At 43.3% G+C, this 57,671-nt stretch carries 50 protein-coding genes (1 of these 50 running past the window's edge); 24 read left to right on the top strand and 26 right to left on the bottom strand.

The genetic code is table 11. The annotated features are described in order from the left end of the window. The 4 genes from serS to O3Q51_07205 form a co-directional block, all read right to left on the bottom strand. Window positions 1-155, bottom strand: the start of a protein-coding gene (serS, locus tag O3Q51_07220; GenBank protein MCZ4408592.1) for a serine--tRNA ligase. 1,129 nt of this gene lie to the left of the window's left edge; the window shows 155 of its 1,284 coding nt (coding positions 1-155); its start codon is at window positions 153-155; its stop codon lies beyond the left edge, outside the window. Window positions 156-266: 111 nt separating this feature from the next. Then, window positions 267-533, bottom strand: a complete 267-nt coding sequence (gene rpmA / locus O3Q51_07215) for a 50S ribosomal protein L27 (GenBank protein MCZ4408591.1) — start codon at window positions 531-533, stop codon at window positions 267-269. Between the two features lie 6 nt (window positions 534-539). Next, window positions 540-1,031 (bottom strand): 50S ribosomal protein L21, encoded by a 492-nt coding sequence (rplU, locus tag O3Q51_07210; protein ID MCZ4408590.1) that lies wholly within the window; start codon window positions 1,029-1,031, stop codon window positions 540-542. A 76-nt stretch (window positions 1,032-1,107) separates the two neighbouring features. Continuing rightward, entirely contained in the window at window positions 1,108-2,037 is a 930-nt protein-coding gene (locus O3Q51_07205) for a DMT family transporter (protein MCZ4408589.1), read from the bottom strand. A 55-nt stretch (window positions 2,038-2,092) separates the two neighbouring features. Between O3Q51_07205 and O3Q51_07200 the strand changes: the two genes are divergently transcribed. Together O3Q51_07200 and O3Q51_07195 are read left to right on the top strand one after the other, a co-directional pair. After that, on the top strand, window positions 2,093-2,602 hold the full coding sequence (locus tag O3Q51_07200; GenBank protein ID MCZ4408588.1) for a heavy-metal-associated domain-containing protein: 510 nt from the start codon (window positions 2,093-2,095) through the stop codon (window positions 2,600-2,602). Between the two features lie 67 nt (window positions 2,603-2,669). Further along, on the top strand, window positions 2,670-3,707 hold the full coding sequence (locus tag O3Q51_07195; GenBank protein ID MCZ4408587.1) for a COX15/CtaA family protein: 1,038 nt from the start codon (window positions 2,670-2,672) through the stop codon (window positions 3,705-3,707). On the opposite strand, the gene O3Q51_07190 is transcribed toward O3Q51_07195, so the two are convergent. The 4 genes from O3Q51_07190 to mutY are packed head-to-tail and all read right to left on the bottom strand — an operon-like array spanning window position 3,704 to window position 7,185. Then, window positions 3,704-4,276, bottom strand: coding sequence for a gliding motility lipoprotein GldD (locus O3Q51_07190; protein MCZ4408586.1), 573 nt, complete (start codon window positions 4,274-4,276; stop codon window positions 3,704-3,706). The two genes, O3Q51_07195 and O3Q51_07190, sit on opposite strands and share 4 nt — an antisense overlap. Next, window positions 4,273-5,619, bottom strand: coding sequence for a gliding motility-associated protein GldE (gene gldE / locus O3Q51_07185; protein ID MCZ4408585.1), 1,347 nt, complete (start codon window positions 5,617-5,619; stop codon window positions 4,273-4,275). The genes O3Q51_07190 and gldE overlap by 4 nt, the downstream gene beginning before the upstream one ends. A gap of 27 nt (window positions 5,620-5,646) precedes the next feature. Then, window positions 5,647-6,090, bottom strand: coding sequence for a single-stranded DNA-binding protein (locus tag O3Q51_07180; protein MCZ4408584.1), 444 nt, complete (start codon window positions 6,088-6,090; stop codon window positions 5,647-5,649). Window positions 6,091-6,132: 42 nt separating this feature from the next. Continuing rightward, the gene (gene mutY, locus O3Q51_07175) at window positions 6,133-7,185 is read right to left on the bottom strand and encodes an A/G-specific adenine glycosylase (protein MCZ4408583.1); all 1,053 of its coding nucleotides are present in this window, start codon (window positions 7,183-7,185) and stop codon (window positions 6,133-6,135) included. A gap of 128 nt (window positions 7,186-7,313) precedes the next feature. On the opposite strand from mutY, the gene O3Q51_07170 reads away from it, so the two are divergent. The 3 genes from O3Q51_07170 to O3Q51_07160 all read left to right on the top strand — a co-directional run bounded on the left by O3Q51_07170 (window position 7,314) and on the right by O3Q51_07160 (window position 9,815). Next, entirely contained in the window at window positions 7,314-7,604 is a 291-nt protein-coding gene (locus O3Q51_07170) for an HU family DNA-binding protein (GenBank protein ID MCZ4408582.1), read from the top strand. A gap of 8 nt (window positions 7,605-7,612) precedes the next feature. Then, window positions 7,613-8,104 (top strand): hypothetical protein, encoded by a 492-nt coding sequence (locus tag O3Q51_07165; GenBank protein MCZ4408581.1) that lies wholly within the window; start codon window positions 7,613-7,615, stop codon window positions 8,102-8,104. Between the two features lie 163 nt (window positions 8,105-8,267). After that, entirely contained in the window at window positions 8,268-9,815 is a 1,548-nt protein-coding gene (locus O3Q51_07160) for an Rne/Rng family ribonuclease (GenBank protein ID MCZ4408580.1), read from the top strand. Here the strand turns inward: O3Q51_07160 and O3Q51_07155 are convergent. The 6 genes from O3Q51_07155 to O3Q51_07130 are packed head-to-tail and all read right to left on the bottom strand — an operon-like array spanning window position 9,812 to window position 16,558. Next, a complete protein-coding gene (locus tag O3Q51_07155) occupies window positions 9,812-10,495 on the bottom strand; it encodes a hypothetical protein (GenBank protein MCZ4408579.1) in 684 nt (227 codons plus the stop codon). The genes O3Q51_07160 and O3Q51_07155 overlap by 4 nt on opposite strands. 20 nt (window positions 10,496-10,515) lie before the next feature. After that, window positions 10,516-11,850: a DUF58 domain-containing protein gene (locus O3Q51_07150; protein MCZ4408578.1), complete on the bottom strand. Its 1,335-nt coding sequence runs from the start codon at window positions 11,848-11,850 to the stop codon at window positions 10,516-10,518. Further along, window positions 11,847-12,902, bottom strand: coding sequence for a MoxR family ATPase (locus tag O3Q51_07145; protein MCZ4408577.1), 1,056 nt, complete (start codon window positions 12,900-12,902; stop codon window positions 11,847-11,849). Before O3Q51_07145 ends, O3Q51_07150 begins: the two co-directional genes overlap by 4 nt. Continuing rightward, window positions 12,893-14,101: a hypothetical protein gene (locus O3Q51_07140; protein MCZ4408576.1), complete on the bottom strand. Its 1,209-nt coding sequence runs from the start codon at window positions 14,099-14,101 to the stop codon at window positions 12,893-12,895. The genes O3Q51_07145 and O3Q51_07140 overlap by 10 nt, the downstream gene beginning before the upstream one ends. Then, window positions 14,094-14,723: a hypothetical protein gene (locus tag O3Q51_07135; GenBank protein ID MCZ4408575.1), complete on the bottom strand. Its 630-nt coding sequence runs from the start codon at window positions 14,721-14,723 to the stop codon at window positions 14,094-14,096. The genes O3Q51_07140 and O3Q51_07135 overlap by 8 nt, the downstream gene beginning before the upstream one ends. After that, the gene (locus tag O3Q51_07130; GenBank protein MCZ4408574.1) at window positions 14,720-16,558 is read right to left on the bottom strand and encodes a stage II sporulation protein M; all 1,839 of its coding nucleotides are present in this window, start codon (window positions 16,556-16,558) and stop codon (window positions 14,720-14,722) included. The genes O3Q51_07135 and O3Q51_07130 overlap by 4 nt, the downstream gene beginning before the upstream one ends. A 110-nt stretch (window positions 16,559-16,668) precedes the next feature. Between O3Q51_07130 and O3Q51_07125 the strand changes: the two genes are divergently transcribed. From O3Q51_07125 to fumC, 5 genes are all read left to right on the top strand, one after another. Beyond that, window positions 16,669-17,382 (top strand): RDD family protein, encoded by a 714-nt coding sequence (locus O3Q51_07125; protein ID MCZ4408573.1) that lies wholly within the window; start codon window positions 16,669-16,671, stop codon window positions 17,380-17,382. Further along, window positions 17,382-17,852, top strand: coding sequence for a regulatory protein RecX (locus tag O3Q51_07120; protein MCZ4408572.1), 471 nt, complete (start codon window positions 17,382-17,384; stop codon window positions 17,850-17,852). The genes O3Q51_07125 and O3Q51_07120 overlap by 1 nt, the downstream gene beginning before the upstream one ends. 36 nt (window positions 17,853-17,888) lie before the next feature. Further along, a protein-coding gene (gene prfB, locus O3Q51_07115; GenBank protein MCZ4408571.1) for a peptide chain release factor 2 occupies window positions 17,889-18,978 on the top strand; the annotation gives its coding sequence in 2 pieces (ribosomal slippage) (window positions 17,889-17,951 and window positions 17,953-18,978; 1,089 coding nt in all). A 2-nt stretch (window positions 18,979-18,980) separates the two neighbouring features. Next, on the top strand, window positions 18,981-19,334 hold the full coding sequence (gene arsC / locus O3Q51_07110; GenBank protein ID MCZ4408570.1) for an arsenate reductase (glutaredoxin): 354 nt from the start codon (window positions 18,981-18,983) through the stop codon (window positions 19,332-19,334). Between the two features lie 3 nt (window positions 19,335-19,337). Next, on the top strand, window positions 19,338-20,732 hold the full coding sequence (fumC, locus tag O3Q51_07105; protein ID MCZ4408569.1) for a class II fumarate hydratase: 1,395 nt from the start codon (window positions 19,338-19,340) through the stop codon (window positions 20,730-20,732). Here fumC and O3Q51_07100 read toward each other — a convergent pair. From O3Q51_07100 to O3Q51_07090, 3 genes are all read right to left on the bottom strand, one after another. Beyond that, the gene (locus O3Q51_07100) at window positions 20,729-21,820 is read right to left on the bottom strand and encodes a mannose-1-phosphate guanylyltransferase (GenBank protein MCZ4408568.1); all 1,092 of its coding nucleotides are present in this window, start codon (window positions 21,818-21,820) and stop codon (window positions 20,729-20,731) included. The two genes, fumC and O3Q51_07100, sit on opposite strands and share 4 nt — an antisense overlap. Window positions 21,821-21,942: 122 nt before the next feature. Then, a complete protein-coding gene (locus O3Q51_07095) occupies window positions 21,943-22,572 on the bottom strand; it encodes a hypothetical protein (GenBank protein MCZ4408567.1) in 630 nt (209 codons plus the stop codon). A 3-nt stretch (window positions 22,573-22,575) separates the two neighbouring features. After that, complete coding sequence (locus tag O3Q51_07090) at window positions 22,576-22,722, bottom strand: hypothetical protein (GenBank protein ID MCZ4408566.1); 147 nt, start codon at window positions 22,720-22,722, stop codon at window positions 22,576-22,578. A 136-nt stretch (window positions 22,723-22,858) separates the two neighbouring features. On the opposite strand from O3Q51_07090, the gene O3Q51_07085 reads away from it, so the two are divergent. From O3Q51_07085 to O3Q51_07075, 3 genes are all read left to right on the top strand, one after another. Next, window positions 22,859-23,599, top strand: coding sequence for an ABC transporter permease (locus O3Q51_07085; GenBank protein ID MCZ4408565.1), 741 nt, complete (start codon window positions 22,859-22,861; stop codon window positions 23,597-23,599). Beyond that, on the top strand, window positions 23,596-24,354 hold the full coding sequence (locus O3Q51_07080; protein ID MCZ4408564.1) for an ATP-binding cassette domain-containing protein: 759 nt from the start codon (window positions 23,596-23,598) through the stop codon (window positions 24,352-24,354). The genes O3Q51_07085 and O3Q51_07080 overlap by 4 nt, the downstream gene beginning before the upstream one ends. Window positions 24,355-24,487: 133 nt before the next feature. Further along, window positions 24,488-27,916, top strand: a complete 3,429-nt coding sequence (locus tag O3Q51_07075; protein MCZ4408563.1) for a T9SS type A sorting domain-containing protein — start codon at window positions 24,488-24,490, stop codon at window positions 27,914-27,916. 85 nt (window positions 27,917-28,001) lie between these two features. Here O3Q51_07075 and O3Q51_07070 read toward each other — a convergent pair whose 3' ends face one another. The 4 genes from O3Q51_07070 to gcvP form a co-directional block, all read right to left on the bottom strand. After that, entirely contained in the window at window positions 28,002-30,044 is a 2,043-nt protein-coding gene (locus O3Q51_07070; protein MCZ4408562.1) for a T9SS type A sorting domain-containing protein, read from the bottom strand. A 296-nt stretch (window positions 30,045-30,340) separates the two neighbouring features. Next, window positions 30,341-32,389: a T9SS type A sorting domain-containing protein gene (locus O3Q51_07065; GenBank protein MCZ4408561.1), complete on the bottom strand. Its 2,049-nt coding sequence runs from the start codon at window positions 32,387-32,389 to the stop codon at window positions 30,341-30,343. Window positions 32,390-32,597: 208 nt separating this feature from the next. Continuing rightward, complete coding sequence (locus O3Q51_07060; protein ID MCZ4408560.1) at window positions 32,598-34,553, bottom strand: hypothetical protein; 1,956 nt, start codon at window positions 34,551-34,553, stop codon at window positions 32,598-32,600. Window positions 34,554-34,661: 108 nt separating this feature from the next. Next, complete coding sequence (gene gcvP / locus O3Q51_07055; protein MCZ4408559.1) at window positions 34,662-37,553, bottom strand: aminomethyl-transferring glycine dehydrogenase; 2,892 nt, start codon at window positions 37,551-37,553, stop codon at window positions 34,662-34,664. Window positions 37,554-37,659: 106 nt separating this feature from the next. On the opposite strand from gcvP, the gene O3Q51_07050 reads away from it, so the two are divergent. Then, on the top strand, window positions 37,660-38,406 hold the full coding sequence (locus tag O3Q51_07050; protein MCZ4408558.1) for a hypothetical protein: 747 nt from the start codon (window positions 37,660-37,662) through the stop codon (window positions 38,404-38,406). Between the two features lies 1 nt (window position 38,407). Next, a complete protein-coding gene (locus O3Q51_07045; GenBank protein ID MCZ4408557.1) occupies window positions 38,408-39,238 on the top strand; it encodes a hypothetical protein in 831 nt (276 codons plus the stop codon). Here the strand turns inward: O3Q51_07045 and hemL are convergent. After that, entirely contained in the window at window positions 39,218-40,564 is a 1,347-nt protein-coding gene (gene hemL / locus O3Q51_07040; protein MCZ4408556.1) for a glutamate-1-semialdehyde 2,1-aminomutase, read from the bottom strand. The two genes, O3Q51_07045 and hemL, sit on opposite strands and share 21 nt — an antisense overlap. A 19-nt stretch (window positions 40,565-40,583) precedes the next feature. Between hemL and kynU the strand changes: the two genes are divergently transcribed. From kynU to O3Q51_07025, 3 genes are all read left to right on the top strand, one after another. Further along, window positions 40,584-41,864: a kynureninase gene (gene kynU / locus O3Q51_07035; GenBank protein MCZ4408555.1), complete on the top strand. Its 1,281-nt coding sequence runs from the start codon at window positions 40,584-40,586 to the stop codon at window positions 41,862-41,864. Next, window positions 41,861-43,201, top strand: a complete 1,341-nt coding sequence (locus tag O3Q51_07030; GenBank protein MCZ4408554.1) for an NAD(P)/FAD-dependent oxidoreductase — start codon at window positions 41,861-41,863, stop codon at window positions 43,199-43,201. Before kynU ends, O3Q51_07030 begins: the two co-directional genes overlap by 4 nt. Before the next feature lie 62 nt (window positions 43,202-43,263). After that, on the top strand, window positions 43,264-44,097 hold the full coding sequence (locus O3Q51_07025) for a hypothetical protein (protein MCZ4408553.1): 834 nt from the start codon (window positions 43,264-43,266) through the stop codon (window positions 44,095-44,097). Between the two features lie 12 nt (window positions 44,098-44,109). Here the strand turns inward: O3Q51_07025 and O3Q51_07020 are convergent, their stop codons facing one another. After that, window positions 44,110-44,748: an MBL fold metallo-hydrolase gene (locus O3Q51_07020; protein ID MCZ4408552.1), complete on the bottom strand. Its 639-nt coding sequence runs from the start codon at window positions 44,746-44,748 to the stop codon at window positions 44,110-44,112. 121 nt (window positions 44,749-44,869) lie between these two features. Here O3Q51_07020 and O3Q51_07015 point away from each other — a divergent pair, with 121 nt between their 5' ends. Together O3Q51_07015 and O3Q51_07010 are read left to right on the top strand one after the other, a co-directional pair. Beyond that, the gene (locus O3Q51_07015) at window positions 44,870-48,136 is read left to right on the top strand and encodes a hypothetical protein (GenBank protein MCZ4408551.1); all 3,267 of its coding nucleotides are present in this window, start codon (window positions 44,870-44,872) and stop codon (window positions 48,134-48,136) included. Window positions 48,137-48,153: 17 nt separating this feature from the next. Continuing rightward, window positions 48,154-49,368, top strand: a complete 1,215-nt coding sequence (locus O3Q51_07010) for a M20 family metallopeptidase (protein MCZ4408550.1) — start codon at window positions 48,154-48,156, stop codon at window positions 49,366-49,368. A 54-nt stretch (window positions 49,369-49,422) separates the two neighbouring features. Here O3Q51_07010 and recQ read toward each other — a convergent pair whose 3' ends face one another. Then, window positions 49,423-51,603, bottom strand: a complete 2,181-nt coding sequence (gene recQ / locus O3Q51_07005) for a DNA helicase RecQ (protein ID MCZ4408549.1) — start codon at window positions 51,601-51,603, stop codon at window positions 49,423-49,425. A gap of 268 nt (window positions 51,604-51,871) precedes the next feature. On the opposite strand from recQ, the gene tatC reads away from it, so the two are divergent. From tatC to lptB, 3 genes are read left to right on the top strand one after another with little or no spacing between them, the layout of a single operon-like run. After that, window positions 51,872-52,666: a twin-arginine translocase subunit TatC gene (tatC, locus tag O3Q51_07000; protein MCZ4408548.1), complete on the top strand. Its 795-nt coding sequence runs from the start codon at window positions 51,872-51,874 to the stop codon at window positions 52,664-52,666. Window positions 52,667-52,686: 20 nt separating this feature from the next. After that, window positions 52,687-55,188, top strand: a complete 2,502-nt coding sequence (locus tag O3Q51_06995; protein ID MCZ4408547.1) for a DUF5686 family protein — start codon at window positions 52,687-52,689, stop codon at window positions 55,186-55,188. 6 nt (window positions 55,189-55,194) lie between these two features. Further along, entirely contained in the window at window positions 55,195-55,929 is a 735-nt protein-coding gene (gene lptB, locus O3Q51_06990; GenBank protein ID MCZ4408546.1) for an LPS export ABC transporter ATP-binding protein, read from the top strand. Here lptB and purS read toward each other — a convergent pair. Next, window positions 55,926-56,186 (bottom strand): phosphoribosylformylglycinamidine synthase subunit PurS, encoded by a 261-nt coding sequence (purS, locus tag O3Q51_06985; GenBank protein MCZ4408545.1) that lies wholly within the window; start codon window positions 56,184-56,186, stop codon window positions 55,926-55,928. The two genes, lptB and purS, sit on opposite strands and share 4 nt — an antisense overlap. Window positions 56,187-56,190: 4 nt before the next feature. After that, on the bottom strand, window positions 56,191-56,907 hold the full coding sequence (gene pssA / locus O3Q51_06980) for a CDP-diacylglycerol--serine O-phosphatidyltransferase (protein MCZ4408544.1): 717 nt from the start codon (window positions 56,905-56,907) through the stop codon (window positions 56,191-56,193). Between the two features lie 64 nt (window positions 56,908-56,971). On the opposite strand from pssA, the gene O3Q51_06975 reads away from it, so the two are divergent. Further along, the coding region (locus O3Q51_06975; protein MCZ4408543.1) for a hypothetical protein at window positions 56,972-57,671 on the top strand (700 nt) is incomplete at its 3' end.

Below are 57,671 nucleotides of genomic sequence, written 5' to 3'. Positions count from 1 at the left end.
GCCAAAAGAGCATCAGACTCAGCTTGTCTTTCACGTTTTTTCTTGTCCAGATCGAGTGCTTCAGTAACCAAGTTTTTCAGGTTGCTATCGCCTCGTTTTTCGAGCCTGCGAAGGATGTCTTCGGTATTCTCTCTGAGAATGTTTGTCTGCAACATTTGATTGAAAATTGAAAGACGAAATTAGCAATTAATGAGCTGATTTCGTTTTTGATATGGACATAAAAAAAGGGGTGACTAACACCCCTTTTCAGTATGATTGATATAGGACTAGTTTTGCTCGTTCGCCGGAACGATCGAAACAAAAGACTTATCTCCGGTTCTCTTGCGGAATTCAACGGTACCATCGGTAAGTGCAAAAAGGGTATGATCTTTACCCATTCCCACATTCACTCCAGGATGATGCTTCGTACCACGCTGACGCACGATAATATTTCCTGCGATAGCTGGCTGTCCACCAAATATTTTTACTCCGAGTCGTTTACTTTCCGACTCACGTCCGTTTTTCGAACTTCCGACTCCTTTCTTATGTGCCATGGTGTCTTAGTTTTTCTCGTCAGTTTGAGTTGATTTATCTTCTTTTGCTTTAGGAGCTGCCTTTTTTGCTTCTGCCTTTGGGGCTGACTCTTTCTTTGGAGCGGCGGCTTTTTTAGGAGCAGCTTCCTTTTTAGGCGCTGCTTCTGCTTTTGGCTCTTCTTTCTTTGCTGCAGCTTTCTTAGCTCCACCTACAGAAATTCCGTCGATAGCGATTTTAGTCAACAGTTGACGGTGACCGTTTCGGGTTTGGTAACCTTTACGTCTTTTCTTCTTGAAGATAATAACTTTATCTCCTTTCAAGTGCTCAACTACCTTTGCAGATACTGATGCACCTTTTACAGCCGGGGCGCCAACACTAACTTTGCCGTTGTTTTCAACTAGCAAAACCTCGTCAAATGTCACTTTGTCTCCTTCTTTATTAGGAAGACGGTTGACATAGACCTGCTGATCTTTTGCAACTTTCAGTTGCTGCCCCGCGATGTTTACAATTGCGTACATAACGTCTTTTAAATGGGGTTATAAATATTCTAAAAGGGCGGCAAATATACGGAGAAATCCTTGGTATGCAAAGATACTAACCTCTATTGATCAAAAAGATCCCGCCTAGCATCGTAAAGGCACATGCTACTTGACTTGTTACTAGGTTTTCACCGTCTATCAATCCCCAAATTATGGCAATGAGTGGAATAAGGTAGGTAACCGAAGAGGCGAAAATAGTCGAGGTTTCTTTAACCATCTTGTTGAACACCATCAGGGCAATTGCCGTGCCTAATATTGCTAAGATCGAAATGGATCCAACTCCTGTCCATGCACCGTCTATCGAATCAACCCTCGAAATAAAATCAGTAGAAAGAAGAATGACCAATCCGACAGGACTCACCAACACCAAGGCTAGTCCCGTGATCGATACTGCCGACTCTTCTTGCAGGTACTGCTTAATCACGTTTAGACTGATAGCGTAGCAAATGGTTGCTGCTACTATGAGTAGCGCATATGAAATATTGATGGTGCTTCCGTCTATTTGGCCCGTACTGAGAATGAGACCAACTGCACTGCCAAGACCGATCAATACGCCGATGGCCTGAAGCAACTTAATTCGAACTCCAAATACAGCCAAGCCGATCAACATACTGAATACGGGTACCAAAGCATTCAGCATCCCCGCCAGCGCACTCGGTATTTCTGTTTGGGCTATTGCGAAAAGAAAGGCTGGTATCCCGTTTCCAAATACGCCTACGGCAAGAAGGTATTTGAACTTACCATTTTTTAACGTTTGAAATCTGTTGTAGATAAAGGGCAGCATGAACATAGCCGCGAAGAGTATTCGCATGGCTCCAACTTGAAGTGGGGTGAACAGCTCTTGCCCGTCAGCAGTGAAAAGCCCGCGTTTTATAAGGATAAAAGAACTGCCCCAGATGACTGCCGTAAGGAACAGCATTCCCCAGTGTCGCAGTTCAGCAGATGAATTTTGTACGGGTGGTCGCTGTTTTGCCTTGGCCCTCAATGGTAAATTGTATATTTTTGTGTGCGCAAAAGTCGTTTAATTAATTCAACACAAAATGAAATTAAGGCTTAACAATATTACTCGTCCTCTGTTCATGGTTTCGCTTGTCATTCTTGGTGCCTGCTCGGGTACTGATCAAGCTCAAGACGTTAAAACCAACTCAGATGTTAATATTTCTTTCACAGAAGAATCGGGGCCTACCGAAAAGTATTTGGCCAATATTGCCATTGATGGTATGGCTTGTGAAATGATGTGCGGCAGTAAAATAGCCGGTGAGTTGAATGGTCTCGAAGGTGTAAAGAATACTGACATAGATTTTAAAGGCGAAGGCGAAGAGAACTACGCAATCGTTGAGTTTGATGCAAATACAGTAAGCGAACAAGAAATGATTGAAGCGGTTCAAGCTATCGCTAATGGTCACTATAAGGTGAATTCAGTAGAAGTGAAGCATGTTGTAGCCGGGAATCAAACTGAAGAAGAGGAAGAGGAAAAAGTAAGTGTGTACAAACCCGAATTGGAGTATCAATTACCCAATATCTTTTCGGTCTTTACACGTCTTTTTTAATATTCGGCACAAGAAATTTTGAACAACCCCTCCATTCGAGGGGTTTTTTATTTGTTTTGAAATCAGAATGCAGAAAATTCTCTATCGACTTTCAGTTGTTTCACTAGTCTGCACCATCTTGGTGATGTTGGCAGGTAGTATCGTACGGATGACAGGTTCAGGAATGGGCTGTCCCGATTGGCCAAAATGTTTTGGATATGTCATACCTCCCACAGACGTTGAGATGCTTACCTGGTCTCCTTTGCGGAGTTTCGATAAAGGAAATATCATTATTGTGGATGAGACCTTGTTGGTTGCTATTGACGGATTTACAGCCACGGAGAGTTTTGATAAATCTAAATGGGAACCCTACACGAAACATGATTATGCCATTTTCAACCCCTTTCATACGTGGGTAGAGTTTATTAATCGGTTGATCGGAGCTTTTACCGGTTTGCCCGTTTTGGTATTGGCTTTGCTTTCACTCAAGATGTTCAAAAAGGATGCTTTGATACCCGTGTTGGCTTGGCTAGGTCTTTTTCTTTTGGGTTATGAAGCTTGGCTTGGGAAAAAGGTGGTAGATGGAAATCTTATTCCTCACCAAATAACCTATCATATGTTCGGGGCATTGGGCTTAGTTGCCGTTTTTACTTTTCTGATAGTAAGACTCAAGTCTGTTAACCTGGATTTTCATACGCGTAGAAACCGCACGACCATTTTAATTGGCGCTGTCGGTATCGCCTTGCTGTTGATTCAAATATTCTTGGGGACTACGGTACGCGAAGAAGTCGATACTATTGGCAAGAACAACTTGATCACAGCACCTGATTGGATTGAAAACCTCTCTGTAATCTTTAAGTTCCATCGCACCTATTCTCTGATTGTAATCGGTGTATTGGGTTGGTTTGCGGTTAGACTTATTGAAGCTCACACCATTTCTTCAGGACCGCGATTACTCATTGGTTTTTTGATAGGTGAAGTGTTGGTGGGGATGGGGCTGGCCTATTTAGAAATGCCAGCAGCTTTGCAGCCTATCCATTTGATTTTCGCTGTGTTTAATTTTGCTTTAGCACTTTTCTTATTGCTTTATTATCACAAGAAAACCAGCAATGCGACAGTGGTTTAATTCTTCCACTCCAGCTCCTGCACCATTTGGTCAATGTCTCCTTCAATAAAGTTCAGCACTGGGCCAATAGAATCAGGGTTGGGACGGGCGTTAAAATAGAGCGAGCCTCTTAAAAAATGACTCGTGCTATCAGTGAGGTAAAGTTGAACGGGAGATGCCACTGCTCCACCTAGTTCATACACCAAGCCAAATACAGAACGAGAAGTATCAGAAACCGCCTTCTCATTTATTCTATTTGCTTTTATTTGGTGTTCGTAAGTAAGGGCGCGTGATTCTTCGATCAATTCCCTGAGGTTTCCATCCACTTCCTTGTAGGTGAAATATACTTTAGCGTCAAACTCAGGATAACTCAAATTGAACCAACAAACAGGATCGGAAGGGGGGGTAGTGTACTCCACTCTTCCATACTTCGATATGGGGAATTTAAAAGGACAGTATTCAGGTTCTTTGGTATCGTAACTAACTTCAGGAAGGTCAATTCGAAAATAGCCTACCGGTTTTGGAGTGGGCGTATCTTCGCGACAAGACATCAAGATGAGAACAAAAAAAAGGAGGGTAAATTTCTTCAAGACTTCTCTGTATTTTCTTCGGTCGTCTCTGTTACCGTAAGTTTTACACGCTTAATCTTTCTCTTGTCTGCCGCTTCTACAGTCAAGATGTAATTTTCAAATTTGACTTTTTCATTCTTCAGTGGGATTTTTCCCGCTTGTTCCAAAATGAATCCTGCTAAAGTGTCAGACTCTCCCTTTGCATCTTCCCAGTTCTCGCCATCGAGGTCTAAGATTTTGTAAAGATCGACTAGAGGAGTCTTGCCTTCGAAAACGTAATTCTGATCGTCTAGTTTGGAATAGAAAATCTTCTCGTCGTCGAATTCATCCGTAATGTCACCGACAATCTCTTCGAGAATATCTTCAAGGGTCACAATTCCTGAAGTGCCGCCATACTCGTCTACAACGATCGCCATATGAACTTTCTTCTCTTGAAACTCCTTCATAAGGTCATCGAGCTTCTTGTTCTCTGGAACAAAATAGGGAGGGCGAACGAGCGGAAGCCATTGCAGGTTTTCAGCATCAGCATGAGGCAGTAGATCCTTCAAGTAGAGAATTCCTTTTACTTGATCCAGTGATTCTTCATAGATTGGAACTCTGGAAAAACCTTGCTGAAGCAACTCTGCGAGCAATTCAGGGAACAGGGTTCTTTGTTCGAAAGAAACTACTTCCGTTCTGGGTGTCATAATTTGCTTTACATCCGTTCCACCAAAACGTACAATGCCTCTCAGTATTTTTTCTTCATCAGGAGTGGTCTCTTCGTCTTTGGTCAATTCCAAGGCAGCCTCAAGTTCATCTACAGAGTAGTCAGTTCCTCTTTTCTTCACTCTTTTGTTAATCACATTGGTACTTGTGATGAGTAATGTGCTCAGCGGATAGAAGATTTTTCCGAGAATCTCCAATGGCAAAGACATGAATTTGCAAAGGGGTAGTGCATTCGCCGTAGCGTAAACTTTGGGGATAACTTCACCGAATAGTAGTAATAGAAAAGTGATGCCACCTACTTGAATGAGGATGGCAACCCATGCTTCATAATCCTCAAAGTTGAAGGACTCGGAAACGATAAATGTTGAGACGATTACAATTCCGATGTTGACGAAATTGTTGGTGATCAAGATGGTGGCCAGAAGTCTCTGGGGTCTGTCGAGTAATGCCAGAATTCGATCAGAAACGTTGGATTTAGAAGTCTCCAACTCATTCTTTTCATTTGGTCCAAGGGAGAAGTAGGCAACTTCAGATCCTGAAATCAAGGCAGAGCAAGCGATAAGAAAGAGTGTTACGGCTATCGCTATCCAAACTTCAAATGAGATAGGATTAAAAAGTGCCAGAATAATACTGAGGGGCTCTATATCGGGAGGTTCCAATAAACTGATTTTTCAGCTACAAGATAATTAAAATGGCAAATCATCGGGTGCATCATCTGAATTCTGATGGGTAGGCTGGCTTTGCTGTGCCGGTGTCGATGCCTCTGAAGTATTGGGGGGGCGTGATTCATTCGAATCGGGTCTGCCCCCGATAAGCTGTAGGCGCTCTCCTACTATTTCAGTCGCGTAGCGGTCATTTCCTTCGGGGTCTTTCCAAGATCGAGTTTGAAGCTTTCCTTCGATATAGACTTGTCGACCTTTTGCGAGATACTTCTCGGCGATGTCGGCCAACTGACGCCAAACTGTAACGCTATGCCACTCGGTATTTTCAACCTTTTGCCCTTCACGGTTAGTGTAAGACTCTGAAGTTGCTATTCTGAGACGAGCCAATTTAGCGCCACTTTCGAGGGTGCGCACTTCGGGATCCATCCCCAAATTTCCTAAGATGATAACTTTATTAACGCCAGCCATAATTCAAAATTGAGGGTACAAATATAACGGAATTGAATCGGCTCATACCATCCCTGTATCCTCTAAAAACCGATGAATTAACCGAGGTACCGCATATTTATCAATGTCGTCTTTTTGAATAACCCGATAAACCCCTTCGTCTTCAAGCGTTCCCGATACTTCTACCCGCCAAAATCGTGCTTCTATGCGGCGGTGACTAAGCAAGTGGGTGTATGATTTCTCAGGCACCGAACCAATCGATGCTACTCGGGCCTTTGGAAAAGTCTCCCGCACATAATTGCTCATAGCAGCTTCCTCTATATTCTCTGAGTCTTCCAGCGAAGCAAAATCGTAAAGCCCTTGCCAAATATCTTTCTCTTCCCGCTTTCTCAAAACTATCTCATTTCCTTTTTCAACTACGGCATAATCTATCCTCCTAAGGGTTTGTTTGGTCTTTTTTAGCTTGATCGGCCTTTCGTCAATGGTGCTGTTTTGAAATGCCAGACACTTTCCTTGTATTGGACAGTGAAGGCAGAGCGGTTTTTTAGGAGTGCAAACTAGAGCTCCCAATTCCATTATAGCTTGATTGAACAGATCAGGACGTTCTTGACTAAGTAGGCCATCGGCCAATTCTTGAAATATTTTTTTTCCCTCAGTTGAATTAATCGGTGTATTGATGTCGAAAAGTCTAGATAGCACGCGATAGACATTCCCATCTACTACTGCCTTTGGTTCTTTGAAAGCAAAGCTTGCAATAGCTGCAGCGGTATATGGGCCAACTCCCTTTAGCTTTATGATGCTGGCATACTTTTCTGGAAAAACCCCTTCGAGCTCAAAGTGAATATGTTTTGCAGTGGCATGTAGGTTTCTCGCTCTTGAATAGTAGCCTAATCCTTGCCAATTTTTCAAAATTTCTTCCGTATCTGCTTCTGCTAAGAGTCCAACGGTAGGATAAGTGGAAACAAATTTGTGATAGTAATCAAGTCCTTGATCTACACGAGTTTGCTGTAATATTATTTCTGATAGCCAAATCTTGTAAGGATCAGTGGTGTTTCTCCACGGCAGGTCCCTTTTTTCTTTTAAATACCACAAAATCAACTGCTCATCTACATCCATCGGGTCAATAGTTAGGACTCATAGGGTTAAAAAACGAATTTAGCGAAAACACCTTTTGTACAACGCTTTAATCAGGTATCTTTGCGCGGAAATCAGAAATAATTATTCAAACGTTAAGTAAATAACACATGACTAAAGCAGACGTTGTTGCAGAAATTGCAGAACAAACAGGTCTTGAGAAGGTGGCCGTACAAACAACCGTAGAAGCATTTATGAACTCAGTGAAGAAGTCACTGACAGATGGAGAAAATGTATACTTGCGAGGCTTCGGTAGTTTTATTGTAAAAGAAAGAGCTGAAAAAATCGGAAGAAATATCTCAGCAGAGGAGCCAATCGTGATCCCTGCACATAATATTCCAGCCTTTAAGCCTTCTAAATCATTCGTTGAGAAAGTAAAGAAGAACGTTAAGGTAAAATAAGTAAAGCTATGTCGAGACACCGTGTAGTTCAAATAGCATTGATTTGCGGTGCTCTTCTTCTTTTCATAGGGTTGGTCTTTGCGCCACGCTTGCCGAAAGATAAGCGAGATGCCGAGACCAACCCTATTGATTTAGAGATAAACGAAGCAGTAGAGATGGTTCAGAATGGGGAAAACCCCATGCAAGGGATCATGAAACTGCGGGCAATACTGGAAGAAGATTCGACTCAAGTAGATGTTCATTGGCATCTTGCACAATTTTCTGTAACTTCGCGCCAAATTTCGAACGCAGAGTTGCGGTTTGAAAAAGTGATTCAGTACGATACCGAAGTAAAATATCCAACGGCCTATTTTTGGTTAGCACAAACAAAAATGCAGTTGGATAAGAATTCCGAGGCTATACCATTACTGGAAACTTACCTGAACTACGAACAAGATACGGTCGTAATCAGAGGGGTAGAAAGGATGCTGGATCAGTTAAACGAAGAAAATAACTTTTAAATATATTTTTATGCCAAGCGGTAAAAAACGCAAGCGTCACAAGATGGCCACGCACAAGCGCAAGAAGCGTCTCCGAAAGAATCGCCACAAGAAGAAATAGATATTTCTAATTGAATTAGCGCGGGCTTTTAGCCCGTTTTTCGGCACATAATTTTTGGAACTCGTGAATCTTGAGCTAGTAGTAAATGCCAAGGGAAACGAAGTTGATATTGCCTTTCTAAAAGACAATGTTCTTACAGAACTGCACAAAGAGAAAGGAAATCAAGATTTTGCGGTAGGCGATATATACCTGGGTAAGGTACATCGTGTTATCCCGAGCCTCAATGCGGCGTTTGTCGATGTTGGTTACGAGAAGGATGCTTTTTTGCATTATTTGGATCTTGGTCCTCAGTTTAAGTCACTTCACAAATTAGTGAAGCGTACTTTGTCTCAGAAGTCTGTTCCCGCATCTCTTCAAGATTTTCCCATGGAGGAAGATATTGATAAGAACGGTAAGATCAACGACGTCGTTTCCGGCAGTCAAAACATCTTAGTACAGGTAGCAAAGGAGCCTATTTCATCTAAAGGCCCCAGGCTTACCTCTGAAATCACCTTGGCGGGACGATTCGTCGTACTTGTACCTTTTGGTGATAAAATCTCTCTTTCTCAGCGGATAAGGAATAAAGAGGAGCGCACCAGATTGCGGCGTCTGCTCATGAGCATTAAACCAAAGAATTTTGGTGTAATCGTAAGAACAGTTGCTGAGAATAAAAAAGTAGCAGAACTGGATGCTGACTTAAAAGATCTCTACGCTCGATGGGAAAAGATTCATGAGAATCTGAAAAATGCCAAACCTCCGAAACGAGTGCTAGGCGAATTAAACAGAACATCTACAGTACTCAGGGACTTACTTAGCGCGAATTTCTCCAAAATCCACATCAATGATCCTGAATTGGGTGAGGAGGTAAAAGAATACTTAAGAAAGATCGCGCCAAAACAAGAAAAGATCGTAAAGATTCACGATGGTCAAAATGTATTTGAAAAGTTCGGAGTGAATCGACAGATAAAGACCACCTTTGGTCGTCAGGTTAATCTTAAAAGTGGTGCTTATCTTATTGTAGAGCATACGGAAGCTATGCACGTCATTGACGTGAACAGTGGTAGCCGTAAAGCAGGAGATAAGGGACAGGCACAGAACGCACTGGAAACCAATCTGGAATGTGCTGAAGAAATCGCTAGAGTACTGCGCCTCAGAGATATGGGCGGTATCATCGCTATCGACTTTATCGATATGCCGGATAGAGCACATCAAAAGCAGCTGTTTGAAAAGCTAAAAGAGTGTCTTAAAGATGATAAAGCTAAGCATAACGTCTTGCCGCCGAGTAGATTTGGTGTCGTAGAAGTTACGCGTCAGCGCGTCCGAGAAGTAACTGATATTTCCACAGAAGAGAATTGTCCATGCTGTGATGGTTCTGGTAAAATTCAGGCTTCGGTTCTGATTACAGATACTATTGAACACAATCTCAGGTATTTGGCAGAAGAGTTGAAAGTGAAGAAGGTGGTTATCAAAGCACATCCTTTCCTTTCGGCGTTTTTGACAAAAGGCCTCATCTCCATGAGAAGAAGGTGGGGTATGAAGTTCAAAATGAGCATTAAGGTTGTAGCTGATACGGACTACTCTTTCCTTCAATACAAATTCTTTAATAATCAGGGAGAACCGCTCGACGATTAATTGCTGTCGTCCACTAAATGATCTTCTAAATTCATTTGATCACTTCCTGAGGAAGATCCTGTAATGTCTTTATAGGCAGCGTATAGTATGCAGTAAGTGACTGGGAATGTGACCAAAAGTCCCACTACGAGAAACAGCGCCCCGATAAAATTAAAAATTCCCAAAAGCAATAGAAGGGCAAAGAAGTGAAACCACTTCTTATTGACCAACTTGACACTTGTCGTAATTGATTCCCAAAAATCAAAGCGAGCGAAGAGAATAAGTGGGATGGTTAAGGTAATTCCAACGGCAAGCCAGATTCCCGGCAAGATCAGAAATACCATTCCGATCACAACAAGCAATCCCGAAATAAAAGTTACTAGAAATAGCTGAACAATGTGATCGAATCCTTTGAAGAAATCGTTGAATTCCAACGTTCCATCTTGATCAATTTTCCGCGCACCAATGAAAAGTCCTGCCGTAAGTGCCGGGCTCAGTAAATAGGACGCTATTTCTCCAAGATACTCAGGCAAAAAATTCAGTGCACCTAAGATGAGACCTGCAAGAAGACCGTACAAAATAAATGGGCCAGGTTCCTTTCTAAAGATATTCCAACCTTCAGAAAAGTATTTCTCTAGTTCAAAAGAGTATCCGTTTTGAATCTTTTGATTGATTCTCGTTTTGTCATCTTCAATATGCATGTCCTTCTTTTGTCCGTAAATTAAATGATTCCTCGCGATTTCAGCTCCATATACTTATTTATCACTTCAACGGAAAGCTGCTCGGGCACGCAAGAGATCGTTTGAATGCCCTGCTTTCTCAGTTTATTTACGATCTCTTCTCTTTCACTCGCTTGCTTAGCGGCCAGAGTTACACGATACACATCTTCGACAGATTCTTTGGGTTGATCAGCCTTATCCACCAATTCAGAATCTTTGAAAAGAACCATCACCAAAAGGTGCTTGCGACTTATCTTTTTGAGAAGTGGTAATGCCCTATCAGCGGTATGTTTTGTTTCAAAATTGGCGAAGAGAAGAATTAAGCTCCTGTTTCTGGCTAATCGATTTACTGATTTGAACAATAACTCAAAGTCAGGTTCTAGCGTTCGTTCCTTCTCGTGATAAAGAGAATCGAGTATTTTCCTTATTTGACCCGACCGATTCTCCGCTCTTAGCGCTGTTCCGATTTTGTCTGAGAAAGTAATCAGGCCAACATTATCGTATTTTTTTAAGGCTACATTAGAGATAGCCAGAGTTGCGTTAATAGCGTAATCCAAATACGTAACGTGCCGAAAAGCCATCTTCATAGCTCGGCCCTTGCTAATCACGCAGTAGAGATTTTGGCTGCGCTCGTCTTGGTAGTGATTTACCATGAGTTCTCTCGTTTTACCCGTCGCTTTCCAGTTTATACTGCGGTAATCATCACCTTCAGTAAATGGTGAGATTTGCTCAAACTCATAACTCTGTCCTATTCGCTTGTACCTTTTATGCCCTATTGGTGATGCCATTCGACTAAAAGCCAAGAGCTCCGTTTCATGCATTTGCTTTATGCTGGGATATACAGCTATTTCGCTCGTTAGAGGCAGCGCTAAACGACGTTTGATAAAGTGCAGTGGTCCTTCGAGCAGGACGTTCAACAAGCCGAATTTATATATACCTCGATCTATTGGCCTCATCTTATAAACTGCGGTATTTCTGCCTGGCTCTAATGTTTTCTCAATTTTAAAGTTTCGTTCCTGAAGTTGGTTTGGGAGCTCATCAATAATCGTCGCTTGAAGAGGCATGGAACAGGTGAGGTCTAGAACTATTTTGACTTCGGTATCATCTGCCAAGCCTAGAATGTTCGGTAATTCTCGCCTACCCTTTAACGCTACTTTCTTATTGAAAAGCAGTACGGCGTCTGCGGCACTTAAAATGACAAGAATAGCCGCCACAACTTGGCCTAGTCTAAAAAGTATTGGAAAAGTGAAACCGAAAGCACATAAAAATATGGCAGTAGCTCCCGTCGTAAAAAACAGGGGAGTTAACCAAAGTTTTTGTGTCCATCCTTTTCTCATTTAGGCACGTCTACTTTTCGAATGAGGCTCTCTATTACTTCCTTTAGTTCTACTCCTTCTATTTCACGCTCATAGCTCAATATCAAGCGGTGATTTAAAACGGGAAAGACAGATTTCTTGATGTCATCAGGGGTAACGAATCCTCGACCATTCATCAAGGCCAAAGCTTTAGAAGCTTTTAGAATCCCGAGTGAAGCTCTTGGTGATGCACCCAAGTATAAGTCGCTATTGTTTCTGGTACGGTCTACTATTTGAGCAATGTAGGAGATGAGCTCGTCCTTTATAAATACCTGTTCTACAACTTTTCGAAATTTAAGGAGGTCTTCTCCGCTGAGAACCGCATCTATTTGCTCTTCCCGGTTTCCATAAAAATCAGATTTGAATCTTCTCAGCATAACTTCCTCTTCTTCGAGACTAGGGTATGTAGCTACCAATTTGAAGATAAATCGATCCAGCTGAGCTTCAGGCAACTTGTAAGTGCCTTCTTGCTCTACCGGATTTTGAGTAGCGACTACAAAAAATGGCGGAGCCAGCGCATATGTTTGTCCATCCACACTTACCTGCTTCTCTTCCATTACCTCCATTAGTGCGGCCTGAGTCTTGGCAGGTGCACGGTTGATTTCATCGATCAGGATGACGTTGCTGAATATCGGTCCTCTCTTATAATGAAATTCCGAGCGCTTCATGTCAAAGACAGTCGTTCCTATGATATCGGTCGGCATGAGATCGGGTGTAAACTGAATACGAGTAAAGTCTACCGAAATGCACTTGGCCAGAAGTTTAGAGACAAGGGTCTTAGCGACACCGGGAACGCCTTCCAACAGGACGTGCCCATCGGTTAGAAGAGCAGCGATCATAAGGTCGATGATCTCGACTTGACCTACCACCACTTTTTCAATTTCTTTTCGAATCTTATCGATAGCGAGACCTACCTCATATGCTTCGGCACTGAGTTGACTTTCAGGGCTCGATTCTTCTTGAGGCGGAGTTTCGGGAACTGCGCTTTGTTCTTTTGACTGTTCGCTTTCTTGGCTTTCGTTTTCTAAGGACATCGTAAATAGAATTCAGTTATTTCACGGTCAATTGTAAGTAGTTCGCTATCGTTCAGGGTACTGTTGTAGCGTGAGCGCTCCAGTTGCTTGAAAAATTGCTCAATATAATTCTTATCCAGTTTTAATTTGGCCGAAGCCATTTCGTAAAAGTCATCATTCAGCTTATGAGCATTGAGATTGTAACGGTTTCTCAAAAACGATTGTAGCAGTTTGACTTGACTCTGTACGATATCGCGATGGCTTCCTTCTTTGCGAAACAATTGGTAAACCATATCCAGATAGGCCGTTGTTTGGTTTTCGGGCAAGGCCGCAACTGGTATTGCTCTTTGCTTTCGCCGCATGCTATTGAGGATATAAAGCAAACCTAAAAGAATAGTAACGTACCACGCCCACTTGAGGGATTGATGTGCCAGAATAAATTTTATCGGGCTTTCGCCAATATTCGGGCCGCCTGACGGTGACTGGGAGAATCCAGGCTCCAGGTAGTAGTAGGTTTCGCCATTTGCTTTGGCAATCAGTCCATTCACATAGTTAAATGCGCTGTCGTTTCTAAAGTGATAATTCGTGAAAACAAGCGGGGTTGAGTGCAAATAGAGCATTCCTTTTCCCATTTGTTTCATAACTAGATTGGGATGTTTCTCACTGTCTATTTCAATAAATCCTGCTGTTTCCACGCAAGTCAAGTCCTTGAAGTGGATCCATGTATGAAGGCTTGGTTGATTGTATTGATCAAAGGAGAGAACAAAACTCTGTCCATCGTCCTCCACTTTTATCGATTCGGACTCCTTGCTTTCTGACAAGGTTTCTTCTTCTTCAACATCGCAATCTATCAGGTATCGCAAGGTTTTTCCTGCTACTCTGGAGCTGATCAGCAGGTTGTTTCCTTGCTCGACAAATTGCTTTAGCAGGGCAGCTTCAGTAGAATCGATCCAGGCGTAGCCTGCCACGTAAACCATTGAATTGCCAGTACCTTCCAAGTAGTTCGTATCCACAAAAAGCCCTTCTAGCACTTCAAATTCGTTAGCGGACTTTTCCAGTACACCTTTGAATAAGCTCAGGTCATAGGGTTGAATTCCGTCATCATTGTAGGTCTCACTCCAGAGATAGCGTTTATTGCCTTGAGCTAGAAAGTACAATACGCCTAGGAGAACCACTGCGGCAATCGCAATCGCTATGGCAGTCTTGCGATTCTTATCCATTTTTTATGGATTCAATGAATTCTAAAAATCGCGGCTCGGCTCGATCAAAATCGCCTTGTTTTACCTCATTTGCGCCATACCACGAAAACTCATGAAGCAATGTGAGTTGGAAGAAATCGGGCGCTTTTTCTTTCCAAGTCATTTCTCGCGTGTACTCTCGGTTGGTCTTGTCAGCAGCGGCTTTCAGTTTACCCTGAGAGTCAAGGTGCTTAATAATAATCTGATAGAGTATTCTCACCGCCTCTCGGAAGTCCTTCTCATTCTTTGCCTTATTGTATGCCGACCAAAGCTCTTCCAGTGGTGATAAAGCCGTGGGGCCTTCTTCAGTAGAATCGACTTCAGCCACGTTTTCTTCTTTATGTGCCGATTTCGCTCTTTTGCGCGATATCAAGCGCACAATTACAAAAACGAGCAAAGCCGCCAAAACTACAATGGCGAAGTACCTGAATAAAACCACCCAATCTGCTGTAGGGGCCATGGGTACTCCAGTATCAAATTCGGGTAGTTCAGGTGGAGGTTCGTTGAAGTCCATGCCTTCTTTATCATCTAGCCAAGTGTCACGGTCAAGCGGCGCTTGTATAAAGCACAAGTGCCCGGCCAGATATGTCAGTCGTTCGATCATTCCTGTTCCATTCCGTAAGCTCTGCGCTTGATTCCTATGGCTTGTACCCGCTCGGATAAACCAATTGCGTTCTTGGCCTCTTGAGCAGAATAATATTCCAACAACTGAGAATAAAGTGTGAGAGGTAGAACCAAGGCCAGGCCAAAATGATCAATGAATATCAAGCTTAATACCGCTACGTTTTCTTTGATTTGGTAATCTGCATCGATGTTCCATTGAAGAACTTCTACATAGAACCAAGTGAATGGTGAAGCCAAAAGAACTAGGATCAGCATGGACAACAAAGCAATGGCAAGAAAGCTTATAAATACATGTCTTTTTGTACCATTCAACAGGGCCAGCATGGAACTAAACGCGTTTGGGAGTGAGAGTTTCTCTGTTACGGAAACCACCAACCAGAAAGTGAGAAATGGAATGGCTATGATACCCAGCGCTTCCACAAGTATTTGATCAGTTAAGATGCTCAATTCAAATAGAGAGACTAGTACAAGTATTTTTAAAAGGAGTGAGCCGTTGATTTTAATAGGAGTAAAAGGGTAAGCTTTCTTGAATAATGCGAGGCTGACAATTGCTGTGGCTGCGATGAATGCGCAGTTGAGGAAAAAGCTACTCGGGAAGATGGAATAGTCGTGAAATTGATACACGCTGAAAGGATCAAATTCGCTGATAGCAACCATATCCAAGCCTTCAGAACCTTCTAATAAGTAGAAGACGAAGGCATAGATTAAGGAAAAGCCCGCTGCAACTCCAAGAATCGAAAAGAAGGTTTTTCGATAGACCATAAAGGTCGTAGTGAAGATTTCCCTCGTTTTTCGAAGCCCATACAATTCGGGTAATTCTTGACTCTCCGGCACAAGTTCTTCTTCGTCTAGACTGTGTCCGGGTGTTCCGCGAAAGCGCAGTGAAGGATACCACCAAAAATAGGCTGCGACAAAAGCGAAACACATAAAAATGAAGCTTCCTCTCAGGATATCTGGCATTTCGGTGAGGCGAGTAAAGAAGCCTTCAATAAACCCCGCCGTGATGAAAAAGGGGACTAGCCCTACCATGATTTTTATTCCTCTTCTCGCACCAATAATGAAAGACTGCCGCCGAGGTAGAGTTCCCGGAAAGAGCAAGCCTCTTCCCATTGTAAGCCCTGCCGCTCCTGCAATGACGATCGAGGAAATCTCTAATGCGCCGTGCATCCAGATGGTTAGGAAGCTTTCTTGAAGTAATTCTCGCTCAACGAAAAAATACTGGAAGGTTCCCACCATAATCCCGTTGTAGAGCATAATGATTAAGGTACCGACTCCAAAAAAAGCCCCTAAGACAAAGGTTCGAAAAGCGACCATGATATTATTGATCGTAATCTGAAAAAACATCCCGAACTCTTCGCTGGACTTGTAAACGCCCATCGGGTCACCATTGGCTATGTTCTCTTCGGTCATCTCAACGTATTCAGAGCCTAAGATGACCTGAGCAAAATCAGGGTCATGAACCGCAGAAAGCACTCCGATGGTCATGGAGGCCAGAAAAAATAGCAGAGAAACATTTAATTCTCTTTTGGCCTGGTAGAGCGCCAGAGGCAGATCGTTGATCCAAAACCAGGTGAATTTTTTTGACTTATCGCCGCGCTGTCGGTGAAGCTTGAGGTAGATGCTTTGAGCCAATCCATTGAGGTATACTCGGATGCTTCGCTTGGGATAGTGGGTGCGCGAATACGACAGATCCTCGGTAATCTGAGAAAACAGATCACTGAATTCTTCGGGATTGACTTGGGATTTCGTCTCAGACGCCTTCTCAAATCGTGCCCAATTCTTCTGATTCTGCTCTACAAATCTTTTCTCACGCATTTATTCGGCTCAAGCTTTCGAAGGTATTTAATTTCCCCCTTTTTGAAAAAAGAAAATGTCTATTGGACTTGATTCTTCTCATTCAAATCAAATTCTCTAATTTCGACACGATGAGGAAGATCAGTATCACCACAGCCCAAAACATCGTTATCGACTTCAAGCTGGCCACGATCGGCCAGCGTTTTTTGGCTTTTGCAATAGATATGATCATTCTGGCTACAGCATCTACATTTCTATCCATTTTTCTTTCCTTCATCCATCCGGACCTATTGATGGTGAGCGGCTTGCTTTTTCTGCTCTATACATTGATTATGGAGCTGATTTTTTCAGGGCAAACTCTTGGCAAGATGGCCTTAAAAATTCGGGTGGTCTCTATTGAGGGCAAAGAGCCACACCCTTTGGATTTCGTCATTCGCTGGTCATTTCGAATTATTGACATTTGGTTCAGCGTTGGCGCGCTGGCGGTAGTCATGATCAGCACTTCTACCAGAGCGCAAAGACTGGGAGGAGTGCTCAGCAATACTATGGTAGTCAACCTCAGCTCCGAATCAGGTCTCTCGCTTCGCGATATTTTGAGAATTGAAGACCGTTCAAAATACGAGCCGCAGTATTTTGATGTCATCCGCTTTAGCGAGGACGAAATGCTCACCGTCAAAGCAGTTCTCGATCGATATGCTAAATACCGAAACAAAGCTCATTTGAACCTTCTGGAGACCACAGCAAGCCGTTGTGGCAATGTGTTGGAATTAACCGAAATTCCTGAAAATAAAATCGAGTTTTTGCGAACTCTTATTAAAGATTACATCGTTATCACCCGCAGCTGATGGCCATCAGAAAATATCCGCCTCAAGAAACTCTTGATCGCATTAAAGTGTGGTGCGACCTTCAGGAGAGAGCTCACTCAGAAGCGCGAAAAAAGTTAAATAGCTGGGGGGTATATGGCGAAGAAGCCGAGAATATTCTGGCGATTTTGATTAGCGATAATTACCTAAATGAAGAGCGTTTTGCGCGAGCTTTCGCACGTGGTAAATCTCGAATCAAGGCTTGGGGCTGGAAGAAAATCGAAATGACCTTGAAGGCAAAAGGTGTTTCGAGCTTTAGCCTGAAGGCGGCTTACGAAGAGATAGATCAGGATGAGTACTTAGCCGGATTGGTTAATCTTGCTACCAAAAAAGAGCGCTTAATGTCAGAGGCGCATCCCTTTCGGCGGAAGCAGAAACTGCTAAAGTTTTTAGTTGGAAAGGGCTACTCATACGACGAGGCAAAGAAAGCCGTGGAAGAAGTGCTCAACTAGGCCACTCACCTTAGCATTTGTGTTATTTTTGTCGCTATGATTACAGCAGACAATATTGCAGAGCTTGCTGGGCGCCTGGAAGCGCTAAGGGGGTATCTTTGACATACCCGGCAAGCAAATAGAAATAGAAGAAGAGGAGAAGCACACCTTGGACCCCAATTTTTGGGATGACTCCAAAAAAGCTGAGCAAATCCTCAAGAAAATTCGCAACAAGAAGGTTTGGACTGACGCATACACCGATGTAGAAACCAAGATAGAGGACCTTCGGGTGCTCTATGATTTCTTTAAGGAAGGCGAAGCTGAAGAATCCGATGTGACCGATCAGTACAAGGCTGCGGTTGAAGCATTGGATGACCTTGAGTTCAAAAATATGCTCTCTGCCGAGGAGGACGGAATGGACGCCGTGATGCAAATCACTGCCGGTGCCGGTGGTACCGAAAGCTGTGATTGGGCCTCGATGCTCATGCGTATGTACATTATGTGGGGCGAGAAAGGCGGAATGAAAGTCAAGGAACTAGACATTCAAGAAGGAGATGTGGCAGGCATAAAGTCGGTCACTCTCGAGTTTGAAGGAGAGTTTGCTTTTGGCTACCTCAAGGGTGAAAACGGCGTGCATCGATTGGTGCGCATTAGTCCGTTTGATTCCAACGCTAAGCGCCACACTTCCTTTGTGTCCGTATATGTTTATCCCTTGGTGGACGATACCATCGAGATACACGTTAATCCGGCCGACATAACATGGGACACTTTCCGCTCAGGTGGTGCGGGGGGGCAAAATGTGAACAAGGTCGAGACAGGAGTAAGGCTTCGACACAAACCCACGGGTATCGTGATTGACAATACGGAAACCCGCTCGCAGCTCGGAAACAAGGAAAAAGCCATGCAACTTTTGAAGTCACAGCTCTATGAGATGGAGATCGCGAAGAAGATGGAGGCTAGAAATGAAATTGAGGCAGGGAAGAAGAAGATTGAATGGGGGTCACAGATTAGAAATTATGTGATGCAGCCTTATCAACTTGTGAAAGATGTGCGAACGGGACACGAAACCTCAAATGTGGATGACGTTCTCAATGGCGACATTGATGAGTTTTTGAAGGCTTACCTTATGGAACACGGAAAAGCATAATTATGGCCGAGAAATACACCATTTACCACAACCCAAGATGCCGAAAGAGCCGAGAGGCTTTAAACTTTCTGATCGAAGAAGGAGTGGATCACGAGGTGGTCAAATACCTTGATGAACCGCTGAAACCTGAAGAATTGAGATTGCTCTTAGCAAAGCTCGACCTAAACGTAAGCGAAGTCATCCGTAAAGAGGAATCACTTTATAAAGAAAAGTACAAAGGGCTCAACTTTACCGATGATGAATGGCTGCTGGTTTTGGAAGAAAACCCGAAACTATTGCAGCGACCGATAGTCGTGAAGGGCAGCAAGGCCGTGATTGGCCGACCACTGGAAAACGTAAAAAACCTATTGACATAAATCATGGATTACCGAATAGAAAAAGACACGATGGGCGAGGTGAAAGTCCCTGCCGACAAATACTGGGGCGCGCAAACAGAGCGTTCACGAAACAATTTTAAGATTGGTCCCGAGGCGAGTATGCCACTGGAAGTGATTCATGGATTTGCCTATTTAAAAAAGGCAGCTGCCATCACCAATTTCAAAGCAGGAGTTTTAGCTGAAGAAAAAATGGAGCTTATTTCTGCTGTATGTGATGAGATTTTGGAAGGAAAGCATGATGACCAGTTTCCTTTGGTGATTTGGCAAACCGGATCAGGAACTCAAAGCAATATGAATTGCAATGAAGTAATCGCCAATCGAGCTCACGTGTTGAACGGCGGGCACCTAGGTGAGAGCGACCGAAAAATCCATCCAAATGACGATGTCAACAAGTCTCAATCGAGCAACGATACCTATCCGACAGGTATGCACATTGCCTCTTACAAGGTGATTGTCGAAAAGACGATTCCGGGAGTGGAGAAACTGAGAGATATTTTGGTTTCTAAGTCTGCCGAATTTATGAACGTAGTGAAAATAGGGCGTACACACCTAATGGACGCTACACCATTGACTTTGGGTCAGGAGTTTAGCGGTTACGTGTCTCAGCTCAATCATGGTCTTCGTGCTTTGAAAAACACGCTGACACACTTAAGCGAATTGGCTTTGGGAGGGACGGCCGTCGGAACGGGAATTAATACACCTGAAGGCTATTCTGAGAATGTGGCAGAAGAGATTGCCAATCTAACGGGATTGCCTTTCAAATCAGCTGAGAACAAGTTTGAGGCACTTGCTGCTCACGATGCCATGGTCGAAACCCACGGTGCCTTGAAGCAGTTGGCTATTTCATTGAACAAGATTGCTAATGACATTCGAATGTTGGCTTCAGGACCTCGAAGTGGTATCGGAGAGATCATCATCCCGGCTAATGAGCCTGGTTCTTCGATTATGCCGGGAAAGGTGAACCCTACGCAGTGCGAGGCTTTGACGATGGTTTGCGCGCAAGTCTTTGGAAATGATAGTGCAATTGGATTCGGAGGAGCTCAAGGCCACTATGAACTCAACGTCTTCAAGCCCGTCATGGCTGCGAATCTGATTCAATCGGCCAATCTAATCGGTGATGCTTGCGTTTCCTTCACCGATAACTGTGCCGTGGGAATTGAACCCAATTACGAAGTGATTAAGCGGCACTTGAACAACTCGCTCATGCTGGTTACGGCTCTGAATACTCATATCGGATACGACAAAGCCGCCAAGATTGCCAAAGAAGCCCACAAAAACGGTACGACTTTAAAAGAAGAAGCCGTGAGATTGGAATACCTCACGGCCGAAGAATTTGACAAGTGGGTAGACCCACTTAAAATGACGGGATTGTCTTAAGCGAATTTCGCGTTCTTCCCCGTTTTTAAATCCGTTACAATTTGTTTGATGCGCTGTTCCTCTTCCTTCGGGCAGAGGAGCAGTACGTCTTCGGTATCTACCAAAATGTAGTCGTCAAGTCCTTGAATGACTACCAGCTTGTTTTCAGGAACGTTGATCATATTGTCGCTGCTGTTGTAGACAACTACGTTCTTTCCTACAATAGCATTGTGGTCTTTGTCTTTTTTCACGTGTGTGAAAAGAGAGCCCCATGTTCCGAGATCGCTCCAGCCAAAATCGCTCAACACGACATTCACATTTTTGGCTTTTTCCATAATTCCGTAGTCAAGGGAAACGCTTTCGCAGACAGAATATATTTCAGCAATTTTTTCCTGCTCCTGATCAGAGTTCAAAGCCGCCGCGCCTTCTTCAAAAAGCTCAGTGACCTCAGGCAGATGTTCTTTGAAAGCTTCGGTAATACTGTCCAAAGTCCAAATAAAGATTCCCGAGTTCCAGTAAAAGTCTCCGCTTTTAATGAACTCAAGTGCCAAGTCAAGATTTGGTTTTTCAGTAAAGGTTTTCACCTTTCTCACCTTATCATTTACTGCATCGGTTGCATCGGTAAATTGAATATAGCCATAGCCCGTGTCGGGTCTTGAAGGCTTAATGCCCAGTGTTACCAAATTCCCGGTCGTTTGCGCTTGATCCAGCGCCGTTTCAATGGTAGCGTAAAATGCCTGCTCCTTCAGCACAAGGTGGTCAGAAGGTGCCACGATCATTCTCGCACTCGGGTTCTTTGCACGGATTTTCTCATTGGCGTAAGCTACGCAGGGTGCCGTATTTCTTCGTGAAGGCTCGCAAAGAATTTGATCATAAGAGATGCCATCGAGCTGTTCTTTCACCAATTCTCGATACTGATCATTAGTTACGATATAGATGTTTTCCTTCGGACAAATGTGAAGGAAACGCTCAAAGGTTTGTTGGATTAGCGTGCTTCCGGTGCCCAGAATATCGTGAAACTGCTTTGGATAAGAGGTTCGGCTCATTGGCCAAAATCGGCTACCTATTCCTCCTGCCATTATTACGCAGTAATTGTCTGTGTTTACCATATAGTGTTCGTTCGTTCTAAGTCGATAAAGCCGGATTTTACTTGCGGATAGAGATGATACTTACCCTAAAATCAGTTGTCGCGAAAGTAAGCCATAATTTGAAAAGATACCGGGATGATACGTTACGAAATGGTAACGAGTGGATTCACCTTTGCTCTGGAAGAGATAAGGTATTGCTTTCCATCAGCCATTCTGCGGCATAGAACTCGCGTTCTACGAAGTAGAGTGTATTGGTAGCGTTCACCTCTGAATTCGAATTGATCGTTCGGAGCCAATGTCCCCAAAAATTCGCCCTCCTCTGCATCATATTCGGCAAGTGCTCGACTTAATATCGGACAGGAGCAGCTCGATGCTTTTGGTCTTGAGATGTGCAGTTGAAGCGACTTGGTGAGATCAGAGGGAAAGACTCCTTGATCCACAAATAGCTTCAGCATGTTTGTGTAAATACCTTTCCACTCCTTGCCGTGCGGGGCGGCTTCTCTACCGTGTTTTAAGTAGCAGCCCAAGTGGGCAAATTCATGAATAGTTGTAATTAGAAAAGAGTAGGGGTGAAGATCACCGTTTACTGAAATGCGGGGCGCCTTGCCATTATGCCCGGGCCTGAAGTCGCCTAGCTTGGTTTGGCGTGGTTTAGATATTACGAAGATCACATTGAGTTCAACGATCCAATTCGCAATAACCCCTGCGGTTCCTTTCGGAACTTTAGGAGTGAGTTTTTTTTCGAAATGAAGAATGGCCTCGTCAGTTGCCATAATTTAGGCATGTTGAATTATTTCATGAGAAACGATTCCGCTTGTCCATTTCGGGCAAGTATCACATTTCTTCTTTTTATTGACGGTACAAGCTGATGCTAGTGCACCTATTGCGATGGCAATTGAAGCAATAAGTAGTCTCTTTTTCATTTGATTCCAAAATTAGAAAAATTTGAAGGGATAATTTTTACGGTTGTTCTTTCTGCTTATCAACGGTAGAGTAGGAAAATTAATTTTATCCTTTGTCGTTCGATTTGATCAAGCGACTTACCTTTAACGATACGATTTGAACTTGTTTTTTCACATAGGGCGATACTTTGAATTGATCTGGCGTAGCTTCTCTCGACCTGAGAAGGTTTCGATCTATCGCACACAATTTGTGAAAGAAATAGACGGTATTGGTCTCAGCTCCATAGGTATTGTAGCGCTGATGTCAGTTTTCATGGGGGCTGTTATTGCTTTGCAGACTGCCTCCAATATGGATAGCCCTCTGTTACCTGCCTACACCGTAGGATTCACTGCCAGACAATCCATTCTTTTGGAGTTCTCTCCAACCATTATTGCGCTCATTCTTGCAGGTAAAGTAGGGAGTAATATTGCTTCTGAAATAGGAACGATGCGTGTTACAGAGCAGATTGATGCATTGGATATAATGGGAGTGAATTCTGCCGCATACCTCATCTTACCCAAAGTTCTGGCCGGACTTTTCATCTTTCCTTTCTTGATTATTATCTCGATGTTTTTGGGGATTTTCGGAGGGTGGTTCATTTGTATTTCAACGGGCATCGTTTCCTCAAATGATTACATCTACGGGATTCAGTATGATTTCCATCCGTTTCACGTATTCTACGCGCTGATAAAGACGGTCATTTTCGCATTTATTATTACCACCGTTGCTTCCTATCATGGATACTTTGCCAAGGGGAGTGCACTTGAGGTAGGACGGAGTAGCACAAAAGCTGTGGTTTATAGCAGTATATTAATATTGATTTTCAATTACATAGTCACCCAACTTCTTCTGATTTGATCGAAGTTAAGAACCTATATAAGTCTTTTGGTGATAACGAAGTGCTCACGGATATCAGCTTCACTTTTCTCAAAGGAAAGGTGAATATGATCATCGGTCAAAGCGGTAGTGGGAAGTCGGTTTTGTCGAAATGTATAGTAGGATTGCACCAACCTGACCAAGGCGAGGTCCTATACGACAATCAGGATTTTTTGAAATTGGATCTCGTAGATAAAAAGGAAATCAGGAAGAATATTGGAATGCTATTCCAAGCCAGTGCACTATTTGATAGTATGACGGTGGAGGAAAACGTTGGATTTCCCTTGAAAATGTTTACCAATAAGACGGCCAAAGAGATTAAGAAACGCGTGGATGAGTGCTTGGACAGAGTGAATCTCGTTGGTAAGAATATTCTCTATCCAGCCGAAACGAGCGGGGGGATGCAGAAGCGTATTGCCATAGCCAGAGCCATTGCTATGAAGCCTGCTTATCTTTTTTGTGACGAACCAAATTCGGGGCTCGATCCTAAAACCTCTATCGTAATTGACAACCTCATTCAGGAGATCACATATGAGATGGACATTACGACTATCGTTATCACCCATGATATGAACTCGGTAATCGAAATCGGCGATCATATCATGTTCTTGTATGAAGGGAAAAAATGGTGGTCAGGCGATAAGCAGGATATTCTTCGTTCGAAGAACAATGAGCTCAATGACTTCGTCTACGCTTCGAAGTTCATGAAGACTCTTCGCGAAAAGCTTAACGCATAGCAGGGGGGTTCCATTTGTATTGTCAACCTTTCTGTCGAGTAATAAATCCTTTCCTTAATAGATGCTTGGCATACTAGTGGATTAGTTAAATTCGCTTGGATTCATTAACCCATATTCATTTTAACCCATTGTCATGTTAAAGATCGCGTCAAAGTGCTTGGTTGCTTTTTTGGTTTTTCAAATCTTTTCTAAAGTAGCTACAGCTCAAGAAACAGGTGATACTATAGTAGTCCAAACGCTGAATTATGCCAGTACTACTCGAGATACTATGGTGGTCTTCCCGGATTTTTCCGGGCTTACTTTCGAGAAGGTATTGATGCGCTATAATATGCGCTGCAAGGATGCAGCCGTAAACACGACAGGAGGAAATAACGTAGCGTGTGGAGAATGGGATTATAGTTGCAACACGTATTTAACCGACTCTACCCGAACGGACTCACTAGGGACTACTCACCCTGATTTTATTGTTACAGGCTTCAGTGGCACAACTTACAATTATACTACATCACCTACCTATTCCTATTCTCAATCCACTCAGCAGGAGGTCACTTATACCGAAGTGCTCTCAGAATTGGTTTCAGAGATTGGTAACGGAGTGATTCCAAATGTAACTCCGCTGAACAACAGCTTGGGAGATGCAAAGACTCAATATCTCTACACGGCCGATGAGTTGACAAGTGGTGGACTGGCTGCAGATGCTATTACCGGCTTAACCATAGATATCGGAACATTAGGTGATGAAATTGCAAATCTGAGAATTGCGATGAAAGAGACCGATGCTACTGAGCTTGACCCTGCTTCTCCTGAAATAGACGGCTTTACTAACGTCTATTACCTCAATACCACTTTTGATGCTGTTGGAGAGTACCAGTTTAATCTAAGTACAGAATTTGAGTGGGATGGTACCAGCAACTTAATTGTTCAATTCACTTATGAGGATGCAGATGGATCGGGGTCAGAAGTATTGTCTGAAACCATCGAAAACCATGGTTTGACATCTGCATCAGACGATTTCTATCTCGATTTCAATGGTGAATCATATGTCGAGCTGGAAAATAGTTTTCCCGAAGTTACAGATCAGATCACGATTTCTTGCTGGGTATATGGAAATGAAGACGTAATGCCTTCCAATACTACTCTATTTGAGGGTAGGGATCTTGACAATAATCGTCAGGTTAATGCTCACCTTCCATGGGGGAATAGCCGAGTTTATTGGGATTGTGGTAATGACGGTGCCGGGTACGACCGAATTGATAAGGAGGCTGCCGTGGAAGATTTTGCAGGTCAATGGAACCACTGGGCCTTTACTAAAAACGCCACCACAGGAAGTATGAAGATCTACCTAAACGGCTCCTTATGGCATTCAGGGAATGGAAAAACAAAGCTCATTGACCTCCAAGAATTGAGAATTGGACGATCGATTACTTGGACCAATACTTACTTCGGAAAAGTTGATGAATTCCGCGTTTGGAATACAGAGCTTTCGGAAAGTGAAATAGCAGCTTACATGTATTCTTCGGTATCCGAGTCTCACCCTAGCTATGCCAACCTGATGGCCTATTATACTTTTGATCAAGGTGAGGGAGTGATAGCAGAGGATATGACTGGAGCTCATGAAGGAGAGTTGATCGCGGCGCCTCTCTGGCGACAGAATGAGGGGCAAGACATTATGAAAAACTTTGACGCGGTTAGTGAGCGGCCTAATATCAAGGTTATTCAGGGAGAGTATGTTACTTCTGTCGAGGAGACAGTGGTTTTGGACTCTACCGTAAATGCGGTGAATACCGTTACAGAATATGGTGTCAATGGAACCGACTTGGAAGAGATTAGTGTGAACACCTACTACGAGGCAGGAGACATGCCGATAATTGATGAATCAGGCGATCAGGTGGGAGTGGTAAACGTGCCAGCTGAAAACTCCATAGAAATTGGTGAATTGTTCTATTTCCGAAAGTTTCCGATGAAATATGAGATTATGTCCTTTGTTACACCATACGGTATAGGTTTGGATATGACGCCCGTGGGAAAAACATGGACTTTTGATCTGACCGATTTTGTGCCAATTCTAAACGGATCGAAACGTATGACTCTGGAGAGGGGAGGACAATGGCAGGAAGAGATGGATATTCAGTTTCTGTTTGTAGTTGGGACGCCTCCGAGAGACGTCATTGATATTCAGCAGATTTGGAAAGTCGATCAACGGAATTACTCCGTGATTTCTGATGATACTTTTTTTCCACCAAGAGATGTGATGGCGAATCCTGAAGGATTTCAATTCAAAATACGATCCGCTATAACAGGACACGGTCAGCAGGGAGAATTTATTCCTCGTACTCATTACGTCGACATTGACGGAGGTAGCAATGAGTTTTCATGGCAAGTTTGGAAAGAGTGTGCTGCCAATCCACTTTATCCGCAAGGAGGCACCTGGATATACGACCGTGCAGGGTGGTGTCCGGGAATGGCTACCGACGTTCAGGAATTTGATATTACATCAATGGTAACTCCCGGCGAGACGGTAAATATCGATTACGGAATGAATAGCGCAACAGGAGATTCCAGATATATTGTGAACCATCAATTGGTCACATATGGCGACAATAATTTTGGTTTGGATGCCTCTCTTGTGGAGGTAAGGAAGCCTTCAGACCGTTTTGAGTTTGATCGCTTTGGTACGATCTGTCACTCTCCCGAAGTAGTTATTCGCAATACGGGGAGTGAAACCTTAACGTCTGTCACGATTACCTATTGGGTAAATAATGCGCCTACACCTGAAACATATGTATGGACCGGTTCACTTGAATTTCTTGAGTCTGAAGCAGTCGTTTTACCTACTCCTCAATCGCTGTGGGAGTCAGTAACTCCTGAAAATAACGTGTTTCACGCATCCATTTCATTGCCCAATGGCGAGGCTGATGAATACGAGTACAACAATTCGTATGAGTCCTCTTTTGGGATTCCCGAAGTTGTTCCAAATCATTTCCTGATCATATTCAGCACGAATAGTCAAGCAAGTGAGAATGATTATCAATTGAGGGATGATAATGGTAGTGTGATATTTGAACGCGACAATATGTCATCAAATACCCTTTACCGCGATACGCTGCAGCTTCCCGTTGGGTGCTATACTTTTCATGTAAATGACTCGGATGACGACGGTGTGAGCTTCTGGGCCAACAATGATGGAAACGGAAGTGTGAGACTTAAAGAAGTAGGAGGACCTACATTCAAATACTTCGAAGGCGATTTTGGCGATGCCATAAATTATGAATTTACCATTGACTATCCACTCACCTTTGATGAGGTAACGGGGAAACACCAATTCGAAGTATTTCCAAATCCCACCCAAGATCAGCTGAGTTTATCTCTGGAAGGCTTTGATACCAATGTTTTGGTTAGTATTTACAACTCATTGGGCCAATTGGTGCTTTCGCAAAGAGTCATTACAGGTTTAAATGCGACAGTGAGTACTTTGTCAATGGGAAGTCTGGAATCGGGAGTCTATGTTGTTCAAGCTTCTGATGGCGAAAGAATAGCTACCCAAAGAGTGGTAAAAGAGTAAAACTACAATAGTTCTTGCTACATACTTGAACAAAAAACCCCGCTGCATCGTAGCGGAGTTTTGTATTGAAACAAGTTTCAGTTGATTATTGGATAATCATTTTTCTTGTGAGTCTTTCGGTTTCAGTAATTACGCCGTAAGTGTAGGTTCCTGCAGCTAAATCGGCACGGTTGAAGTCAACCACTTGATTAGTCAATGCGGGTACGTCACCAAAGTCTTTACTGTAAACAAGCTTACCCGTGATGTCAAATACTTCAAAAGTAACCGCACTGGCTTCATCCAGTTGGAATTGAATTCTTGTATGGTCTACAACCGGATTAGGATAATTTTGGGTCAGCTTTATTCCGCTTTCGTAGCTGATTTCAGGCACGTTTAAAGGTTGATCTGTACCAAAAGCCAAGTTATAAACTTGCCCTCCTAAAAAGAACCAACCTTGAGGACCTGTACTCACATTATCGAAATCGTAAAGGACAGACGAAGAAACTTTTCGTGTTGATGTAAGACCAACGAAAACCAATTCTTCTCCGAAAAGCGGAAGACGCAGCTCCGCTTGGTATATCAGCCCGGGCTCAATAAGTATTGGTGTTGGAAGCACAACTTCAATCCAAACGGGCGTAGAGGTAGCAGATAAATCTTCTTCTTCAACTTCATAGATCACGACATCCGGGTCATCCTCGTTGTAGCTGAAGAAAAGATTCATTTCGTTTTCGGCATTTTCTTCATCCAATACGCCTCCCGTTCTCACATTTAGGAAAAGTTGTTCACCAATACCATCTTCAGATTCATCGTTTAAGGCAAATCTAATAGAGGTAATTACTTTATTCGTCTCATCTGTACTAAAGGTATACCGGGTTCCGGCAATGATGTCTTGACCATCATTGGCTAGAAATGTTAATGAATTTTCGTGTTGAATAAAAGAACCGCTTTCTGATTCTTCATCCGAAATTCTTGTAAATAATGAAACGCCCACATTGTTTCCGGGTAGTTCGTCATCTTGATCTTGAATCACTTCATAGTCGATTGTATAAAGACCATTAGGAAGATCACCATTTCCATTTATCGACCAATTCGAAGGAATTTGACCGTAAAAGCGAATAGTATCCGTAACGCCCGGAGCAAGTGTAATCGGGTCGCTCGTATCTGTCCACGTTTCATCATTTGGGTCGGTAAAAGTGATCACAAGGCTAACTCCTGTTTGTTCAACAGTACCGCCGTTGGTCACACCACAAGCAAAGTTGAAAGGTCTGGTGGAGAAATCGGGCTGTGTGTGGTATTCGAAGGAAGACACTTGAAGCAAATCTGTATACTCCTCGCTGACAAAATATTCGTCACCGACTTGAAAAAAGGTTTCGAAGTGATCATCATAGAAGGTTTCTCCTATTATTAATTCATTTTCAGGAAGGGAAGACACGATCAAGTCATCAATCATCCATCCATAGCCTGAGCCGAAGCTATTGACCTGTGCAGGGGTCAGGTCAGGATTCTCGCTAAGCGCATCTGAAAACCAACGAAATCGGATTCTCACATCTTCTTCTCCCGCGGCAACACTGGTAATATCAATAGTGATTTCGCCTTGTACCGCAGGAGCGTTAAATGCCAATTCAGTGTTCAATTCGAATGGTATCCATGAAGTGCCTGAATTTGTAGAAATTTCGAGAAACTGTTTGTCATAATTAAAAGCTCTGGCTCTTTGGTTGAAGGTTACCGCAACATCGCTTAGTGAGCTGCAGTCAATAGAACCGTTGTATTCAAGAATGGAGTTCTGGGGTGCAACATCCGCGTCTAATAGGAAAGAGATACCGTCAAATTCACCAAAGCCGTTTTCTGCTGATGCAGATTGCATAGCACCCATATAATCTGCTACGTTCGGACTGGTTTCCGTCACTATTGCCCAAGTGCCTTGTTCTCCTTCATTTGTCAGAATCCACTCTTCTGAGACATCAAATTCATTTGAGAACACAGTATTTTTCGCACCTGACGTAGCGTAATCAATCTTTACATCTTGTTTGATTTCGGGAGCTTGAATGTAGCCTTGAAGGTTCAATTTTGCTTCTTGACTATTCTGAGCTATAGATTGCAGGCTGAATACAGAGACCAATGCTCCTAGAAGGTAGGTTGTTAATTTCATGAGGATTTGTTTTAATAGCGTGATTATTTGGGTAAGCTACTCAAAATAAGGGATTGTCACTTCCATTTGACTAAGTTCAAATATTAATAGCTCACAAAAACAGGAAGTTACAATTTCAGTTTCCGAATATTTAACATGATGCATGGGCTAGCCCTACTGAAGACATTGTAGGTTACTGTCTACCTCAAACAGTGCTATCTAGGTCCTATCAAGTGAAGCAATTCTGTTGGATTTAAAACACAAAAAAGCCCCGCTGCAGAGCAGCGGGGCTTTTTATTGAAACAAGTTTCAGTTGATTATTGGATAATCATTTTTCTTGTTAATCTTTCATTTTCAGTAGCAACACCGTAAGTGTAAGTTCCTGCAGCCAAACCGGCACGGTTGAAGTCAACCACTTGGTTGGTCAAAGCAGGCACGTTACCTAAGTCTTCGCTGTATACAAGTTTACCTGTAATGTCGAATACTTCAAAAGTAACTGCGCTAGCTACATCAAGTTGGAATTGGATCATTGTATTGTTCACTACCGGGTTCGGGTAGTTTTGAGTCAACTTAATTCCACTTTCGTAGCTAATGTCAGAAACGTTTGTTACAAGGTCAGTACCGAAAGCTAAGTTGTAAACTGAACCTCCGAAGAAGAACCATCCCTGAGGACCTGTAGATACATCATCGAAATCGTAAATTACAGATGAGCTTGCTTTACGTGTAGAAGTAAGACCTGTAAAGACTAGTTCCTCTCCGAAAAGTGGAAGACGCATCTCTGCTTGGTAAATGAGTCCAGGCTCAATAAATACAGGAGTTGGAAGCGTAACTTCAATCCAATTAGGAGTAGAAGTGGTTGACAAATCATCCTCATCTACTTCGTATGTTACAACGTCTTCATCATCTTCATTGTAGCTGAAGAATAGGTTCATTGGGTTATCGTCATTCTCTTCTTCAAGAACAGAACCTGTTCTTACATTCAAGAATACTTGCTCACCCACACCATCAGCAGATTCATCATTAATCGCAAATCGAATTGTAGTGATAGCTCTGTCTTCATCGCCGGGGCTGAAAGAGTAGCGTGTACCTGAAATGATGTCCTGACCGTCAGCACCAAGTTGAGTCAACGAGTTTTCATGTTGAATGATCGCTCCATCAGCGCTTGAGTCATCTGTGATTCTGGTAAAACGAGAAACACCTACGTTATTACCGGGAAGCTCATCGTCTTGGTCTTGTACCACTTCAAAGTCGATTTCATAAAGACCATTTGGAAGTGCTCCTCCTTGGCCATCTACTTCCCAATTCGTAGGGATTTGACCGTAGAAGCGGATAGTGTCCGTAACTCCGGGAGCAAGGGTGATAGGATCACTTGTTAGCTCTGTTGATGTTCCGTCAGGGTCAGTAAAAGTAACTACAAGGCTAACACCTGTCTGCTCGGCAGTACCGCCATTTGTAACACCGCATGCAAAGTTGAACTCTCTAGTAGAGTAGTCAGGCTGTGTGTGGTATTCGAAAGAAGTTACTTGATCCAAGTCAGTAGTTTCTGCGCTTGCGTAGAAGTAGCTTCCGTCAAGCTCGAAGAAAGTTTCGAAGAAGTCATCGTAGTAAGTTTCACCGATGATCAACTCGTTTTCAGGAAGTGTTGAAACACATAAGTCATCAACCATCCATCCGTAACCTGAACCGAAGCTGTTAATCTCATCAGGAGTAAGGTCAGGATTCACAGAAAGAGGGTCAGAAACCCATCGGAAACGAAGTCTCACATCAGATTCTCCAGCAGCAACGCTTGTGATATCGAGAGTGATTTCTCCTTGTATCGCAGGTGCGTTCGTTACCAAACCATCGTTTACTAGGAAAGGAACCCAAGAAGTCCCACCATTAGTAGATACTTCCAGGTAGTTTTCGTCGTAGTTAAATGCTCTGGCGCGCTGGTTGAAGGTAACCGCAACATCAGATAGAGCGCTACAGTCAACAGGCTCGTTCAATTCAAGTATTGAATTTTGAAGCGCGACATCTCCATCAAGTAGGAAAGAGATTCCGTTGAATTGACCAAAACCGTTATCGGCAGTGGCAGAAGCCATGGCACCCATAAAGTCAAGTACATCAGCATCTTCTTCAAGTACAACACCCCACGTTCCTTGCTCGCCTTCATTGATAAGAGTCCAGGCATCCGGATCATCGAATTCACTGCAGAATATAGTTTCTTTAGCTCCCGCTTTAGAATAATCGACTTTCGTGTTCTGTTGGAACTCGGGAGCCTGGATGTAGGAATGAACGGTCTTTTTAGCTTCTTGGCTGCTTTGAGCCATTGACTGAAGACCAAATACAGAGGCTAGAGCCCCTAAAAAGTAGATTTTTAATTTCATAAGAATTTGGTGTTAGTTAAACTTTAAAAAGTTAGAATGTAAAAATAGTTAAAATATCCTATGCTTCACCGCATATTGATGTATCATTTGGCCGACAAATTTGCAAATGGAATTCCAAGATTCTTCCATTTTTCTTTAAAGTATCAAATAAAAAAGGGTCGCCTGAAATGGCAACCCTTTCTATCTTATTCATAGAACGGTAGTAACCTTACTTGGTAATAACCATTTTACGAACCATTCTTTCGTTTCCAACTTTAAGTCCGTACTGGTATACTCCAGCAGCAAGTTTCAAATCGTCTAAAACGATATCTTCCTGAACACCTGCGGGACGATCTCCCAAGTCTTTTTGGTAGATAGTTTTACCCGTGTTATCGCTAATAGTGAAAGTGATATTTTCTGCTGGAACTTGCAATTCCCATGCTATTCTGGTGCTTCCGTTACTTACAGGATTAGGAAAGTTCTGGCCCATAGAAAAGCTCAAGCTTGGTGTTTCTTGAGTATTGTTGGGGCCAAATTTACCGATGCGAAGAGCGGGAGCTTCCGTTCCTAGAGTAAACCATCCTTGAGGACCCGAAGAAAGATCATCCGGGGTGAATACAGTACCTGCCAGTTCCTCTTGTTGAGAAACTTGGGCAATCAAGCAGTAATCTTCACCAACTATTGGAAGAGTAACCTCAGCTTGATAGATCACGTCAGGATCCAAGGTTATTGGCTCAGGCAATGGAACGATGATCCAATTCAATGTTCCTCCTGTTGTAATATCAGCTTCTTCTATAACGTACTCGATCTCATCATCTCCAAAAAGTAACTCCATAACATTATCAGGACCTTCTTCCTCTAAGACTGATCCTTGACGAATATTTAAGTTGAGCAACTCACCCGGAGTAGTATTGATAATTGTAACCACACCTTCTGCTGATTCAAACGTTGCTGTTTCGATTAATCCGAAAGCTAGGTAATCCACAGTTGTGGCCTCTTTATATACAAATTGACTCCCCCAAGTGCAGTCATCGGCAATACTGGTAGATGGTCCAACCAATAGGTCGCGGTCATTTGCCATGTAAACATCGTTAACTACAAAGCTTTTCGGTGGAACTGAATTGTTTGAAAGATCGCCTTCATCCTCCGCTACAGAAACAGAAAAGTTTACAGTGTAATCTCCCAATTCTCCTCCATCTTCGAATGCATCAAGCATAGCATTTGGAATTTCAATAACACCAAATTCAAACGGTTGAACCGTAATTGCGTCTGAAGTGAAAGTTTGATCTCCCATTGGAGTATTTACAATAACTTCAAGAGTAACTCCTGTCAACTCACTGGTTCCAAGGTTTTCAACTTCGGCAATGAAGGTCAATGGACGTACATTGTCTTGAAGATACTCACTGTACTCAAGGTTGTCATAGTAATCTACGATATCATCGTCTTCACCTCCGAGTAGGATGTACTCATCGTACCAAGCAGAAGTCATTCTAATATCAAATTCAGGTGTAGCCGCGATTTTGAAATCATCGATCATCCATGCATAGTCACATGCACCTACATATCTGAATCTGAAGAAAGCATCATCTACTCCCGATAAATCTTCTACGAAAAATGTGAATAACTCTGAGTTATCAGTTGCGTCATTTACATCAACGTCAGTGAAGAGCTCGATAGAAGTCCAAATGTTTCCATCCTCAGAAAACTCGAAGAAGCACTGACCTTGAAATGCGCGGTAATATGTTTCAAATTGAACACTTACATCCTCTGCGGGCAATGGAATTGCTTCTGCTGTTTGAATCCAAGCGTTTTGTGTAGGATAAGGGAAGGCATAATTAGCACAGTATCCATCCGAATCGAACATAGCGAATCCGTTGTCTGCAGTACTTGAATTGATACCCGCAATTGCAAACGGACCATTAGGTATGTCAGTACCAATTACCCAATTGTCATCTTCTGCCGGGCTGGCATTTTCATTGTCAACAGTCCAAACATCTCCAAGGGCTTCGGAGAAATCAGATTCGAAGAGCGGATTGTCAAAGTCTTTTTGATTCCACTTGGCAACTTTCGATGCCTTTTCAAAATTGTTCTTCATTGCAGGGACATGAATGGGTACGGCTTGTTGACCCAAAACGGTTCCCGAAATGCCGATAGCGGCGAGTAATAGGTAGAATTGTTTTTTCATAGGTATAATTTTTGATCCCCAAATATATGAACTAATCATTACCTCATCATCACGCAATTATTAAACAGGTTGAAATCCCATCTCAATTGTAAGTTTACAATCAATTAACTATTGGTCATGAAGTTCTACTTCGTTTGTTTCGTATTGCGATAAAGGAGGGCATGAGCATACTAAATTTCTATCTCCTGAAGCATTATCTACCCTTCCTACGGGTGCCCAGAACTTAGCAGATTTAAGATACCCCAGAGGGTAAGCTGCCTTTTCACGAGAGTATGAATGCTCCCATTTATCAGCTGTTACCTCAAGTGCAGTATGCGGAGCGTTCTTCAAAACGTTATCGTCTTTCGGATAAATTTCCTTTGCGATTTCTTCTATTTCCTTTCTGATTTGAAGCATCGCGTCGCAAAAACGATCCAATTCTCCTTTTGACTCACTCTCTGTAGGCTCTATCATCAAAGTGCCTGCAACCGGCCAAGAAACCGTAGGAGCGTGGAATCCAAAGTCAATAAGTCGTTTCGCGATATCAGCTACTTCTACATTGGCCAAAGCTTTGAAAGGACGGCAGTCTACTACCATTTCGTGCGCAACGGTATCGTTTTTTCCTTTATAAAGGATAGAGTATGACCCACTCAATCTGGCTTTGATATAATTGGCATTTAGGATAGCATACTTCGTGGCATCCGTTACACCGTCTCTTCCCAACATCTTAATGTATCCATAAGAGATCAGAAGAATCAAGGCACTTCCGAAAGGGGCTGCAGAAACTGCACTGATATTATTGAATCCCCCTGTTTCACCTACCGAGTGACCCGGTAAAAATGGTGTCAAATGAGCCGCTACACAAATAGGTCCCATGCCGGGGCCACCTCCTCCGTGAGGAATGGCGAAGGTCTTATGAAGATTTAGGTGACAAACATCCGCACCGATGATACCCGGATTGGTTAAGCCTACCTGTGCATTCATATTGGCACCGTCCATGTATACCTGACCACCATTCTCATGGATGATCTTATTGATCTCAACGACAGATTCTTCGAATACTCCGTGTGTAGAGGGGTAGGTAATCATCAATGCAGAAAGGTGTTCGGCATTGGCTTGAGCCTTTTGACGCAAGTCCTCTACGTCAATATTCCCTTGGTCATCACACTTGACAACAACAACCTTCATACCTGCCATGACCGCGCTCGCTGGATTTGTTCCATGAGCACTTTCGGGGATCAACACAATGTTTCGGTGATCTTCACCGCGGCTATGATGATAATTTCTGATCACCATCAAACCCGAATACTCTCCTTGTGCGCCGCTGTTCGGCTGAAGCGAAACCCCTGCAAAACCTGTAATTTCGCAAAGCGCACGCTTCAAGCCCTCAAACATTTCATGGTAACCTGAAGTTTGCGTAGAAGGTGCGAAAGGGTGGATATTCGCCCACTCAGGCCAAGTGATGGGCATCAATTCGCTCGCGGCGTTGAGTTTCATCGTACACGAACCCAAGGAGATCATACTGTGCGTTAGAGAAAGATCTTTGTTTTCAAGTCTCTTAATGTAGCGCATCAACTCCGTTTCGCTGTGATACATGTTAAAAACGGGGTGCTCTAAAAAGGCACTTTCCCGCTTGAAGAAACCTTGAATGGGAGATTCAGCTCCGGCCGGGATTTCATTGGCATCTCTTCCCGATACTTGGAGAAAAATCTCATATATATCCTGAAAGTCATGACGAGAAATCGTCTCATCCAAGCTTATTCCTACATGATTGGAGTTAAAAAAGCGAAGGTTTATTTCTCTCTCATTCGCTACTTCTTCAATACCGACTTTGGTTACTCCCTCGGGCAATTCAATAAATAGCGTATCGAAGTAAACCCTGTTTTTGATTTTAAATCCCAGATTTTCTAATCCCTCAGCGAGTCTGGTGGTTTTCAGGTGAATATTTTCAGCAATGGTTTTCAGCCCAATCGGGCCGTGATACACGGCATACATGGATGCCATTACAGCCAAAAGGGCTTGGGCTGTGCAGATATTGGAAGTAGCCTTATCTCTTCTGATGTGCTGCTCTCTGGTTTGTAAGGCTAGCCTGAAAGCAGGCGCTCCATGGCTGTCTTCAGAAACTCCGATTATTCTGCCTGGGATGTGTCTTTTGAACTCTTCTTTCGTTGCAAAGAATGCAGCATGAGGACCTCCAAATCCCATCGGGACCCCAAATCGTTGCGTATTTCCTACTACCACATCCGCTCCCCACTCACCCGGAGGTGTCAAAAGAGCTAAGCTCATAAGGTCAGAGGCTACGGCTACTTTGGCACCTACCTCATGCGCTTGATTTACGAATTTACGATAGTCTTCAGCACTTCCGATTCCGTCAGGATATTGGAGCAATGCTCCAAAAAAAGAATCGGTCATATTGAAATCTTCGTGATTTCCTATGATCAACTCGATATCCATAGGCACCGCTCTGGTCTTGATGACATCAATCGTTTGCGGAAAACAGTTCTCAGAAACGAAAAAACGATTGACTCCCGCTTTTGTAGCCTGTCTTGATCGGGTAGCATAGAACATGCTCATCGCTTCAGCGGCTGCCGTGGCCTCATCCAGAAGTGAAGCATTTGCGATTTCCATCGCAGTAAAATCCATTACCATCGTTTGGAAATTAATCAAGGCTTCCAATCTTCCTTGTGCTATTTCACTTTGGTAAGGAGTGTAGGCGGTGTACCATCCCGGGTTTTCCAAAACATTTCTTTGGATAGCAGGTGGCACTATAGTGTTGTAATAGCCCATTCCGATGTAACTCCTAAAGACATCGTTTTTTTGAGCCAATGATTCCAATTCCCTTAAATACCAATGCTCGCTTCTTGAGGTTGGTAAATCCAGCGGCGCCTGAAGTCGAATGTCTGCGGGAACCGTCTTGTCAATCAATTCATCCAACGACTCATATCCGATGGTGGCCATCATTTCTTTCACTTCAGCATCTCTTGGGCCAATGTGTCTCTTAGGGAAATTTCTTAAAGGCATTATCAGTAGGTTTTTATCGTAATTCGAGGGTGCAAATATAATATGAATTGACTCAGAACGGTTTAAGTACCTTCGTGGTTCAAAACTTCTTTTAAAAATTATTCCTATGTTTTTCAGTAATCTGAAATACAGGTTGTTGTGGTTGTCTTTTGTGGTATTGGTGCAGAGTACAATCTCCTCAATCCAGGCTCAGCAAAAAGGTCAGTTGCTGCTGATGAATGGCAAGCTGATTGAGGTGGAAAATCTAAACGACACCTCTTTCACTAACCTTCAGTATCGCTTTGATAAAAATCAATTCAAAAGGCTAAGGATTGATTTGCGATCGGCCAGTAAACAGAACGACATGTACAGACTCGGTTTCGAATCTGAAAAAGGACTAGAAGTGCCTGTTGTACTTAGAGATGGAGCAATGGATAGAGATGCTGTGTTTTCATTTCAACCTACCGAAGGGGATGAGAGGGTTTATTATTTTTATGATGAGCCTCTCGGTAATGTGGCTTCGGAGGAAGAGATGCGCGCATTTGTAGTTGGAGAGCGCGATGCTCGATTTGGTGTTACCGGCAATGCTTGGTTTTACGGAGGAATGGCTGTCGGTTTGTTTACAGGATATGCCGCTCGCGGAAGTGTTTTGGCACTAGCCGTTCCGCCTTTGGCAGCTTTAACTGCCAGAATTCCGGTGGTTAAGATAAAAGAAGACCACATTCAGGATTCCAGCTATAAGTACAATGATGACTATGCCGCCGGTTACGAAACCTATGCCAGAAGCAAATACACCAGGAAAGCGCTACTGGGCAGTGCCATCGGAACTGTCGTCGGCCTTCTCTCATATGCTATTGTAGACAATAACTTTTGATTTGAAGAAAGTTCTGCTCAGCGTTCTCAGGTTTCTAGGGAAAACCAACCTTTTCATTTCAATTGCTTCACTTTTTTCCATTTTGGGTGCTTTAGGGTTTGCCGGCATTCCGCCTGATTATTCTTTGGCTTTCTTCGCTTTTTTTGCTGCTCTCTTTACTTACAACTTTCAAAGAAGAGTAGGAGATTTGAATCAAGATCACTCCTATTCCAAAACGGGTACAGCCATGATGGTTCTTGGCGCCCTGGGAATGGGCTATTATGTTTTTGAATTAGCCGTACATCAGATAATTGTTTTGGCCATTACGGGCATGATTTCCCTGGCCTATGCCTTTCCTCTATTTCCATCATCCAAAGGAAAAATCAGCCTAAGGCTAGTGCCGGGATTAAAATTGTGGACCATCGTGCTGGTATGGACACTTTCGAGTGTGATCCTTCCCGTCATGTATGCAGAACTCAGACTTTCATTTATAGCCCTTTTTGTGGTACAGCAAGCTTGTTTTGTAGCAGCACTGACTATCCCTTTCGATATTCGTGATCTACCCGTCGATTGGCCTTGGCAGAAAACAATTCCTCAAGTTCTTGGAGTCAATCAGGCGAGGAATCTTGCACTTATTTTTCTCCTCATTTCAGCCATGGCCGGGTTTATACTATTTCAATTGGGAGATATTGATCTCAATTTATTCTTGGTCCACCTCGGTGTACTTCTTCTCTCGGGCACCCTTATTTCCAAGGCCAAGACTAAAAATGATGAGCTTTATTTTTCGATTGCCATCGATGGGATGCTCATCCTCCAAGGAGCAGCTTTTGTTTTAGCCAAACAATACATTTAAAGCTTCTTTCATAGCAGCGGCGCCCTTCTTGAGATCTTCGGAGCTATGGGCTTTGGAAACAAATCCCACCTCAAAACCCGAAGGACCTATGTATACCCCTCGTTCAAGAAGCTCTCCGTGGAATGCCTTGAAATGGCTCATGCCTGTTTCATTCACTTCATCGCTGTCAGAAACCTCTTCCTTATTGGTGAATGCCACCCAAAATATAGACCCAATATGGAAAATCTTAAAAGGGTAGTTTTTTGCTGCGGCAAAATCATTAACGTCTTTGGCGAAAGATTTCGTTTTTTCCTCCAGATTTTCGTAGAATCCAGGCTCTAAGCACACTTGAATTTGAGCCTTACCCGCTGCCATGGCTACGGGATTTCCGCTTAGCGTTCCCGCTTGGTATACGGGTCCATCGGGGGCGACGCAGCTCATAATCTTATCTGACGCACCGTAAGCTCCAACGGGTAGCCCACCACCGATTATTTTTCCGAAAGCAATCAAGTCAGGTTGAATGCCGTAAAGCCCTGCGGCTCCTTCGAATCCTACTCGAAAGCCCGATATCACCTCGTCAAAAAACAAGGGGATATCTTCTCGATCGCAAACATCGCGCAAGAATTGCAAAAAGTCTTTTCCTTGTAGCAATAGACCGTTGTTAGCAGGAATCGGCTCCAATGCGATGCAGGCAATCTCCCCTTTGAATTTCGCTACGGCTTCTTCTACCGCTTCTTTATTGTGAAGCGGCAATACGATGGTTTCTTTTGTGTAAGCCTCGGGAATCCCCGCCGAAGTGGAAGTTCCGAGAGTTGCCAATCCACTTCCTGCTTTCACCATCAACGCATCGACATGACCGTGGTAGCATCCTTCAAATTTAATGATCTTGTTTCTTCCTGTATATCCACGCGCAAGCCTGATGGCCGACATGGCAGCTTCTGTCCCTGAATTAACGAAACGAATTTTCTCGATATAGCGGTGATTGCTGATAATCAATTCGGCCAACTCGTTTTCCAGGCGAGTAGGAGCTCCAAATGAGGTTCCGAGTTTTACGGTTTCAGAAACTGCCTCAATCACTTCATCGGGAGCATGACCCAAAATCAATGGGCCGTATGAGCAGCAAAAGTCAAGAAATTCGTTTCCATCGGCATCCGTGATTTTACTTCCTTTAGCCTTATCTATGAAAAGCGGATTTCCGCCAACGGCTTTAAATGCTCTTACAGGGCTGTTTACACCACCCGGAAATAGGGTTTTTGCTTTCTTGAATAATTTGGCAGATTCTTCTCTTTGCATATCAGATACTCTCTTTTCTTGGTCGGTTTGACGAATGACCTTAATTTGCGGCAAATTTAACGCTTCACGCAACATGAACCACCTTCAGGAAAAAGCGCGAAAACTTGATGCTGCAGATGAGCTGGCATCCTTTCGCGATGCCTTTCATATACCCAAACATCATTCGGGCACTACTGTTTACTTTACAGGAAATAGTTTGGGCCTTCAGCCAAAAAGGGCTAAAAAAATACTACTCGAAGAACTCGACGATTGGGCTGACTACGGCGTGGAAGGTCATTTCGAAGCGCGAAGGCCTTGGGTAAATTATCACGAACAGCTAATGAAGCCAGCGGCGGATTTAGTCGGCGCAAAGCCTCAAGAAGTCGTACATATGAATGGCCTCACGGTCAACCTCCACCTGTTAATGGTCAGTTTTTATCGACCAAAAGGGAAAAGGTACAAGATAATTTGCGAGGCGAAAGCCTTTCCTAGCGATCAATACGCTTTGGAGTCTCAAGTGAAATTCCACGGCTACCAACCCGAAGAAGCCATCATTGAAGTAGAGCCTCGAGAAGGCGAACACCTCATCAGGGAAGAAGATATTATTTCGGCCATCGAAGAAAATGCCGACGAACTTGCTCTGGTATTTTGGGGTGGAGTAAATTACTATACAGGTCAATTTTTTGATTTGAAATCCATCGCTGAAGCAGGCCATAAGGCAGGTGCTATCGTCGGATACGATTTGGCCCATGCTGCAGGAAATGTTCCTCTCGATCTGCACGATTGGAATGTGGACTTCGCAGCTTGGTGTACATACAAATACCTGAATTCAGGACCAGGTTCAGTATCGGGAATATTCGTCCACGAAAAGCACGCAAACGATTTCGACTTGCCTCGATTTGCAGGATGGTGGGGTCACGACAAGAATGCGCGATTCAAGATGGACAAAGGCTTCGAGCCCATGTCGGGAGCAGAGGGATGGCAGTTAAGCAATGCTCCGATCTTTGTGATGGCGCCCCATTTAGCTTCTTTGGAAGTTTTTCACCAAGCGGGATTTGACCGCATGCGTAAAAAGAGCTTGACCTTAACGGCATTTCTTCAAGAGGTTATAGAGGCTGTAGCCAAAGAGCATGATGCTCATATCGAAATCATTACACCCGCAGAACCAGATCGAAGAGGCTGTCAATTGAGTCTCTTGGCTCACGGTCGAGGAAAAGAACTTTTCAACTTTTTACAGGATCGAGGTGTTTTTGCTGATTGGAGGGAGCCAAACGTTATTCGAATTGCCCCAGTACCTCTTTATAACAGTTTTTCCGATGCTTTGGAATTTGGAAAAATTCTCAGCTCGGCTTATTCAAAAAAACATTCATCATGAAAACAGCATTGGTCATTGGTGGCGGTCTTGTGGGATCACTTCATGCCGCAAATCTTGCCCGAAGAGGCTTAAAAGTAAAAGTGATAGAGCGTCGTCCGGACCTTCGTGGAGTGGAGCTTCAGGCGGGAAAGTCCATTAATCTTGCACTGAGCACTCGCGGCTGGAAGGCTTTGGACATGATTGGCGTTTCCGAAAAGGTGAGAGAAGTGGCCATTCCGATGTATGGAAGAAGAATTCACGATCCGGAAGGAAATGTGAGTTTTCAGTCATACGGTAAAGAAGGCCAAGCCATTTACTCAGTTTCTCGAGGTGAGCTCAATTGCGTTTTGCTCGATGCTGCAGAATCATACGATGGGGTGGAAATGCGCTTCAACTGCAAATGCACGGGTGTAGACTTCGAAAAAAGCATTGCTTATTTTCAAGATTATAAAACAGGTGAGGAGTTCGAAGAAAAAGCAGATTTAATCTTCGGAACGGATGGTGCATTTTCTGCCGTCCGCGCTGATATGCAAAAGACGCAGCGATTCAACTATCAACAAGAGTTTATTCCACATGGCTACCGAGAGCTTTTGCTTCCCGCAAATGATGACGGAACCTACGCCATGGACAAAAACGCTTTGCACATATGGCCGCGCGGTGGATATATGCTCATTGCACTTCCCAATCCCGACGGGAGTTTTACATGTACACTCTTTATGCCATATGAAGGCGAAAATTCTTTTGCAAACCTCGATAGTGATGAGGCAATTGACGCCTTCTTCAAGAAGCAATTTCCCGATTTCTATGCAATGATGCCCGATTTGGTGGGAGATTACAAAAGTCATCCGCTTTCTGATTTGGTAATCATTCGCTGCTACCCGTGGGTGAGAGAAAACACGTGCTTGATGGGCGATTCCAGTCATGCCATTGTTCCGTTTTATGGGCAGGGGATGAATTCGGGATTTGAAGATTGCTCAGTGATGGATGAGCTTTTTGAAAAGCACAATGAAGACTGGGAAGCGACGATGAATGCATTCCAAAAAATGCGAAAGCCCGATGCAGATGCCATTGCAGAACTGGCTATGCGCAATTATGTGGAGATGCGCGACTCGGTGGCTGATCCTACTTTTATTCTCCGAAAAAAGATTGAGGCCAATCTGCATGAACATCATGGAGAAAAATGGATTCCACTCTATTCTCAGGTCACTTTTAGCCACATTCGCTACAGCGAAGCACTCGCAGAAGGAAAGAAACACGACCGCATTATGGAGGCGGTAATGGATAAAGCTGATATTTCTTCACGATGGAATTCGCCTGAAATTGAGCAAGAAGCCTTGGCGCTGGCAGGAATTAGGTAACTTTCGTGAGGCAGAATACGTAAGGGACGCACCCCTTATACACTGACTTGAAACTGCACGAAATGTCGAGACTCTTTATATTATTGGTGTTCGCCTCCTTTCTGAGCGTTGACGGCTTTGGCCAATACAGCCATCGTCAGCATCAGGATGTTTTTCCTACTCACGGAAATTTTCAGCGTAAAGGATGGATTGTTAGCCCTGCCATTACTTACATGTTGCCTCAACTTAAGAACCCTTCGCAACGAGTATTCTTACCAGGTGGAACGGCCTACGACGTAGCTTATAATCCTGCAGGGCGTATTGGTTTGGGCCTTGAAATTGGTCGTTTTCATGTGATTGACAATTCCAGATTGATTTCTCATGTACAGCTCAACGTAGGTCTAAAAATGCTGCGTGGTGTGGAACGATTTGAAGCTACCCTTGATCCTGAAACCAATACAGGAGGAGCGGCAATAATCAGCAATGAAGGCGTATTCAGTTACTCATATGCTACAATGAGCTTTGCGGCTTCCAATATTCAGCAGTATAGTAAAACAGGCTTTTTGCAAAATACCATCGGAATAAACGGAGATTATCGAATTGCCTCAGCAATGACGTATGACACGGATAATCTACCCATTGAACTAGCAGATCCTTCACGTTTCATTTTTCAAGCGCACTACAGATTGGGATTGGGTTTTAAAATATCGTCAAACATTCTGCTAGTGCCATCTGTGGAAACGCCCATCCTGAATATTTACGAGTACGATGACCTTAAGTCGACACTTAAAATATTCAACACCCGCTACAGGCCACTTATTTTCAGGCTCAATGTTTACGTATTGGATAAAAAGGCTGACAGGAAATGTCCGAAGAACAAGCCTAAGCGTAAATCAGTCGAGCGACTCTTCAAGTAGAGTACTTTCCTACTAAATCCCGCGAAGAAAAGGATTGAGTCTTTTTTCTTCACCTATGGTCGTGTCTTCCATATGACCTGCGTAGACCTTCGTTTCTTCAGGTAGTGGAAGAAGCTTTTCAGCAATGGACTGCATTAAAACATCCATGCTTCCGCCCGGTAAATCAGTTCTTCCAATACTTTGCTTGAAAAGTACATCTCCTGACAAAAGCAGTGTATGCACTTTACTGTAAAATGCAATATGTCCCGGTGAATGTCCCGGTACAAATAGAATTTTCAATCTTTCTTCTCCCAAAACAATCTCGTTGCCTTCAATAAACTTGGGCTTAGGCGATGGGGTGTAATTGAGACCATACATTTCAGCGACTCTTGACACCGATGCCAAGACCATTTCTTCCTTTTTGTGAATCATCGGGTCAAGTCCATAAGTTCGATGAACGAACTCATTTCCGAAAACATGATCGATGTGGCAATGTGTGTTCAGCAAAAGAGTAGGGTTTAAACCTTCCTCCTCGATGGTTTTTTTAAGCAAGTCTTCCTCTCGTTTGTCATAACACCCCGGATCAATTATTGCGCATTCCCCGTCACTTGTAAACAACAGGTAGGTGTTTTCTTGAAATGGATTGAAGGTGAATTTGAGAACTTGAAGCATGAATTGTTGTTTACTTGCGAATGTAGGGAATTCGTGATGTTGACTGTTTTATTTTGGTAGCGATATTTGCCTTTACGAAGTAAAATATTCACCCGCGGTTTTAGTTATCTTTAATGCCTTAATGCAAATTTCTACCCGTCATCTGCTTCTTGTCGTTGCGCTGCTCCTCTCTGCGCTGGTCACCAATGGTCAGTTTTATCAAGGGTCCTATCAGGAATTTGGTAAAAATAGAGTTCAGTACAAAGACTTTTTGTGGCAACATTTCCGATTCCAAGAGTTTGACACTTATTTCTACGAAGGAGGTCAAGAGCTTGCCGAATTCACGAGCAAAGTGGCTTCAAAGAATATTCATTCACTTGAAGAAGTGTTTGATTATCCCGTTCGGGATAAGATTCAATTCATCGTATACAATTCCCATTCTGACTTTAAACAGAGCAATATTGGAATCAATGGAGAGGATGAGGGGAACATTGGTGGAACTACACGGATCGTTGGATCCAAGGTCTTTATTTACTTCGAAGGCGACTACATTAAGTTTGAGCAAAATATTCGAAAGGGTATTGCCCAAGTGCTGATCAACAATAGATTATACGGTGGTAATTGGCGGGATGTTATCAAGTCGTCTACACTACTGAATTTACCCGACTGGTACATCGAGGGTTTGATTCTTTATGCTTCGCAAGCGGTTGACGATGATGCAGAAAACATCATCAGAAACGACGTGATGATGGGAGCATATGAAAAGCTGAATCGCTTGGAAGGAAGAAATGCAGCTTTTGCCGGTTATGCCCTTTGGACTTATGTGGCTCAAGTGTATGGGGAAAACATCATTCCGAATATTCTGTACATGAGTGGAGTAAGTCGAAATGTAGAGAGTGGTTTTCTTTTTGTTTTGGGTAAATCTCTGGATACCATTACCAAAGAGTTTATCGCTTATTACAGAGGTGAGTATGGCACTATGTCATTGGAGAAGACTCCAATTTCTTTAGAGAATCTTAAGCTCAAGACAAAAAAAGACAGGGTTCTGACGACCTACAAGATCAGCCCCGACGGGAGGTATGCAATTTATGTAGACAATGTCTTAGGGCAGTATCGGCTTTACCTTTATGATGTTCTTAAAGGGAAGAGGAAAAAAATACTGAAGGCTGAGCACAAGTTGCTTCGGATCCCTGATTTTAGTTTCCCCGTATTGGCTTGGCATCCTTCCTCAGGAGCTTTTACCTATGCCAAGGAATGGAGAGGGAAGTTGATGCTGTGTACTTATAATATTGAGAGTGGAAAAACGACTGAAAGGGAGGTATTCATCTTGGATGAAATCCTATCAATGAAGTATAGCCCCAATGGCCAACAACTCGTTCTTTCAGCAGTAGATAAAGGCCAAACGGATCTTTATCTCTACTACACTATTGGGAACAGACAAGAGAAATTAACCAATGACATTTTTGGTGATTTTGATCCTAGCTTTTCGAAAGATGGAGATAGAATTATTTTCACTTCGAATCGACCTGATGATACCCTCAGGACAAATCCCGACCCGATCTTACTGAGTCAGAACAGAGATGTTTTTGCTTTTGATTTAAAGTCGAGGTCCCCATACTTAGAGCGCATTACCGATACACCCGACCTGATTGAAAAAGACCCTTATCAATACCAAGGGAGACAATACACCTTCCTTGCGGATTACAAGGGGACTATGAATAGGTACGTTGCCGTCTACGATAGTGCCATCAGTCGAATTGATACGACCATTCACTATCGATTCTTTACGGTAGCAGATCCTCTTACCAATTACCCTTCGGATTTAATGGATTATACAGTTCACCCTAATTCTGGTGAATACAGTGTGCTTACGTACGCCGACAATGACTATCAATTCTATCACGGCAATATTTCGAATGACGGAGTAGCAAGGATTTCTACCGAAGGTGAAGGTGGCGAAGACAGGCCCATTGGAGAGGCTATAACAAGTCGGCCTACCAGAAGAGAAGAACTTGAGGAAGCAGACTTGATTTTTATTCCTGACGATGCAGAGGAAAATTCGCAAAAGCAAATTGATATCGATAATTATCGATTTGAGGGAGAGCCTGACTATACCTACGAGCGAGAGACAATTACCCTTTCGGAAGTTCCTTCTGATGTAGAAGAATACCGGCCTGCTGAACAAGGCTATACCGTATTGGATACTGTCCCACTTCCGGGAGCTAGGAATTACAATCTGAATTTTACTACCGACAAAGTTTTAGCCCAGCTCGATAATACCTTTATGGGGGAGTTTTATCAGCCCTTATCAGGTCCTGACGGACTAAATCCAGGCTTGGGTGGATTGGTTAAGTTAGGGGTTAGCGATCTATTTGAAGATTACAAGATTGTAGGTGGGTTTGGGATAGCCGGTAATTTTGATAACAATACTTTCATGTTGATGGGGGAGGACCTAACGCGCCGAACGGATAGGAGAATTCAGCTTTTCCGACAACAGAGTCGCTATTCTCCCAATGGTTTTAGTCTAATAGAAAACGTTACCTACCAAGGGGCATATAGGTTGAGTTTCCCAATCAATGAAGTTTTTAGTATTCGTGGTTCAGGAATGTATCGATTCGACGAATTTATTTTACTTTCTACCGATCAGTTTAATGCTCAAAGACCCAATGAAACTTCAAATTACGCTGGATTAAAAGGGGAATTGGTTTTTGACAATACACTGCCAATGGGCTTGAACCTACGTCGAGGAATGCGATGGAAAGTATGGGGTGAGTATTATATGGACCCTACCAATACCGACAGGACATTCATGACTATTGGGTTGGATTGGAGAAATTACTACCGCATTCATCGCAATTTGATTTTAGCGAGCCGCGTTGGTTGGAGCACTTCTCTCGGAGCTGAGCGGCTGGCCTTCTTTCTAGGCTCGGTGGACAATTCACTAAACCCCAGAGAAGATAATTCACTTCCTCTTGATCCCGAACAGAATTATCAATTTCAAACACGTGGAGCTCCTATGCGTGGCTTCTTTGCCAATGCCCGAAATGGTAATAGTTTTGCTGTGATCAACAATGAGCTCAGATGGCCTGTATTTAGTTACTTCTTCCAAAAGCCGTTAAAGAGTGATTTCTTGGAGAACTTTCAGATCCTTGGATTCTTCGATGTAGGTTCGGCTTGGACTGGTCCAACTCCTTATTCTGAAGAGAACAGCTTCAATAGTACAATCATTGAATCGGGAAATGTGACTATCGAAATAGAGAACAATCGCGACCCTGTTGTTTATGGCTACGGTTTCGGTCTCCGAAGTAAGCTCTTAGGCTATTTTGTTAGAGTGGATTGGGCTTGGGGTGTAGATGACGGCATCACTCTCGACCGTGTATTTTACATATCTTTAGCCATGGACTTCTAATTGGCTATTCTGCCTGAATGTCCTTCAAAAACGTTCCGAATATGATTCTTCTTGACGGCTTAGCTTCATCTGCTGATGCAGCTTTGGATGACCTTATTAAAATTCGCAGACACTTACATGCCAATCCCGAATTATCGTTTCATGAAGAAAAGACTGCTGCTTTTGTTTCCAAAAAACTGACGGAGCTTGGTATCCCGCACAAATCGGGGATAGGGGGTCATGGAATCGTAGCGGATATCGTTGGAGACAAAGATGGTAAAGTCGTCGCTGTAAGGGGCGATATGGATGCTTTACCCATTACAGAATTGAATGCTGTGACCTATGCTTCGACCAATAAGGGAGTGATGCATGCCTGTGGTCATGATGTTCATACCACCTGCATTCTTGGAGCCGCCCGACTATTGCAAGAAAGGAAATCATCTCTCAAGGGAACCGTCAGGCTGATTTTTCAGCCCGCAGAAGAGCGTATTCCTGGAGGGGCATCATTGATGATCAAGGATGGAGCATTGAAAAAGCCTGACGTGCAGCTCATTTTCGGACAGCATGTTTATCCCGATATGGAAGTCGGAAATGTTGGTTTTCGACCGGGAATGTATATGGCTTCTGCCGATGAGCTTTACATTACCATCAAGGGGAAAGGTGGTCATGCCGGGCTGCCGCATAAATGCATTGACACGATTCTACTGGCCTCGCATGTGGTGACATCCATCCAGCAACTCGTGAGTCGAAGGGCAACAGCGAGCACTCCTACTGTCGTTTCGATAGGGAAGTTCATAGGAAACGGTGCCACGAATGTGATACCTGACGAAGTAAAACTGGAAGGAACAATTCGAACGATGAATGAAAAGTGGAGATTTGAGTTGCATCAACTTCTCAACGATATGGTCTCCGGAATATGCAAATCCATGGGTGGCTTTGCCGAAGTTGAAGTCAGAGAAGGGTATCCTGCTTTGATAAACGATAATGATCTAACCCTCTGGGCAAAGAAAAAAGCCATTGAATTACTGGGGGAAGAAAGTGTTCATGATCTCGACCTTAGAATGACGGCAGAAGACTTCTCTTATTTCGCTCAGGAGATTCCTGCGTGCTTTTATCGATTGGGAACTTCCAATGCTAGCAAGGGACTTGGGGCACCACTTCACACGGGGAAATTCGATATTGACGAAGATGCTCTTCGAATAGGTTCGTCACTCATGGCTACTTTGGCAGCAAAAGCTTTAGAAGAGTTGTAGTTGAACCAAAACTCATTTTTGATTTTTCTAGTTTGGGCTGTAGCTTCTCCGCGTTTAATTCGCCACCTCACTCATAAACTTGATTCGCATCAATCGAAGCTGCTCTTCAGTGTAATCGCCTTCGAATTCTTCATAAGCTGCCCCGATATCATCCGATTCTGCTTCTAAGAAGTAGTCGTAGATGTCCTGCTGCTCTTCTTCATCGAGCATATCGTCGAGGTAGTAGTTAATGTTGATTCTGGTCCCCGAGCCTACAATGGCTTCTATCTCATCGATTACCGCATCCATTTCTTTTCCTTTGGCTCTCGCTATGTCTTCAAGCGGAAGCTTACGGTCAATGTTTTGAATGATATGGACTTTAAGCCCGGACTTGTTCACGATAGACTTCACTACCAAATCTTGTGGTCGATCAATTTCGTTTTCTTCAACGTAGCGTTTGATAAGATCTAAGAACGGAGCACCGAATTTGCGGGCTTTTCCCGCTCCTACACCTACAATGTTTGTCAGCTCTTCTGTCGTGATGGGGTATTGAGAAGCCATCTCTTGCAAAGAAGGATCTTGGAAAATCACGTAGCCTGGAAGCTCTTTCTTTTTGCTGATCTCTTTTCTCAAAGAGATTAACATTTTGTAAAGCCGATCATCCATAGCGCCCTTTCCTCCTCCGCCGTCGGAAGCATCATCTACACCGCTGTAGTCGTTCTCTTTTATTAACTCGATTGAGTAAGGTTTCTTGATGAATTTCTCTCCTTTTTCGGTGAGTTTGAGAATTCCGTACGACTCAATTTCTTTTGACAACAGGCCGCGTATTGTGGATTGTCTGATGACTGCGTTCCAAAACTTTTCATCTTCGTCTTGTCCGGCACCAAAGCATTCCAGCTCGTCATCCTTATATGTTTTTACTTCAGCTGTTTCATTACCCACCAAAACGTTGATGAGGTGATTGGCTTTATGTCGCTGCTTTGATTCTTTGACACACTCCAATAGCTGCTTGATCTGATCTTTCCCCTCGAATCGCTCCTTGGGGTGGCGACAGTTGTCGCACATATCCGTGCACTTGTCAGAATCGAACTCCTCTCCGAAGTAATGCAAAATGAATTTTCGACGGCAGAGACTAGTTTCAGCATACGAGACTATTTCTTGCAAGAGTTGTTTGCCGATTTCCATTTCAGAAACGTGCTTACCTTGAAGAAACTTCTCGAGCTTTTCAATGTCTTTATAGCTATAGAATGCCAAGCAATGACCTTCGCCCCCATCGCGTCCTGCTCTTCCCGTTTCTTGGTAATAGCTCTCAATACTCTTTGGGATATCGTGGTGAATCACATAGCGCACATCGGGTTTATCGATTCCCATTCCAAAGGCAATGGTCGCAACGATAACATCGGCATCTTCATTCAGAAAAGCATCTTGATGTCTGGACCTCATTCCCGCATCCATACCCGCATGATAAGGAAGAGCGTTGATGCCATTCACCTTGAGTGACTCAGCTACCTCCTCAACCTTCTTTCGACTGAGGCAGTATACTATTCCCGTCTTGCCTGGTCTGGCTTTTACAAACTTGATGATTTCCCGTACAACATCTTTTTTAGGGCGTACCTCGTAATAGAGGTTATGTCGATTGAAGGAATCCTTAAACACCTTCACATCTGTCATCCCTAAGTTCTTCTGGATATCTTGCTGCACCTTAGGTGTAGCAGTTGCCGTTAAGGCAATAATCGGAACGTCGGTAATTTCTTCAATAATGGCTCTTAACCTACGGTATTCAGGGCGAAAATCATGACCCCATTCAGAAATACAATGGGCCTCATCAATGGCAAAAAAGGAAACATTAGCCCCCCTCAAAAATTCTATGTAGTCGGCTTTGGTCAAACTCTCCGGGGCCATATAGAGGAGCTTTGTAACTCCGCTCATTACATCCTCCTTCACCTTTAGAACATCTGATTTGTTCAGCGAAGAGTTGAGAAAATGGGCAATGCCCTCGTTTTCGCTCGTGCCTCGGATGGCGTCAACTTGATTCTTCATCAAGGCTATAAGGGGTGAAACGACGATGGCCGTTCCTTCTTTCATCAATGCAGGGAGTTGGTAGCAAAGCGATTTGCCACCTCCCGTCGGCATGATGACGAAGGTGTGGTTTCCATTTAATACGTTCTCAATAATTTTTTCTTGCTGACCCTTGAATGAGGAGAATCCAAAATACTTAGCCAACGCCTCTTTAGGCGAAATTAATTCTGATAACATTTTCAGATATTCAGTTTACCCTTCAGTACTGTTTTCCGCACTTCTATGTTACAGGGATGTTTAGGTTTTTCAATTTACGACAATCGTTCTAAATAGCAACCTCTTAAACTAGATTTTTTCGGTAATCATTCCACTGTTAGAAAGGAGTGTTGCAATCTCGTTGCGCGAGACTAAAGCTACGAAAAAACGTATACGTGCGGAGTGAATTGTATTAGCTTTGCCTTTTCAGTAAAAAACAAGTTAAACAGGGATGGCTGACCCCAATCAAATGACATTTCTACAACACCTCGAAGAGCTGAGGTGGCGACTTATCAAGGCTTTTATCGCAATATTAATATTTGCTATAGCAGCTTTTGTGTTCAAAAGTTTCGTCTTTGATGTCTTGATTTTAGCCCCTAAAAATTCAGACTTCATCACCTATCGCTTTTTCTGTCACATGTCTGAATTGGTTGGTTTAGACGATAGTCTTTGCCTGGCTTCTTCTTTTAAATTGCAGAATATCTCCATGAGTGGTCAATTCACTTCTCATCTGCTGGTCTCGATTGTACTGGGATTTATCGTGGCCTTTCCCTATGTGTTTTATCAGTTGTGGGCCTTTATAATGCCCGGGCTTAGCGGAAGTGAAAAATCTACAGCCAGAGGTGCTGTCGTGGCAACCTCATTCTTATTTCTTATAGGAGTTAGCTTCGGTTATTTTCTTATTTCTCCGCTTTCCGTGCAATTTTTAGGAGGATATACCGTAAGCGATCAGGTGGATAATATTATCGCATTAGATTCATTTATTACTACCATTACCATGACGACGCTATCGGGTGGTTTGGTCTTCCAGTTGCCCGTAGTCATTTTCTTTTTGGCAAAACTTGGTCTGGTTACACCCGAGACATTGAGAAAGTACCGCAAGCATGCAATCGTGGGAGTCTTGATTCTTAGTGCTATCATTACTCCACCCGATGTGACCAGCCAGATATTGGTAACTTTACCTTTGATGGTGCTCTATGAGTTGAGTATACAGATAGCGCGAGTTGTCGTAAGAAAAAATAAGAGCGAGCAGGCTGCTTCTTGATTAAACGGCCTTTTTTAAAGATGCAGTCAATTGCCTCCATACCGATTATTAAGAATAGGAAGACATTTTTTTTTCTCCTCTTTCTTCTATTGATTCCGGCGATTTCTTTTGCTCAGAAAACAATCGTGTATGGTAAGGTATATGATGTTGAGACAAAGGAGAACCTTCCTTTTGTAAACGTGGCTTTTAAAGGAAGCAAGGTAGGAACTACCACTGATCTTGACGGGAATTACCGGATGGAAACCTATTATGCTGAAGATTCTTTAGTGGCTTCTTTTGTCGGATACAAGACGAAGGCATTTAAGGTACGAAGGGATGAGAGTCAGAAGATCGATTTTCCTCTGCAGGAGGGTTCCGTGAGCTTGGGTGAAATAGTGGTCAACGCGAAAGATTTTGAAAACCCTGCCCATGTTCTTCTCAAGAAAATCATCAAGAATAAGAAGATCAATAACAGAGAGAAGCTAGATGCGTATCAATACGAAACGTACAATAAGATTGAGTTTGACCTCAATAATTTGTCCGATAAATTTAAAGAGCGAAAACTCTTTAAGTCATTCGATTTCATCTTTGACAATATAGATTCTACAGGCGAAAAGGTGACTCTGCCCTTCTTTATGACGGAGACTTTGAGCGATTATTATTACCAAAGAAATCCAAAGGGTCGGAAAGAGATTATTCACGCAACGAAAGTTTCGGGAATTAATAACGAAAGTATCTCCCAGTTTCTTGGTCAGATGTACCAAGATGTCAATATCTATCAAAATTCTCTTGGGATTTTTGGAAAGAACTTCGTGAGTCCGATTTCCGATTATGGGCTGGTCTTTTACAAATACTATTTGGTCGATAGCACATATATCGACAATAAGTGGTGCTATCGGTTAGATTTTCTTCCTAAAAACGAGAGTGAGCTCGTCTTCGAAGGACACTTCTGGGTAAACGATACTACTTACGCTATCAAGGAAATTGACGCAACGATTCTGCCTTCGGCCAACATCAATTTCATTACAGACCTGCAGGTGAAGCACGAGTACGATGAGGTAGAGCCTGAGGTGTGGATGCTGACGCGCGAACAGCTAATAGCAGATTTCAGTCTCGTAAAGTCTGAAATGGGGTTTTATGGGAAGAAGGTGACAACCTACGAGGATTTTGTGATCAACAAACCCAAAGACAGCGAATTCTATTCAGGTGCTGAGAATGTCATAGTAGAAACGGAGATCAACGCCTTGGATGAATCTTTTTGGGAAGAAAACAGGCACGAAGAAATAGCAGACGAGCAGCAAGCTATTTACGATATGGTGGATAGCCTGAAGACAAACAAAGTCTTTATGACTTATGTCGACATCGTTAATTTTGTTTTTCAAGGATACTGGGTAGATGGTAAAGTGGAGTGGGGGCCGGTCTTTACGTTTTTGAGCTATAATACCGTCGAAGGTCTGAGACCTAAATTTGGGTTGCGTACCTCTAATGACTTTAGTACAAGACTAAAACTGGAAGGTTATGTGGCCTACGGAACTACTGATGAGAGGTTTAAGTACATGGTCGGTGGGCAGTACTTTTTGAGCAAGAAGCCCAGACAAACATTGGGGGTCTATTTCTCAGAAGACTACGAACTTATTGGTCAAGTACCCAATTACTTTCCGCGTGACCATATTATCCAAGTACTGACCGTTCGAAATCCGCAAGACAGACTTATTTTAAACAAGCAAGGAAGGGTATATACCGAGAGAACTTGGTTTACAGGGTTCTCTACCTTGGTGGAATTCAGACGTAGAGAATTGTCATCTGCAGGTGCTTGGAATTTTGAGCGAAACGAAGATATTGGAGGTGAGCCCCAAGTTGTCGATGTTTCTAACATAGTTAGTTCGGAGGTTTCAGTTGGGCTACGCTTTGCATTTCGCGAGAATTTTGTGGAAGGTGAATTCGAAAGGATTTCTCTTGGTAGCAATTGGCCGATCATCAATGCAAGAGTTGATTTCGGTGTTAAGGGAGTTCTCGGAAGCGACTATGAATATCAGAAGTTGACACTGACTGCCACAGACAAAATTCCATTAGGTCCCTTTGGAACCACTAAGTATTCATTGGAAGGAGGGAAAACCTGGCAAACTCTTCCTTATCCGCTACAGTTTGTTCACTCAGGTAACGAAAGTTTCTTCTACAATAGTGAAGCTTTCAATACCATGAACTTCTTCGAGTTTGTGAGTGATCGCTACGTCTCCATGCGAGCCGAACACCATTTCGAAGGTTTTTTCTTCAATAAGATTCCGCTTTTTAAGAAGCTGAAATGGAGAGAAATTGTTGGAATAAATGGGATTTACGGATCCTTTGGTCAAGTAAATACCGAAGAATTGGTATTGCCTGACTTGACATATACATTCACCGATGGACCCTTCGCTGAGGCATATCTGGGAGTGGAAAACATTTTTCGCTTTTTCAGAGTGGATGCCATTTGGCGATTAACCTATCTTGACAATCCCAATGCGCCAAAATTTGGCTTGCTTCTTGGATTCGACATCAAATTCTAGACTATTATGATTCTTCGAGCTGAAAACCTGATTAAGAAATACAAGAGCCGCGTTGTGGTTAAGGGAGTTTCCGTGCAGGTAGAACAAGGTGAAATCGTAGGCTTGCTCGGGCCAAACGGTGCAGGGAAAACTACCACCTTTTATATGACGGTGGGTTTGGTTCAGCCTAATTCTGGTAAGATATTTCTAGATAATGAAGACATTACTGACAGGGCCATGTATGAGCGCGCGCAGCTAGGCGTTGGCTACCTTCCACAGGAGCCAAGTGTTTTCAGAAAGCTCAGCGTCGAGGACAACGTAAAGGCTGTACTGGAAATGACCAAGCTGACCAAGAAAGAGCAGTCGATTAAATTGGAGTCGCTGATCGAAGAGCTTGGTTTAGGGCATGTCCGCACAAACCGTGGAGACTTTCTTTCAGGAGGCGAGCGTCGACGCACCGAAATTGCCAGGGCGCTGGCTACAGACCCAAAATTTATTCTTTTGGACGAGCCATTCGCGGGTGTAGACCCTATCGCAGTTGAAGACATTCAGTCTATCGTAGCCCAACTTAAAACTAAGAATATCGGGATTCTCATTACTGACCACAATGTTCAGGAAACGCTCTCGATTACTGACAGAGCTTATTTACTATTCGAAGGTAATATCTTAAAGTCGGGAACTGCGGAAGAGCTGGCCTCCGATGAGCAGGTGAGAAAGGTATACTTGGGGAAGAATTTCGAATTGAGAAGGAAGGTACTTTAAACCACCTCTACCTCTTCCAAATGGAACTCGAAGCGCTCCATAATCTGGTTCGCCAATAGCTTTTTACAAGCCATATCTACTTTCTTCTCCGCTTCTTCCTTGCTGTCTGCGCTTACCTTCAGTGAAATATGTTTACCTATTCTCACATTGGTAATTGCTTCCAAACCCAGGTTTTTCATACTTGCCGTTACGGCTTTTCCTTGTGGGTCCAGTAAGGCGTCTAGGGGCATGATGTCAATTTCGGCAGTAAATTCCATGGCGTTATTTCGTAATTAAAGAAAGTATGAAATACAAAAGTAGCACAATCGGGATGGATGAAAACCCAAATAGGATAAATAAGGTGAGACCTATTGCTATTAAGGCAATTTTGGATTTGTTGCCGCCCGATTCTCCAGAAAACTTCAAGGCCAGTAGTGGAATCTCTGAAACCATTAAAATTCCTAATAGGACTGAGGCAAAAGCAATCAATCCCGTCGATTCTTTAAAGTTGGTCAGGCCTGAATTGAGCGGCTCCAATTCAATAAGTCCTCCGGTGCCGACTAAGGCGATGCTCACCCAAAAAAGTGCATTGGCAGGAGTGGGCAAGCCGATAAAACCTGTAGCTTGTCGAGTGTCAATATTAAATTTCCCGAGTCGATAAGCTGAAAATGCCCCCATTAAAATGGGAATGAACAGAGCCAAAGCTTTCCAATTGAGCAGCAATTCTTTCCCGAAAACTCCATTAAATTGAAGTGCCAAAAATACAGGCGCTACACCAAAGCTGACCATATCAGCCAAGGAGTCCAACTGCTTTCCCAATTCGCCACTTACGCCTAATGCCCTTGCAGCCAGTCCATCAAAGAAATCAAAACCCGCTCCTGCAAGGATTAGCCAAGCGGCTATTTCGGGTTGATTTTGAGAACAAAAAAACAAAGACAAAACGCCCGACAATAAATTGCTCAGCGTAAGTAAATTGGGAATTTGAGATTTCAAATACATCGTCCCAAAATTAACCATTGATCGTGCAATTTTTTTAGTTGTTTCGTGTTTTACCACGGAATTGATGTTTATTTTTCGAATTATGGTTTCTCCCAAGTGGACTGTTCTGGCTATTGGTTTGTTCTTATTCTGCCTTTTTACGCAGTTGGATTCTCATGCCCAGACTAGAAAATACAGTAATGAATTCTTAAATATCGGGGTAGGAGCTCGATCGCTTGGTATGTCAGGTGCGGGTATAGCCTCAGTGGGAGATGTTACGGCGGGTTACTGGAATCCTGCAGGATTAACAGACATCAAAGCCGACTTGGACATAGCTGCGATGCACGCCGAGTACTTCGCAGGAATAGCGCAGTATGATTATGGTGCCATCGCGAAAACCATTGACAGTACTTCTGTAATAGCCCTTTCGGTGATTCGATTCGGGGTAGATGATATCCCCAACACCACTCAACTGATCAATGCTGACGGAACACTGAATTACGATAATATTACCACTTTCTCAGCGGTAGATTATGGCTTTATGGTTTCCTATGCCAAAAAACTCAAAGTGCCAGGGCTTTCACTCGGAGCCAATGTAAAAGTCGTTCACCGAATGATCGGTGATTTTGCTACCAGCTGGGGTTTCGGCCTTGATGCGGGTGTTATTTACCGCAAGGGCAATTGGCGTTTTGCTGCTATGGCCAGAGACCTTACCTCTACCTACAATGCGTGGAATTACACCCTCGATGAAGAGACAGAAGAGGTTTTCATCGCCACGGGAAATG

It is taken from the genome of Cryomorphaceae bacterium 1068 (assembly GCA_027214385.1).
Lineage (GTDB): Bacteria > Bacteroidota > Bacteroidia > Flavobacteriales_D > Cryomorphaceae > JAKVAV01.
Note: the sequence above shows the minus strand (reverse complement) of the source record. Positions and strands in the feature narration are given on the sequence as shown.

Coding starts and splice junctions, on each gene's coding strand:
- rpmA (MCZ4408591.1), bottom strand. CDS start 533: ATGGCACATAAGAAAGGAGTCGGAAGTTCGAAAAACGGACGTGAGTCG.
- rplU (MCZ4408590.1), bottom strand. CDS start 1,031: ATGTACGCAATTGTAAACATCGCGGGGCAGCAACTGAAAGTTGCAAAA.
- O3Q51_07200 (MCZ4408588.1), top strand. CDS start 2,093: ATGAAATTAAGGCTTAACAATATTACTCGTCCTCTGTTCATGGTTTCG.
- O3Q51_07195 (MCZ4408587.1), top strand. CDS start 2,670: ATGCAGAAAATTCTCTATCGACTTTCAGTTGTTTCACTAGTCTGCACC.
- O3Q51_07180 (MCZ4408584.1), bottom strand. CDS start 6,090: ATGGCTGGCGTTAATAAAGTTATCATCTTAGGAAATTTGGGGATGGAT.
- mutY (MCZ4408583.1), bottom strand. CDS start 7,185: ATGGATGTAGATGAGCAGTTGATTTTGTGGTATTTAAAAGAAAAAAGG.
- O3Q51_07170 (MCZ4408582.1), top strand. CDS start 7,314: ATGACTAAAGCAGACGTTGTTGCAGAAATTGCAGAACAAACAGGTCTT.
- O3Q51_07165 (MCZ4408581.1), top strand. CDS start 7,613: ATGTCGAGACACCGTGTAGTTCAAATAGCATTGATTTGCGGTGCTCTT.
- O3Q51_07155 (MCZ4408579.1), bottom strand. CDS start 10,495: ATGCATATTGAAGATGACAAAACGAGAATCAATCAAAAGATTCAAAAC.
- O3Q51_07150 (MCZ4408578.1), bottom strand. CDS start 11,850: ATGAGAAAAGGATGGACACAAAAACTTTGGTTAACTCCCCTGTTTTTT.
- O3Q51_07145 (MCZ4408577.1), bottom strand. CDS start 12,902: ATGTCCTTAGAAAACGAAAGCCAAGAAAGCGAACAGTCAAAAGAACAA.
- O3Q51_07140 (MCZ4408576.1), bottom strand. CDS start 14,101: ATGGATAAGAATCGCAAGACTGCCATAGCGATTGCGATTGCCGCAGTG.
- O3Q51_07135 (MCZ4408575.1), bottom strand. CDS start 14,723: ATGATCGAACGACTGACATATCTGGCCGGGCACTTGTGCTTTATACAA.
- O3Q51_07130 (MCZ4408574.1), bottom strand. CDS start 16,558: ATGCGTGAGAAAAGATTTGTAGAGCAGAATCAGAAGAATTGGGCACGA.
- O3Q51_07125 (MCZ4408573.1), top strand. CDS start 16,669: ATGAGGAAGATCAGTATCACCACAGCCCAAAACATCGTTATCGACTTC.
- O3Q51_07120 (MCZ4408572.1), top strand. CDS start 17,382: ATGGCCATCAGAAAATATCCGCCTCAAGAAACTCTTGATCGCATTAAA.
- arsC (MCZ4408570.1), top strand. CDS start 18,981: ATGGCCGAGAAATACACCATTTACCACAACCCAAGATGCCGAAAGAGC.
- fumC (MCZ4408569.1), top strand. CDS start 19,338: ATGGATTACCGAATAGAAAAAGACACGATGGGCGAGGTGAAAGTCCCT.
- O3Q51_07100 (MCZ4408568.1), bottom strand. CDS start 21,820: ATGGTAAACACAGACAATTACTGCGTAATAATGGCAGGAGGAATAGGT.
- O3Q51_07095 (MCZ4408567.1), bottom strand. CDS start 22,572: ATGGCAACTGACGAGGCCATTCTTCATTTCGAAAAAAAACTCACTCCT.
- O3Q51_07090 (MCZ4408566.1), bottom strand. CDS start 22,722: ATGAAAAAGAGACTACTTATTGCTTCAATTGCCATCGCAATAGGTGCA.
- O3Q51_07075 (MCZ4408563.1), top strand. CDS start 24,488: ATGTTAAAGATCGCGTCAAAGTGCTTGGTTGCTTTTTTGGTTTTTCAA.
- O3Q51_07070 (MCZ4408562.1), bottom strand. CDS start 30,044: ATGAAATTAACAACCTACCTTCTAGGAGCATTGGTCTCTGTATTCAGC.
- O3Q51_07065 (MCZ4408561.1), bottom strand. CDS start 32,389: ATGAAATTAAAAATCTACTTTTTAGGGGCTCTAGCCTCTGTATTTGGT.
- O3Q51_07060 (MCZ4408560.1), bottom strand. CDS start 34,553: ATGAAAAAACAATTCTACCTATTACTCGCCGCTATCGGCATTTCGGGA.
- gcvP (MCZ4408559.1), bottom strand. CDS start 37,553: ATGCCTTTAAGAAATTTCCCTAAGAGACACATTGGCCCAAGAGATGCT.
- O3Q51_07050 (MCZ4408558.1), top strand. CDS start 37,660: ATGTTTTTCAGTAATCTGAAATACAGGTTGTTGTGGTTGTCTTTTGTG.
- kynU (MCZ4408555.1), top strand. CDS start 40,584: ATGAACCACCTTCAGGAAAAAGCGCGAAAACTTGATGCTGCAGATGAG.
- O3Q51_07030 (MCZ4408554.1), top strand. CDS start 41,861: ATGAAAACAGCATTGGTCATTGGTGGCGGTCTTGTGGGATCACTTCAT.
- O3Q51_07025 (MCZ4408553.1), top strand. CDS start 43,264: ATGTCGAGACTCTTTATATTATTGGTGTTCGCCTCCTTTCTGAGCGTT.
- O3Q51_07020 (MCZ4408552.1), bottom strand. CDS start 44,748: ATGCTTCAAGTTCTCAAATTCACCTTCAATCCATTTCAAGAAAACACC.
- O3Q51_07015 (MCZ4408551.1), top strand. CDS start 44,870: ATGCAAATTTCTACCCGTCATCTGCTTCTTGTCGTTGCGCTGCTCCTC.
- O3Q51_07010 (MCZ4408550.1), top strand. CDS start 48,154: ATGTCCTTCAAAAACGTTCCGAATATGATTCTTCTTGACGGCTTAGCT.
- recQ (MCZ4408549.1), bottom strand. CDS start 51,603: ATGTTATCAGAATTAATTTCGCCTAAAGAGGCGTTGGCTAAGTATTTT.
- tatC (MCZ4408548.1), top strand. CDS start 51,872: ATGACATTTCTACAACACCTCGAAGAGCTGAGGTGGCGACTTATCAAG.
- O3Q51_06995 (MCZ4408547.1), top strand. CDS start 52,687: ATGCAGTCAATTGCCTCCATACCGATTATTAAGAATAGGAAGACATTT.
- lptB (MCZ4408546.1), top strand. CDS start 55,195: ATGATTCTTCGAGCTGAAAACCTGATTAAGAAATACAAGAGCCGCGTT.
- purS (MCZ4408545.1), bottom strand. CDS start 56,186: ATGGAATTTACTGCCGAAATTGACATCATGCCCCTAGACGCCTTACTG.
- pssA (MCZ4408544.1), bottom strand. CDS start 56,907: ATGTATTTGAAATCTCAAATTCCCAATTTACTTACGCTGAGCAATTTA.